The sequence below is a fragment of the Methylobacterium aquaticum genome (assembly GCF_016804325.1).
Lineage (GTDB): Bacteria > Pseudomonadota > Alphaproteobacteria > Rhizobiales > Beijerinckiaceae > Methylobacterium > Methylobacterium aquaticum_C.
Genome location: NZ_CP043631.1, coordinates 1 through 40,707 on the forward strand (window position 1 = coordinate 1; position 40,707 = coordinate 40,707).

Below are 40,707 nucleotides of genomic sequence, written 5' to 3' on the forward strand. Positions count from 1 at the left end.
CCCGCATCGTCCTGCTCTCCGCTGAGCGCCTGCCCGTGCTCGAGGTCGCCCACCAGGCCGGCATCAGCCGCCGACCGCCGTCTGGCTTTGGCAAACAGCGCTTCGCTGAAGAAGCGTTGACGGGCCTGCTGCGCGACAAGACCCGCCCGCCTGGCAAGCCGACTCACTCCACCGGCACTGTCGCGAGGTGCTGGCGCTGACCTGCTCCGAGCCGCCCGGCGAGGTCACCCACTGGACGGTCGCCCGCCGTTGCGGCCGCGATCGGCATCTCGCTTCGCTCGGTCCAGCGCATCTGCAGAAGCACCGTCTGCAGCCACACGGGTGCGCACCTGGGATTGCCCCGTTTCTGTGGTTCTTGCTCCCTTTGCGTGGATGGCGACAGGCGAGCCACCATTCCGAGCCGGCACGAAGAGCGGCCGGCCTCCCTGATAGCGCGCCATTCCGCGAGACGATCAGCGCCGCAGGGCGCGCGGGGCTCAGATCAGCCGGACCGGTCCTCAAGGCAACCCAGCGTCACGCAAAGCGAGCAGAACCCAATCCGGGGCAATCCCAAGTCAAGGGTTGAGGCAATCGGTAGCTCGGAGATAGCCCCGCGCTATTCGGAGATAGCCCCGCGCTATGGTGATCTTTCGAGCGTTCAATTTATCAACGCGCTGTGGTGCCGGTGGGCTCTGCTTGGGCAAGTTGTGATAACACACCAGTCCTGTCGGTTTCTCGCTGTCACAGGCACCACACCTTGATCTAAACAGATCTATTGACTAGGATTTTACATCCTAATTTAACTGGTAAATTAATTCTATATTAGTTACATATCTGATTTTGTAAATCCAAGTAAGCTAGTTATTTCTTCCATTTCGGTTTCAGAAATTGCCCGATCGGTTGCTCCATCTTGGCATGTCTGAATTAAATATTTATCAGGCTCGAAATCTCTCCAGTTGAGAAGATGTAGATGGTAAGGTTTGTCTATTAACGCCTTGTAATAACTAAAAGCTCCCATTAGATTAAATTCAGAGAAAGCCCAAGGCGCATCAACCATATTTTCAATTGCTTCATAGCTTAAATTATGAAATTCACTAAACCATTTCTCAAGATCTATGTATAGATCTCTAGGATATACGAGAGGAAAAAAGACACATAAATTCAAAATCGACTTGCTGCCCAAGAAATCGAGACGTTATAGATTGCCAAGGCATTCGAATACCCCAGTTTGTAAAAGAATTCGTATTCGCGGTGATACAGCTTAAGAAGCCCGTTCTCAAAATTACAATCTGGGGTATAATTCTTTGAAAAATAACAATCACTGTCAACATGATATATAAAATCACTTGTTAAATATTTATGAGAATTCAATTTAGTTATTTGTTGGCCAATCATGTCGTTTTGATAATTTGACATAGCATCAATGAAACGTTTGGATAAATACTAACGACAGAGCGTATTGCTTCGGCAGATGACTCGGGACAAACCACTACGATTTCTTTAAAACCGCGACAATATTTGCAATAGAAAACAAACATAAATTTAGTCTTTCTGCATCTTTCGAATAAGTACGAATGATAATGCCGTGTGATTTATCGGATGCGTACTTTGTATTCAACTTAGTGCTCCTATGTAGGTCGCAAAACTACGTAATTCTTTACTAATAGATGAGGATCTCCTGACGCCTCCCCTTTTATCGCGGATGGCTCGCGAACCCCTGTCCCATTCCTGATTGCTTCGTTATCCGAATCACCAAATAGCACGAAACCAGCACCAGGATCGCGTGCACGGCGGGTGCCACCTGCCGGCTGATCTCGGCCAGATGCAGCGACATCATTGCGGTGTGACCGTCGGCAGCACCAGAGCCGCGCTGGTGCCCCGCGCCGGGCAGGCCGCTCCGAACAGGTAGGTCCACTTGTAGCGTGTCGGCGCCGGCGCTCGCGGGCGCGTCCCCTTGCGCGCCCAGACCCGCGTCAGCGTGCCTTGCCGGCCGACGCGGGCCTCGTCCTGGAACCAGATCTCGAGCGGCTTACCACGGGCGGTGTCGGGGAACCAAGACCACTGATTTCACCGACTTCCGCATCGACCCGGATGGCGTGGGAGATCAGGGTGAGGCACCGACACCGACCGAGCCGCCGATAGACGCCGCAGACAGGGTGTGGAGCGATTGTGTCCCGTAGCGTGGTGTAGCTGCTTGTGGTCCACCACGCTGACCGGCAGGGCCGGACTGATCAGACTGCGAGATTTGGCTGGCTGACGAGGGGATCATCGCCGATTGTGATTAGGCGTGGAATAAGGACCCCGTTTCCGGGTGATCGGCGTCCAAACGGGACCCCCAGGATACTTCATCCAGACTGCCTCCCGCATTCGGAACGGGAGGCTCGCGGAGGATGTTGGTCGTGGAGACGGTCGCGAAGATCCGCCGCGCGTACTTCGTGCAGCATAAGCCGATCAAGCAGATCTGCCGGGAGCTGAAGCTCTCCCGCAAGGTCGTCAGGAAGGTGATCCGCTCGGAGGCAACTGCCTTCCGCTACACCCGCAGCGTCCAGCCTGCACCCAAGCTCGGGCCCTGGCGCGACGAGCTCGACCGGATGCTGGCGGCCAATACGGGGAAGCCGGCGCGGGAGCGGCTGACGCTGACCCGTATCTTCGAGGCGCTGCGGGGGCTCGGCTACGAGGGCGGCTATGATGCCGTCCGCCGCTACGCCAAGACGTGGAAGCGCCAGCAGGCCAGCGTGACGGCTCCCGCCTTCGTGCCACTCGCCTTCGCCCCGGGTGAGGCCTACCAGTTCGACTGGAGCCACGAGATCGTGCTGATCGCCGGCGTCACCACGACGGTCAAGGTCGCCCACGTCCGGCTCTGCCACTCGCGCATGCTGTTCGTGCGGGCCTATCCGCGCGAGAGCCAGGAGATGGTCTTCGACGCCCACGACCGGGCGTTCGCCTTCTTCCGCGGCACCTGCCAGCGGGGCATCTACGACAACATGAAGACCGCGGTCGAGACGATCTTCGTCGGGCGCGAGCGCGCCTACAACCGCCGCTTCCTGCAGATGTGCTCGCACTACCTCGTCGAGCCCGTGGCCTGCACGCCCGCGTCAGGCTGGGAGAAGGGGCAGGTCGAGAACCAGGTCGGGCTGGTGCGCGAGCGCCTGTTCACCCGCGTCCGCGTCCGGGTGAGAAGCTACGACGAGCTCAACGCCCTGCTGCTCGACGGGGTCGTCGCCTACGCCAAGGCCCACCCGCATCCCGAGCAGCGCGAACTGACGATCTGGCAGGCCTTCGAAGCCGAACGGGGAGCCCTGGTCCCCTACGCCGGACGCTTCGACGGCTTCCACGCCGTCCCGGCGGCCGTGTCCTCGACCTGCCTGGTGCGCTTCGACAACAACAAGTACTCGGTCATGGCCTCGGCCATCGGTCGCCCGGTCGAGGTGCGCGCCTATGCCGAGCGCATCGAGATCCGCCAGGACGGACGCGTCGTCGCCGAGCACCCGCGGGCCTTCGGACGCGGCCAGACGGTGTTCGACCCCTGGCACTACGTCCCCGTGCTCGCCCGCAAGCCCGGCGCGCTGCGCAACGGCGCACCGTTCAAGGACTGGGTCCTGCCCGCCGCCCTCGAACGGATCCGCCGCAAGCTCGCCGGCAGCGCCGACGGCGACCGCCAGATGGTCGAGATCCTCACCGCCGTGCTCGGCGACGGCCTCTCCGCGGTCGAAGCGGCCAGCGCCGAGGCACTGCGCGAGGGCGTGCACTCGGCCGACGTGGTGCTCAACATCCTGGCCCGCCAGCGGGAGCCGCCCGCGCCCGTCTCGCTGCTGACGCCCGAGAGCCTGCGGCTGCGCCACGAGCCGGTCGCCGACTGTGCCCGCTACGACAGCCTGAGGAGAGCCCCATGATGGAACGTCAGCAGATCCTCGCCACCATGGGCGAGCTGAAGCTGTTCGGGATGAAGGCGGCCTACGACGAGATCATCAAGGTCGCCCTCAAGCGCAGCCACGAACCGCAGCAGATCGTCGGCGACCTGTTGCAGGCCGAGATCAGCGAGAAGCAGGCGCGCTCGATCCGCTACCAGATGACGATTGCCAAGCTGCCCCTGGCCAAGGACCTCGCCGAGTTCGCCTTTGCCGGGACGCCGATCAACGAAGGTCTGGTGCGCGACCTCTGCGGCGGCGAGTTCCTGGCCCACCAGCGCAACGTCGTGCTGGTGGGCGGCACCGGCACGGGCAAGACGCACCTGGCCATCGCGGTCGCCCGGTCGTGCATCCGGGACGGGGCGCGGGCCCGGTTCTACAACGTGGTCGACCTCGTCAACCGGCTCGAGGCCGAGGCGCGAGCCGGCCGGCAGGGCCGCATCGCCGACCACCTCGCCCGGCCCGACCTGGTGGTGCTGGACGAACTCGGCTACCTGCCGTTCGCGCAGTCGGGCGGTCAGCTGCTGTTCCACCTGATCAGCCGGCTCTACGAGACCACCTCGATCGTGGTGACGACCAACCTGGCGTTCGGGGAGTGGCCGAGCGTGTTTGCCGGCGACGCCAAGATGACGACGGCACTGCTCGATCGGCTGACCCACCACTGCGAGATCGTCGAGACCGGCAACGAGAGCTGGCGCTTCAAGAACCGGGCGTGAGGGCGGCCTGTGCGCGGCTCATCCTGGCCCCCTGCTCAGCCCGGCTGCGCCACCCCGACCCGCTTCGCCGGGCTGAGCAGGGGCGTCGCGCATGCTCAACAAGGGGGCCCGATTGGACGCCGATCAGGGGTCCCGTTCCGATGCCGTTTGACACGCCGATCGGGGCGATGCTTTCCAGGGTCATGTATCGGCAACGCTGCACGGCCCACTCGTCGTTCTGCTCCAGCAGGATCGCGCCGACGAGCCTGCGGATCGAGGGCTCGTCGGGGAAGATGCCGACGACCTCGGTGCGGCGCTTGATCTCGCCGTTGAGGCGCTCGAGCGGGTTTGTCGAGTGCAGCTTGGCACGGTGGGCGGCCGGGAAGCCCATGGAGGCCAGGACGTCGGTCTCGGCTGTGTCCATGAGGGCAGCCAGCTTGGGCACCTTGGGCCGGAGTTGATCGGCCACCCGCCGCCATTGCTGGCGGGCAGCTTCGGCGTCCTCCTGGGCGAAGGCGGTGGCGATGAAGGCCGAGACGACGCGTCGGCCCGAGCGGCCGGCATGGGCCGGGACGTTGCGCATGAAGTGCACCCGGCACCGCTACCAGGAGGCGGTCATCACCTTGGCGATGGACGCCTTGATGCCCTCATGCGCGTCCGAGACCACCAGCTTGACCCCGCGCAGGCCGCGCCGGGCTAGCTTGCGCAGGAACTCGGTCCAGAAGGTCTCGGCCTCGGACGGACCGATGTCGAGCCCCAGCAGGGGTTCCCATCGTGGCAGGCCACGATGGGTGCCCCCTCGCGTCGCCCATCCGTGTTGACGCCCACTGCTACGATGACGGCCACCGAGACGATACAGTGGTTCTGTCGCACCTTCACGTAGGTCGCGTCGATCCACAGGTAGGGCCACTCGCCTTCGATCGGCCGGTCGAGGAAGGCGTTCACCCGCTCGTCGATCTCCTGGCACAGCCGGCTGACCTGGCTCTTGGAGATCCCCGTCCCGCCCAAGGCCTAGACCAGATCGTCGACCGCGCGGGTCGAGATGCCCTGGATGTAGGCCTCCTGGATCACCGCGGTCAGCGCCTTCTCGGTCATCCGACGTGGTTCCAGGAAACTCGGGAAGTCGCTGCCCGTCCTCAGCTTCGGGATGCGCAGCTCGACGGTGCCGGCCCGTGTCTGCCAGTCCCGGTCGCGGTACCCGTTGCGCTGGGCCAGCCGCTCCGGGTTCTTCTCGCCGTGGGCCGTGCCGGTCAGGCCGCCCACCTCCAGTTCCATCAGACGTTGCGCGGCAAAGCCGATCATCTCGCGCAGCACGTCCGCGTCCGCACTCTTCTCAGCCAGCGCCCGCAGGCTCATAACGGCATCGGTCATCGGGGGTCTCCCGGGTTCGGGTTGGTGGCTCACAACCCGATCCTAACCCGTCACCGCCGATGGCCACCCCCGCGTGAGATCCCGCCTGCTACAGCGCTGTGAGGGCGCGCAGGCGGGCTCTCCCGCTCTCGGTCAGCTACACCAATCCAAGGGACACGACCTGCTCCCCGAGCTGGCTGGTCGTTGCCTCACGCAGATGCGCCTGAAGGTAAGCTCGCGGACGCTGGCGCTGCTGGAGGGCCGACCACCAAACTGGTGGCGATCTCGGTCCGCCAGAGCTTCAGACGCCGCTGTACGGTTCGAAGCAGGCCGTCAGGATAACTCCCCGGGTAAGCCGCCTGCAGTCGCGTGAGCACCTCTCCGCCCGTGTCCAACGGATCGACCTCGAACCACCTCCGCAATTCGTCCGTGACGCTCACCAGCGGGCCGGGCCGGTGACGACCGCGCTTGGCTTTCGGCGGCTTCACCTGCGCCGTCGGGCGAACCTCCCCTGCCTTCCAAGCTGTGCGCAGTTCGGCCAGGAACTCCGGCAGGTGAGATGATTTGAGCGAGTCTACATCCCACCTTCTCGTTCAGGTGAGGCCTTGCAGTCCGTGCAGCAGGAACGATGCGAGCGGTGCATCCTGCACCGCTCGCATTTTCAGAGAAGCAGGGACGCCGTCTAAATGAACAGGATGTCCGAGGCTTGCAAGGTTGAGGCCTGCACGTTCTGCAGCGTCACCGCGTTGTTCGCATCAAGCGTGATCACCGTGTCAGACCCAACCTGCTGCGTATGCACCTGAACGGCCGCGAAGTTCGCGAACTGCGCACGATCGAGCGCCAGCTTGTCCTGGCCAGTGACGAAGTCCGCCACTAGGTCACGTCCGAAGCTTCCCACTTCCACGAACACGTCGGCTCCCGCTCCACCGTACAGGTAGTCGTTGCCCACGCCTCCGTTCAGCGTGTTGGTGCCCACGTTGCCGTAGAGCGCGTTGTCAAGTTCGTTGCCGGTCAAGCTCACTGTCCCGGCACTGGTAACAACGCCCTGCTCGATGTTGGCGGCTAAGGCATAGTCGAACCCGACATAGACCGTGTCACGACCTTCGTTCGCATTCTCGATCACCGTGTCGGATGCCGAGTTGAGCACATAGTAGTCGTTGCCGGTCCCTCCCAGCAGCACGTTGGTACCAGTGCCAGCGAAGAACTGGTCGTCACCGCCGCGGCCGTTGAAGGTGTTGGTCCCGGCACCACCGTAGAAGATGTTGTCGAGATCGTTGCCGGTCACCGCAGCTGTGCCAGCACCGGTGGTCACTGCCTGCTCGACGTTGTCGGGCAGCACGTATTCGAAGTCCGAGACGTAGACGGTGTCGCGGCCCTCGTTCGCGTTCTCAATCACCGTGTCGCTGGCGCCGTCGAGTACGTAGAAGTCGTTGCCGGCGCCACCGATCATGGTATCGGCGCCAGCCTCGCCGTAGAACAGGTCATCGCCTCCACCACCGAAGATGTAATCGTTGCCCGCGCCACCGCGGAACACGTCGTTCCCACCGCCGCCGTAGATGACGTTATCGACGGCGTTGCCCGTGATGGTCACTCCGGCATTGCTAGTCACAACTGCCTGTTCGACATTGTTTGTTAGAGCGTAGCTAAACCCGACATAGACCGTGTCACGACCTTCGTTCGCATTCTCGATCACCGTGTCGGATGCCGAGTTGAGCACATAGTAGTCGTTGCCGGTCCCTCCCAGCAGCACGTTGGTACCAGTGCCAGCGAAGAACTGGTCGTCACCGCCGCGGCCGTTGAAGGTGTTGGTCCCGGCACCACCGTAGAAGATGTTGTCGAGATCGTTGCCGGTCACCGCAGCTATGCCAGCACCGGTGGTCACTGCCTGCTCGACGTTGTCGGGCAGCACGTATTCGAAGTCCGAGACGTAGACGGTGTCGCGACCCTCGTTCGCATTCTCAATCACCGTGTCGGCAGCCGAGGCGAGCACGTAGAAGTCATTGCCCGTTCCGCCGATCAGCGTGTTGCCGCCCGGCCCGGCGTAGAACAGATCATCCCCGCCCAGTCCCTGCAGGAGGTTGCCAGCGGCCGCCCCGATCAGGACGTCGTTGAAGCCGCTGCCGACCAGGCCCTCGATGCTGACATAGGTGTCGCCGGCCGCCTCGCCGGTATTGGCAGAGGGATTGGCCAGGCTCGCGGTAAGCCCTGCCGACGCGCCGGAATAGCTGGCGACATCGAACCCGATCCCGCCGTCGAGGGTATCGCTGCCCACCCCACCAGTCAGGCTGTCGCTGCCGGCACCACCATACAGGCTGTCATTGCCGTCGAGCCCGTTCAGGGTGTCGTTGCCGGCCAGGCCGTAGAGGGCGTTGGTGCCAGCATCGCCCGTGAGTATGTCGCCCGCGCCGGCAACGTCTGCCCCGACCAGGTTCTCGATCGACACGTAGGTGTCGCCGGCTGCGAAGCCGGTATTGGCACCTGGGTTCGTCAGGCTCGCCACCACTGAAGCGGTCGCGTCCTGGTAGGAGGCCGTGTCGATACCCGCGCCGCCGTCGAGACGATCGGCGCCGGCACCACCATACAGGCTGTCATTGCCGTCGAGCCCGTTCAGGGTGTCGTTGCCGGCCAGGCCGTAAAGGGCGTTGGTGCCAGCATCGCCCGTGAGTATGTCGCCCGCGCCGGCAACGTCTGCCCCGATCAGGTTCTCGATCGACACGTAGGTGTCGCCGGCTGCGAAGCCGGTATTGGCACCTGGGTTCGTCAGGCTCGCCACCACTGAAGCGGTCGCGTCCTGGTAGGAGGCCGTGTCGATACCCGCGCCGCCGTCGAGGACATCGCCGCCGGCTCCACCGATCAGAGTGTCATTACCGGCCAGACCCGAGAGTGCATTGGCTCCGGCATCACCCGTGAGCACGTCACCCGCCCCGGCGACATCTGCCCCGATCAAGTTCTCGATTGAGACGTAGGTGTCGCCAGCTGCAATGCCTGTATTGGCACTCGGGTTCGTCAAGCTCGCCACTACCGAGGCGACTGCATCCTGGTAGGAGGCCGTGTCGATACCCGCGCCGCCGTCGAGGGCATCGCCACCGGCTCCGCCGATCAGAGTGTCGTCGCCAGCCAGGCCGGAGAGTGCATTGGCACCGGCATCACCTATCAGCACATCGCCCGCACCGGCAACGTCTGCCCCGACCAGGTTCTCGATCGACACGTAGGTGTCGCCGGCCGCGAAGCCGGTGTTGGCACCTGGGTTCGTCAAGCTCGCCACCACTGAAGCGGTCGCGTCCTGGTAGGAGGCCGTGTCGGTGCCCGCACCGCCGTCGAGGACATCGCCGCCGGCTCCGCCAATCAGTGTATCGTTGCCGGCGAGGCCGTAGAGGACGTTGATGCCGGCATCACCCGCCAAGACGTCACCTGCCCCGGCGACATCGGCCCCGATCATGTTCTCGATCGACACGTAGGTGTCGCCGGCTGCGAAGCCGGTATTGGCACCTGGGTTCGTCAGGCTCGCCACCACCGAGGCGGTCGCGTCCTGGTAGGAGACGATGTCAGTGCCCGCACCACCGTCGAGATAGTCGGCGCCGTCGCCGCCGATCAGGATGTCGTTCCCAACCTCGCCAATCAGCGTGTCGTCGCTGCTCCCCGCATCTAGGATGTCGTCTCCTACGCCGCCCGCGAGGTAGTCCCGGCCATCGCCGCCGGACAGCGTGTCATTGCCGTTCCCGCCGTACAGGTAATCGTTACCGGTGCTCCCGCGCAGGATGTCGCCACCGTCGTTGCCGTACAGCGTATCGTTGCCGGCCCCGCCCAACAGCGTGTCACTGGAGTTGCTGCCGTTGATCTGCTCGTTGGCACTCGTGCCGGTGGCGGTGATGCCGACGTCGTTGGGCGCGTAACCGTTGTTGAAGTTCGCGACCGTCAGCGAGCCCGGGGTAACGCCCTGCAGCCGCACCAGGCTCAGCCAGTCATAGCCGGTCCCGTTGCCGTCCCGGTCCATCTGCAGCAGGGTGTCGGCGCCGTCCGCCACCACACGCAGGTAGCCGCTCGTGAACGGGTTCGTCCCCGAGATGTAGCCGGTTAGGTAGGGGATAACACTCGAAAGATCGAGGCTATCGCCACTGTCACCAGCAGCGAAGTCTGTAATGATATCGATCTTGAGATTGGTTGGGTTGAAGTATGCTGTGGAACCGCTGATCTGGTAAGTATCGCGTCCTGCGCCGCCGCTGAGGGTGTCGACCCCACCGGTGCTGGTGCCGTAGCTGACATTGGCGAAGGTGTCGTCGCCGTCCCCACCCGAGAGGCTATTGGCTCCCTCGGAGTCGTCGAGGTAATCATCGCCGATGCCACCAATCAGGGTGTCGTTGCCGGCTCCACCGTACAACGAGTCGTCGCCATTGCCACCGTCCAGGAGGTCGTCTCCCGCGTCTGCTTCGATACGGTCCCGGCCATCGCCACCGGATAGCGTGTCGTTGCCGTTCCTGCCGTACAGGTAATCGTTACCGGTGCTGCCGCTCAGGCTGTCCGCGCCGTCGTTGCCGTACAGCGTGTCGTCGCCGGCCCCACCCGATAGGGTATCGCGGGAGTTGCTGCCGTTGATCTGCTCGTTGGCACTCGTGCCGGTGGCGGTGATGCCGACGTCGTTGGGCGCGTAACCGTTGTTGAAGTTCGCGACCGTCAGCGAGCCCGGGGTAACGCCCTGCAGCCGCACCAGGCTCAGCCAGTCATAGCCGGTCCCGTTGCCGTCCCGGTCCATCTGCAGCAGGGTGTCGGCGCCGTCCGCCACCACACGCAGGTAGCCGCTCGTGAACGGGTTCGTCCCCGAGATGTAGCCGGTTAGGTAGGGGGTAACACTCGAAAGATCGAGGCTATCGCCACTGTCACCAGCAGCGAAGTCTGTAATGATATCGATCTTGAGATTGGTTGGGTTGAAGTATGCTGTGTAACCGCTGATCTGGTAAGTATCGCGTCCTGCGCCGCCGCTGAGGGTGTCGACCCCACCGGTGCTGGTGCCGTAGCTGACATTGGCGAAGGTGTCGTCGCCGTCCCCACCCGAGAGGCTATTGGCTCCCTCGGAGTCGTCGAGGTAATCATCGCCGATGCCACCAATCAGGGTGTCGTTGCCGGCTCCACCGTATAACGTATCATCGCCGCTACCACCATCTAGTATATCGTCTCCTGCATCTGCCGTGAGGTAGTCGTTGTTGCTGCCGCCATTGAGGCTGTCGGCACCGGCCTCGCCATACAACGTGTCGCGGCCATCGCCGCCGAGCAAGGTATCGTTGCCGATACCACCATACAGCAGGTCACTGCCAGCTCCCCCGCTCAGGCTGTCGGCACCGTCGTTGCCGGATAGCGTATCGTTGCCCGCTCCGCCCGCGAACACGTCGTTGCCGCTGGTTCCCGAATAGGACTGACCGGTGAATTGTCCAGGCCAAGCATAGTTCGTCGTGCTTAAGCTGGAGGCGCTCACGCCTTGCAAGCGGACGACCGACTGCCAACCAAACGAACCGCCGCTCGCATCCACGTCGACTTGCAACAGGGTGTCGGTGCTGTCCGCCACCACGCGCAGGTAGCCACTCGTGAACGGGTTCGTCCCCGAGGTATAACCGATTAGGTTGCTGGTGAGGTCCGATAGGTCGAGAACGTCGCCACCGTCGCCGGTGGCGAAGTCGGTGATGATGTCGGCCTGGAGATTGGTTGGATTATATCGCGGGGTGTAGCCGTCGATCCGATAAGTGTCGCGACCCGCTCCGCCGCTGAGGGTGTCGATCCCACCGGTGCTGGTGCCGTAGCTGACATAATCAAAGATGTCGTCGCCATCTCCGCCCGACAGGCTGTTCGACCCCTCGTAATCCTGCAGGTAATCGTCCCCGGTCCCGCCGTTCAGGGTGTCGTTGCCGGTCCCGCCGTACAGCGTGTCGTTGCCGCTACCACCGTCGAGGCTGTCGTTGCCGGCCTCGCCGTACAATGTGTCCCTGCCGTCGCCGCCGGATAGCGTGTCATTGCCATTCCCGCCGGACAGGTAATCGTTACCGGTCCCGCCGCTCAAGCTGTCGGCACCGTCGTTGCCGTACAGCGTGTCGTTGCCGGCTCCGCCCGACAGTGTGTCGCGGGAGTTGCTGCCGTCGATCCGCTCGTTGGTGCTCGTGCCGGTGGCGGTGATGCCGACGTCGTTGGGCGCGTAGCCGTTGTTGAAGTTCGCGACCGTCAGCGAGCTCGGGGCAACGCCCTGTAGCCGCACCAGACTCAACCAGCCGTAGCTGGTCCCGTTGCCGTCCCGGTCCATCTGCAGCAGGGTGTCGGCGCCGTCCGCCACCACGCGCAGGTAGCCGCTCGTGAACGGGTTCGTCCCTTGCGTCCAGCCATCCAGGTAGCTGGTGACGTTCGACAGGTCGAGGCTGTCGCCGTTGTCGCCAACGGCGAAGTCGGTGATGATGTCGGTCTTGAGGTTGGTCGGATCGTAGTACGCGGTGTAGCCGCTGACCCGGTAGGTGTCGCGACCCGCTCCGCCGCTGAGGGTGTCGATCCCACCGGTGCTGGTGCCGTAGCTGACATAATCAAAGATGTCGTCGCCATCTCCGCCCGACAGGCTGTTCGACCCCTCGTAATCCTGCAGGTAATCGTCCCCGGTCCCGCCGTTCAGGGTGTCGTTGCCGGTCCCGCCGTACAGCGTGTCGTTGCCGCTACCACCGTCGAGGCTGTCGTTGCCGGCCTCGCCGTACAATGTGTCCCTGCCGTCGCCGCCGGATAGCGTGTCATTGCCATTCCCGCCGGACAGGTAATCGTTACCGGTCCCGCCGCTCAAGCTGTCGGCACCGTCGTTGCCGTACAGCGTGTCGTTGCCGGCTCCGCCCGACAGTGTGTCGCGGGAGTTGCTGCCGTCGATCCGCTCGTTGGTGCTCGTGCCGGTGGCGGTGATGCCGACGTCGTTGGGCGCGTAGCCGTTGTTGAAGTTCGCGACCGTCAGCGAGCTCGGGGCAACGCCCTGTAGCCGCACCAGACTCAACCAGCCGTAGCTGGTCCCGTTGCCGTCCCGGTCCATCTGCAGCAGGGTGTCGGCGCCGTCCGCCACCACACGCAGGTAGCCGCTCGTGAACGGGTTCGTCCCTTGCGTCCAGCCATCCAGGTAGCTGGTGACGTTCGACAGGTCGAGGCTGTCGCCGTTGTCGCCAACGGCGAAGTCGGTGATGATGTCGGTCTTGAGGTTGGTCGGATCGTAGTACGCGGTGTAGCCGCTGACCCGGTAGGTGTCGCGACCCGCGCCGCCGCTGAGGGTGTCGACCCCACCGGTGCTGGCGCCGTAGCTGACATAATCAAAGGTGTCGTCGCCGTCTCCGCCCGACAGGCTGTTCGACCCCTCGTAATCCTGCAGTAAGTCGTCCCCGGTCCCGCCGTTCAGGGTGTCGTTGCCGGTCCCGCCGTACAGCGAGTCATCACCGCCGCCGCCGTCGAGGCTGTCGTTGCCGGCCTCGCCGTACAATGTGTCCTCACCGTCGTTGCCGTACAGCGTGTCGTTGCCGTAGCCGGCATACAGCAGGTCATTGCCTATCCCGCCGCTCAAGCTGTCGGCACCGTCGTTGCCGTACAGCGTGTCGTTGCCGGCTCCGCCCGACAGTGTGTCGCGGGAGTTGCTGCCGTCGATCCGCTCATTGGCGCTCGTGCCGGTGGCGGTGATGCCGACGTCGTTGGGCGCGTAGCCGTTGCTGAAGTTCGCGACCGTCAGCGAGCTCGGGGCAACGCCCTGTAGCCGCACCAGGCTCAACCAGCCGTACCCAGTCCCGTTGCCGTCCCGGTCCATCTGCAGCAGGGTGTCGGCGCCGTCCGCCACCACACGCAGGTAGCCGCTCGTGAACGGGTTCGTCCCTTGCGTCCAGCCATCCAGGTAGTAGTTGGTGACATTCGACAGGTCGAGGCTGTCGCCGTTGTCACCAGCGGCGAAGTCGGTGATGATGTCGGTCTTGAGGTTGGTCGGATTGTTGTACGCGGTGGAGCCGTTGACCCGGTAGGTGTCGCGGCCCGCGCCGCCGCTGAGGGTGTCGACCCCACCGGTGCTGGTGCCGTAGCTGACATAATCAAAGGTGTCGTCGCCGTCTCCGCCCGACAGGCTGTTCGACCCCTCGTAATCCTGCAGGAAATCGTCCCCGGTCCCGCCGTTCAGGGTGTCGTTGCCGGCCTGGCCGTATAGTGTATCGCGACCATCCCCACCGATTAGAGTGTCGTTGCCAGTGCCACCGTATAATAAATCATTATCAGCGCCACCGTCGAGGCTATCCGCGCCATCATTGCCATACAGCGTATCACTTCCACCTAAACCATTAATGGTATCGTCAGTGCTGCCGCCATTGAGCGAATTATTTGCGCTGTCGCCATTGATGACCGGCATGTCACCCCCCCAGATAATGACCAATATAGGCTCTAAATGTGTCTAATCCTCTCTATGCCGTATCTGAAGTCGAAGCGCAATGACTATCCAAGCGTCGGATCAAAAGCACCACACGCCAATGTAGTACGTATAAAAAACAACCATTGATTGAATCGACTTTATATTTATATATTAAATTGGCCATCATTGAATAAAAAATCATGCATTCGATTGATAGATATACTTATATAAAAAATATTATTTAATTAGATATTTTTGTGTAATATTTTTTATATTATATTTTAAATTTTCAGTCAGCATCAAAACATTTCTTTTTGAAATTTTTTGAACAAATTACCATAATATATGAATATGAAGACTTCATTGCATCTCGATATTTTTCGCTCAATCAGATATATTCAATCACGATAATTTGTTGTGAGTATGAGCCGATTTCAAAGTGGGGCAGCAATCTGATTTGATGTGGCAATAAACACTTAGGCACGTGGTTGATAGCGTTGGAGACAGGCTTGGGCGAAGTTGTATTCCGCTTCGTCTGAGACAATGCTAAAAGTCAAGGGTCTTTGGTCGAATCACCAAGCCCACCCTCTCACGGGGCTAACCTGACATTGATGCGCGTTATCTTTGTTCATCAGAATTTCCCTGGCCAGTATCGCCACGTCGCGCCAGCCCTCGCCGCCCGGCCCGGCACCGAGGTCGTGGCGCTCGGCATTAACCCGGCGCCGGCCCTGCCGGGGGTGCGCCACGTCCGCTACGCCGTCGCGGGCCGCTCCACCCCAGGGATCAACTCCCTCGCAGAGAGCTTTGAGACCGCAGTCCTGAGGGGTGAAGCCGCAGCGCGGGCAGCGCAAGCGCTAAAGGCCGAGGGGTTTATGCCGAACCTGATCTGCGGCCATTCGGGCTGGGGCGAGACGCTGTTCCTCAAGGACGTCTGGCCGCGGGCCCGGCTCCTGACCTTCGCGGAGTTCTTCTACAGCGCCACCGGTGCCGATACCGACTTCGACCCAGAGTTCCCTAGACCTGAGGGCGACGCCTTCCGCACCCGCGCCCGCAACGCCGCCCAGCTCGTCGCCTTCGAGGCCTCCGACCACCTCGTCAGCCCGACAGCCTGGCAGGCGAGCCGCATCCCGGCCCTCTTCCAGGACCGTCTCAGCGTCATCCACGACGGCATCGACACCGATCGACTACAGCCGGATCGGAGCGTGCGGATCGCGCTCGGCAGGGACAGGCTATCGCTCGGGGCCGAGGACGAGGTCGTCACCTTCGTCAACCGCAATCTCGAGCCTTATCGCGGCTACCACAGCTTCATGCGGGCCTTGCCCGAGATCCTGCGCCAGCGGCCACGGGCCCGGGCGGTGATCGTCGGCGGCAGCGACACCAGCTACGGCGCCAAGCCCCCTGCTGGCCGGACCTGGCGCGACATCTATCTCGACGAGGTGAAGGGCGACCTCGACCTGTCGCGCGTCCACTTCGTTGGAAAGATCCCCTACCGCGACTACGTCAACCTGCTGCGGGTCTCGGCGGCCCACGTCTACCTGACCTACCCGTTCGTGCTGTCCTGGTCGATGCTAGAGGCGATGGCGCTCGGCTGCTGCATCGTCGGCTCGGCGACCCCGCCGGTCGAGGAGGTGATCCGCGATCGTGAGAACGGGCTCCTGGTCGACTTCTTCTCGCCCCGCGCGATCGCCGAGGCGGTGGTCTCGGTGCTGGCCGATCCCGGCGCAGTGGCGCCCTTGCGCGAAGCCGCGCGGCAGAGTGCGCTCGCCTACGACCTCAGACGGGTCTGCCTGCCGGCGCATCTGCGCCTGATCGCCGAAGTCGCGGCCGGATGCGTCGCTAAGAGCTGAACGGGCATGGCGCAAACTCGGGTTCAGCGCGCAAAAGTAGCTGCCCGCCCCCGCTTTCAAGTTTTATTCGCGACGGGAAGCCCAAAGCAGGTGGCGAGCAGCTAGTTCTGCTCTCGCACGGTTCGAACACCCGCGAACCCGAAGCCCTTGCGCAGTCACAGCATCGCCTCGAAACCTCGGGTCGTGCGCCGGGCTGCGTATTCCGAAGCGAAGCCGGTCACCGGTCCGATCTAAAGGCTGCTCCGGGCTCAAGGCGTCTGGCCGGGGTGCGGCCGCTTGCCAGCGCGCCCTGGCCACCACCGAGCGGGTGCTCGGGCCCGAGCACCCCGACCTAGCAAATATCCGCAGAAATCTTGCCGGAATCATCAGAAAATCAAGTTAATTTGTCATCAACAAACATAAAATCATGCACATGTTCAACTATTGCGCTCTAAAACAGTCGTTATGAAATATTTAACTTATATTTATTGATGCGATAAGTCTCCTGATCGATGCGAACAGCATCGCCCCTGCCGAGACGTGGAGTAGTATTTCATAGTCCGTCTTCAGGCGTCTGTTGGTTTTTCAGCAACGGGCCAACTCGGCAGGAACGGACGGCTCGCTGATATCACTCGGAACGGCGCTGAGAGAATGCGCAGCCTTCTCCGCCGCGCGTGCTGCCTCTCGCTTCCTGGATTTTTCCTGAGAGGCTCGACAGGAGCGCTGCGCGTGCTCGCGATCTGCATCGCTCACCGCCTCAATCGGGTTGCCGTCGAGGTCATGGCGCATCGATCCGGGCTGTGCGATCGCGAACTGGTAGGAGAAAGCCCGCACGTAGCGGCGGATGGCCTTCTCGCAATCTGCCACCGTCACGTCGGGCTTGCGGTGGGCGATGATCTCAGGGCCGAGGCCGATCCGGAAGGGACGCAACAGGTCGCCCTCCCCTGCCGGGAGCACACCAATCGGCGCGGATAAGAGATCATTGAGTGCTTGGCTTCGTTCCAGGAGGCGAGGCCGGGCAACGACTGGTTCGCGGCTCATCTTCCAGGGACGAGGAGCCTGAGCGGGCTTGCAGGCCGCAACCTTTGCTTCTCCGGAATCGTCGATTTTCCCAGCTGCGGCCGGTTGCTGTTCCAGAGTGCCCGATTGAGGCGGTACGGCCGCGGCACCTTTGAGGGTCAATGTGGGCCGAACAGGTCGGGTCGGTGCAGAGGCAGGCGTGCGGGTGCCGCTGGTAGCCGACGCGCGGCGGTGCTCGCTCCTGATCTGCATTGAACCTCCCTTGTCCCGCCGCCCGGTCGATCTGTGTCCGACTCACGGCAGAGGGTGTCTATCGAACCTGAGCTTAGGACCATGTCAACTCGGCGGGTCACTGCGGCGTCGGCCAGAGCTGGATTAATCTGCTGGCCACAACGATGCTGAGAGCTATCCAGGAGAATGGGTGACGCGCTTGGCGTGAGGCCGGCGGATCGTGAAACCGGCGCTGACGTGGGCGTAGGAAGTCCGCATGGCGATTTCGCACCGTACCCAGAAACACGACTGCTCGTAGCCGATCAGATTTGACGGGCAGGGTTAATCCGTGCCTGTCTGTAGGCTTCCGCGACCCATGGCCTGAACCCGAGTCGCACCAACCCGGAGATCCTGCCGCCGCAGTGAGACCCTGAAAAAGCGAGACCCCCGGAAGCCTGCCAGGGCGTCCGAGGGTCTAGTGCCCCGAAGGGCCGATCCAGTCAGCAACGAGACGGATCGTCCCCGAAATCGCCGCCCGAGTCAATCTGAAAGCGCCGCTTTCGGACACGGGGTCGCTTTGTCTGGAGCCTGGGCGCCTGCCACGCGTCCAGGAACGATCTGCCGCGGCCCTTTGCCGAAGGGCCAGACCGATGACCTATGCCGAAATGAAAGAGACGATCGCCCGGGCGCTGCCGGCGGCGCTCCCGGGCTTGCGCGCGCAGCTCTACGAATTGAACGGCGCCGGACTCATCAGCGACCAGGATGCCGGCCAGCTCGACGACGCGATCGAGGCACGGCGCACCGCCAGCCGGGCGGCGCCGGCCCCTGCACCCGCCGGCTTGTCGTTAGGCGCCGCGATCGCTCCGACCGCTGCCCGGATCACGAAGTTCTCGACCCGCCGCCAGTGCTCGCCCGATCGCGCCAGAAGCCGCGAGCGTCGCCGAGGCCTCGGCGGATCGAGCCCACTGCCCGAACTTCTCGCGCGCCGCTACACGGAGGGCCAGCGCGCCGTCCTGTTCATCGTCGGGGAGGAGATCGCGGCCCGCGGCGTGTGCGGCCTCTCGGTCGCGGAGATCGCGGCCCGTGCCGGCGTGTGCCACCGCCACGCGCAGATGACCCTACGCCTTGCCGAGAGCGACGGGCTCATCACAATCACGGAACGCCCCCGCAAGGGGCAGAAGCACCAGACGAACCTCGTGCGCGTCCTGTCGAAGGGATGGGCCGCCTGGCTCGCGCGGCGTCGACCGACAGGGTGCAAACCGACTCTCTCCACGGGGATCAAGGGATTCTATTCTTCTCTAGAATCGAAGACGGCAGCTCGCGGAAGCGGCGCGATGGCTTTTGGGAGGGGAGATTCGGCCTCTGGACTGGGAGGACGGCCCGCCGCGGACCTCCGATTCTAGCCTGCGGCTATCGCCACCCTTGGAATCGAGAACGCCAGACCCTGGTGAGGATCCGGCGCTCGGTGAGGGATTCGAAGGGGTGGGATCAGAGCTTTTCGGCCCGAATTGCCACCGCGATCCGCTTGAACGCCTCTCGGTAGGATAGGCGCTCGGTCTTGCACCAAGTGAGGAAGACGTTGAGGTCGGCGGTCTCGGCGCGCACGTTGATCTGGGACGTCGGCGCGTTGACCGGTTCGCGCATCCGCACGAGCTGCTCGCTCTCGCGCGCTACGAACCCATGCCGCTCGGCGACCGCCTCGGCCTCGGGCGGCGCCGGTGGCGGAGCATCGGCGGCGCTCGGCGTGATCGACGCGATCTTACTGCCGAACCCGAAGGAGGGCTTCTTGTCCTGGTTCATGCGCGGGCCTTCTTCGTGAGGGTGGCGACCAGCTCGACGACCTCCTCGGAGAGGCGTTGCGCGTTTTCCTGGGCGGCCGGGACGCCGTTGACGAGGGCGAGATCGAGCTCGGAGAGCGCGACGCGGTAGGTGAACAGCGACTTGAACGCGGCGCGCTCGTTGAGGTGCGTCGTGAGGACCGGGATCCCGGAGGACCGCAGCTCCTCGACGATCATCTTCTCGTTGCGCGTCGGGATTGCCGAGGACGTACGAGTGAACACGATCCGGAACGGGATCTCGCGGCCGATCACCTGCTCCTCCTCGCGCACCAGATCGACGGCGCGGGCGGCCTGCGCCGCGTCGACAGCGCTCGCCTGCATCGGGATCAGGACGAGGTCGGAGCGGGTGATCGCGCGCGAGACCATGCGCGAGGCCGTGCCCTCGAGGTCGACGACGACGAACTGGCGCCCTCCCCTCTCGCGGTCGATCGTGCCGACGACCGTGCTCTCGGTGACGTCCGAGATCACCCGCATCGTCGTGCCGCTCTCGCCCTGCGCCCAGGCGGCGATTGGTCGGTTAGGGTCGCAGTCGATGAGCGAGACGGTCCCACCGAAGTGGGCGAGCGTCGTGCCAAGCACGAGCGCGGTGGTCGACTTGCCGGCTCCACCCTTGGGGTTAGCGACGGAGATCACGGGCATGGGGGCGGCCTCTAGCGGTAGCGTCACGAACCTACGAGGAGAAACCTTAAGCTCCCGCTAGCAGGTAAGAGCTTCACATTGCGAGGTATATCTATCATATCAATGATAGCATTGATATAAGTTTCAATCAATAGGTATTATTATATATTGCAAGCTATTGATATGATTCGTTTCCGGGCCCGGATCCGACATCCCGAACGCCCTGTTTCCTGTACGCAGAGTACACTCTGCGAGGCAGACCCGGTGAGACGCCTGCGCCCTTTCTCACAAGGTTGCTGAGCGGCCCGTGAGACAGCTACAAGAGACCCTCTAGACCCTGCGAGACATTCCATGACCCGGATCGGCTACGCGCGCGTCAGTACCCTCGACCAGGACCTCACCGTGCAGCTCGCAGCCCTCAAGGCCGCCGGTTGCGACATCGTCCGGTCCGAGAAGGTGTCCGCATCCTCGACCGTCGGCCGCGACGAACTACGCACGGTGCTCGCCTTCATCCGCGAGGGCGACACGCTGGTGGTCACCCGCGTCGACCGCCTGGCGCGCTCTATCGGCGACCTCCAGGACATTGTGCGTGAGCTGAGAGGGAAAGGGGCGGGGCTGCTCGCGACCGAGCAACCGATCGACACCTCGACCGCCGCCGGCAAGGCCTTCCTCGACATGCTCGGCGTGTTCGCCGAGTTCGAGACGAACCTCCGGCGCGAGCGCCAGGCGGAAGGGATCGCCAAGGCGAAAGCGGCCGGCGTCTACAAGCAGGCGCGCACGGTCGATCCGGAGGCCGTGCAGGCGTTGATAGGGGAGGGGAAGGGCGCATCAGCGATCGCGCGGCAGCTCGGGATCGGACGGGCGAGCGTCTACCGGGTACTCAAGGGAAAGCCTTTTAAGGTCAGACCTTTTAAGGTGATTTTTACTGTGAATGATCTTTATTTTATCAGATGTCGACGCGCCGTCTTCTCTCGATGGGCGTTCTGGTATCGGGAGCACTTTCGGTCCCGGGGCGCACCATCAAGCTTGGCTGCGCGATAGTGAATTTTTGCAGATCATCCAAATATTTGACACCTTAAAAGGCATGGTGCTCAAGTCCTGATAGCAGCAGGATGCTTGAGCGGGCAGCGGCCTGCAGCCCCTCGACGGACGGTGCGGGATGATCGCCCTGTCGCTCCGAGAAATTCGCTTGCCTCCGGCGACGAGAGCGGTCAGGGTTATCGTGCGCCAGCCTATCCGGCATCCCGCACAGGGTTTTGCGAGGGTTGCGAAGGTTTGTTGAAGCCCTAGCATGGCGAAAAGCTCAACAATTCAAGATGCTTACCGAGCCCTTGCGAGGGTTTGGCCTCGCACGTGTACGCGCGCGCGTTCATGCGTGAGGCTGGGCCGCCAAGCCCGAAAAATTCGGGTCTCTCTATACACACGTCGCGAAAACCCCTCGCAACCCTCGCAGAGATCCCATAAGGGATTATAATATAAAAGATAAATCGGCCTGCGAGGGTTTGGAAAGTGTCTCGTAAACCCCTTGGACCACCCCTGTCCAGTACCCGAGCCCGAGAGAAATCGATATTGAGGCCCTGCTCTGCCGGGCCTACGGCGAGCGCCAAGTGCGCAAGCTGCCTCCTGGCAGCCGCGACCGCAGCTGCGTCCCCAGGTACCTAATCGGCCTGTCGGTGCCGGCTTGCGGGTCGACGTAGAGCGTGGGCGGTCGTCTGGCGACGCCGGTGAACGCGATCGTGCACACGTACCAGGACGTGAACGACCAGCTGGCGCAGGGCCGCCCGTTCTTCGTCGACATCGCCCGGGATGGCATCGTGCTCCAGGAAATGGGCGGCTTTCCCTTCGCCGATCCGGGCAGACGACGGACGAGCGTGAGAGGATCAAGGCGCTGGAGCGCGAGGTTCGCGAGCTGCACCAAGCCAACGAGATCCTGCGCAAGGCGAGCGCGTATTTTGACATGGCGGAGCTCGACCGCCGGTCGCGGCCATGATTGGCTTCATCGGCGATCATCGAGAGGCTTACGGGGGCGAGCCGATCTGCAGGGTGCTGCCAATTGCCCCGTCGACCTACTACCTGCATGCCGCCCGGCGTGCCGATCCTGAGAAGCAACCGGTTCGTACTCGTAGCGACGCGGCCTTGATGATTGAGATCCAGCGTGTGTTCGACGCGAACTTCTGCGTCTACGGTTTGCGGAAGGTGTGGCGGCAGCTGGCCCGGGAGGGGATCGTGACTGCTCGATGCACGGTGGTGCGGCTGATGCGCCGATTGGGCTTGGCGGGGGTGGTGCGTGGCAGGACCGTTCGCACAACGATCCCCGACCCGGCCACTGCCTGTCCGCTTGATCGGGTCAACCGCCACTTCAAGGCTCCCCGACCGAACGCCTTGTTGGTCAGCGACTTCACCTACGTGGCGACGTGGTCGGGCTTCATGTACGTGACGTTCGTCATTGATGTGTTCGCCCGGCGCATTGCTGGCTGGCGAGCATCACCGTCGTGCACACGCAGGCTTCGTGCTGGATGCCCTGGAGCAGGCCCTGCACGAGCGTCGTCCCATCCAAGGCAGCGGGCTGGTGCATCATTCGGACCGCGGCTCGCAATATTTAGCTATACGGTACACTGAGCGCCTGGCCGGAGCGGGCATCGAGCCGTCGGTCGGCAGCGTCGGCGACTCTTACGACAACGCCTTGGCGGAGACGATCAACGGCTTGTTCAAGGTGGAGGTCATCCACCGGCGTGGCCCGTAGCGCCCCTTCGAGGCTATCGAGTACGCCACTCTGGAGCGGGTCGACTGATAAACCACCGTCGCCTCCTCGCGCTAATCGGCAACGTCCCTCCCGCCGAGGCCGAAGCGCGCTATCATGTCAACATTGGCGACCAGGCCCTGGCCGCCTGACCCAAGACAAACAGCCTCCGAGAAACCCGCACCGGTTCACTGGTTGCAAAAACCGGTGGCAGGGAGGCACTACCTTGAGGCTTGTTTTGCCGCTATAGAGGTGCCGAGCACTGGAACGGATCAAGGATGAAATTTTCCGCAATGAGCAGGATCGAAGGATTGGCGTATATTCGCAATTATTTTGAAAAAGAAAGCAATAAATCAAGTAGATAGTTATAATATTTGCATCGTTAAAATAGAATAAGCAATATAACATATATTATTTTATATCGTAATATAATTTGGAGTTTGAATCATGCTAGAATATAATAGTATTAATGCGTAATAGTATTATCAATAAAATATATTTTCGAGTCCAAACAAGGCAATAAGCAGCATTTAGTGAAGACGCAGTAAAGTAAATAGCGGTAAGTTCACCGCATCGTTAAGCTTGAATTTTGGGGAAGCAGAACTATGTCATCGCTGATTCAACTGCAAGACACTGACATCGCAGAGATAATCCAATCGGAATTTATTTATACATTGTGTCGTGAGGCGAGTGATATAGATATCGAACATCATCTAAATCTCGTAAGGAATGGCATCCCGCTTGCCAGTATCATCGATGGCATACGCAGCAGCGAGGAGGCCGCCCTTAAATCGGTGCTATCTGATAATTCCGAAGCCGCACGGGTCGCGAACTGGGAAAACTATGTAAGCCGCATTTATAGGGCGCTGCTCAGCCGAAGCCCATCAGAAGATGAAATAAAATCTTGGGCAGGATTAGCGCAAAGCACTGACCCTCACACTGCTTTTTATAATATTATTGCTGACAGCGAAGAGGCAAAAGCTAACTTAGCGCGCAACAACTTTGGTCAGGTGCCGTCAACGAATTTGAACGCAATTGCAGAGGCAATTATCGCGCTCTACAAAACATTCTTCAATCGTAGACCAGCTGACAAAGAAATCAACATCTGGGTACAGCATGTTAAAGACGGGGCTGGATTCCCAGATATTATACATGGACTAGCAACAAGCGAAGAGGCTCGACAGGCCAACCAACGATCTAAAATATTACCGCAAATCGCCGATGGAAAATTCATACAAGCAGCCTATCTTATTGTGCTGGGTCGCGCAGCAACTCCCATCGAGATTGCCCACTGGGAGGCTCAGCTCAGGCTGGGAAATCTTCCCAGAGCCGTAATGCTGCAGGCGTTATTTGAGGCGGCGTATGGTGAGCGTTTCAATGCCACCTACACCCAGAGCCCTGATATGACCTCTATCTTGGGCACCACTAAAACCGTCAGCAAATTGGATTGGGATAAACAGTCCGTATCTCCGGCGGTCGTTGACGCGCCGCCTGTAAAACCAAATGCAAATAATATTAACGTAAAAACTAAGACAACGCCAATTGTCAGCGTAATTGTTAGTATGTATAATGGAGAAAAATATATACGAGAATTTATGACCAATATGAAACAGCAAACCATTTTTCATGATTGTGAGATTGTGATTATTGATGCAAATTCTCCTCAGAATGAGCGCGAGATAATTGCTGATGATCTGAAAAATTATCCTAATATTAAATACATCAGAGATCCCAATCGAATTGGAATCTATGAAGCATGGAACATGGCCATTCAAGCTTCAAGGGCCCCATACATTACGAACGCAAATCTTGATGACCTACGCCGCGAAGACTCCTTTGAGTTACAGGCTGCAACACTCGACAGTATTAAATTTGCAGACGTTGTTTATCAAGATTTTTATTACAGTTTCGATTGCACATTGCCGTTTGAAATAATTGCTAGTCATAATATTCGCAGTAATCTTCCAATTATAACTAATAATAATATGCTAGCCTATAATTCACCTCATAATGCTCCGATGTGGCGCCGATCAATCCATGCTGATGTCGGCTTGTTTGATGCGAGCTTTAAATCTGCGGGTGATTACGAATTTTGGTTACGTTGTATTAAGCATGGCAAGAAATTTTATAAGATAAATGATCCCCATGTAGTTTACTATGTCAATCCTCAAGGTCTGTCGACAAATGCTGAAACAGTTGGTGTTCTTGAAGCAAGGCAGATACAGATGAAATACGCCGAAACACTTATTTCACCTTTACTGACTTGCGATATTGAAAGCTACCTCCGTGAGTGTCATCTCTTCGAGGCCGATGAAGGCGCGAAGACGCTTTCGCGCTACGAACTTGCCCAAGCCAGTCTTTTACAGCTAGCCTGAATTTTTACAGAAAATCCCTGATACAGTATGTCAACGAAAAACTATCAGCAAGTTCGGAGCACGGTGATGAAAATACTAGTAGATGGCATATTCTTTCAACTGGCACAAAGTGGGATTTCCCGAGTTTGGAGCACTTTGCTGACGAAGCTCGCTAATAAATCAGATATTGAAGTTGTTTGTTTGGATCGCGGCGGGGCTCCTATCATTGAAGGAATTCGATTGATCCCTTTCCCAAGTTATACGTTCTCGGCAACGGCTGCAGAGTCGTTTTTGCTTCAAGATATATGCAATCAAGTTGGTGCTGATGTATTTGCGTCAACATACTATACATCACCTGTCGAGACGCCTTCCCTGATGGTGGTTTATGATATGATTCCAGAAGTGATGGAATTTGATTTGAAGCATAGAATTTGGATGGAGAAGCAGGTCAGTATTGTTCACGCTCGGCAGTTCGTTTGTATATCTAATTCAACTGCTTCTGATCTTCAGAGATTTTACCCGACGATTGACAACAACCAGATTCATATCGGCTACTGCGGATACGATCCTGAGCACTTTTTTCCTGCATCGCAGCGCGGAAGGTCAGAGGCTGTCTCTTCTAAATTGCTTCCCTCTCGCAACGCGGATCGGCCCTATGTTCTATTGGTAGGCTCTCGCGAGCAACATAAATCCTATAAAAATTGCAGGTTGTTTTTTAGTGCTTTGAAACAGATGCCGGTTATCGACTTCGATGTTATTTGCGTTGGTGGCGAACCCGATATTCAGCCCGACTTTGTTAATGGTTTGTCGAAGATGTGCTCTGTCGATCTTTTAAGGGTCTCAGACGCCGAACTTGGTGCGCTATACCGCGGTGCGGCGGCGTTAGTTTATCCGTCCCTTTATGAAGGCTTCGGTATGCCGGTCCTTGAGGCAATGGCGTGCGGCTGCCCGGTCATTACCTCGGATCAATCATCGCTCCCTGAAGTTGGGGGCAATGCTCCGATATATATATCAGGACGGGATGTCAGAGAGATGATTCAGGCGCTTAACTCAGTGCGAGTTCAAGAGGTCAGATCTACTGCAATCATCAAGGGGCTCGATCAAGCTAGGAAATTCAGTTGGGATAATTTTGCAGACATATTCATTCATGCTGCAAAACAAACCCAAAAAATGAGCCATAAAAAAGAATACATCGATTTTACTAAAAAATATTCTCAAATCCGCCGCATTCAGAAGGAGGTTGATGTAGACGTGTACGTAGATATGTAATATATATTTCTTCAATACAATGCAGTTTTTGTAATTATTACGGGGTGTGGGGCTGATATTACACTGACGCATTCGGGAAGTTCGCATGTCACATGAGCCATGCGAGTCTGAGGCATGGCTCGGACCATCTGCGTGATACTCACCGCAGCCGAGAAGACGCGGCTGCGGGCGATCAGCGAAGATCGGGCTCGCCCCTTCAAGCACGTGCAGCGCGCCCGCATCGTCCTGCTCTCCGCTGAGCGCCTGCCCGTGCTCGAGGTCGCCCACCAGGCCGGCATCAGCCGGACCGCCGTCTGGCGTTGGCAACAGCGCTTCGCTGAAGAAGGCGTTGACGGGCCTGCTGCGCGACAAGACCCGCCCGCCTGGCAAGCCGACTCACTCCACCGGCACTGTCGCCGAGGTGCTGGCGCTGACCTGCTCCGAGCCGCCCGGCGAGGTCACCCACTGGACTGGTCGCGCCGTTGCGGCCGCGATCGGCATCTCGCTTCGCTCGGTCCAGCGCATCTGGCAGAAGCACCGTCTGCAGCCACACCGGGTGCGCACCTGGGATTGCCCCGTTTCTGTGGTTCTTGCTCCCTTTGCGTGGATGGCGACAGGCGAGCACCATTCCGAGCCGGCACGAAGAGCGGCCGGCCTCCCTGATAGCGCCGCCATTCGCGGAGACGATCAGCGCGCGCGGGGCTCCAGATCAGCCGGACCCGGTCCTCAAGGCAACCCAGCGTCCACGCAAAGCGAGCAAGAACCCAATCCGGGGCAATCCCAAGTCAAGGGTTGAGGCAATCGGTAGCTCGGAGATAGCCCCGCGCTATTCGGAGATAGCCCCGCGCTATGGTGATCTTTCGAGCGTTCAATTTATCAACGCGCTGTGGTGCCGGTGGGCTCTGCTTGGGCAAGGTTGAGTAACACACCAGTCCTGTCGGTTTCTCGCTGTCACAGGCACCACACCTTGATCTAAACAGATCTATTGACTAGGATTTTACATCCTAATTTAACTGGTAAATTAATTCTATATTAGTTACATATCTGATTTTGTAAATCCAAGTAAGCTAGTTATTTCTTCCATTTCGGTTTCAGAAATTGCCCGATCGGTTGCTCCATCTTGGCATGTCTGAATTAAATATTTATCAGGCTCGAAATCTCTCCAGTTGAGATGTAGATGGTAAGGTTTGTCTATTAACGCCTTGTAATAACTAAAAGCTCCCATTAGATTAAATTCAGAGAAAGCCCAAGGCGCATCAACCATATTTTCAATTGCTTCATAGCTTAAATTATGAAATTCACTAAACCATTTCTCAAGATCTATGTATAGATCTCTAGGATATACGAGAGGAAAAAGAGACATAAATTCAAAATCGACTTGCTGCCCAAGAAATCGAGACGTTATAGATTGCCAAGGCATTCGAATACCAGATTTGTAAAAGAATTCGTATTCGCGGTGATACAGCTTAAGAAGCCCGTTCTCAAAATTACAATCTGGGGTATAATTCTTTGAAAAATAACAATCACTGTCAACATGATATATAAAATCACTTGTTAAATATTTATGAGAATTCAATTTAGTTATTTGTTGGCCAATCATGTCGTTTTGATAATTTTGACATAGCATCAATGAAACGTTTGGATAAATACTAACGACAGAGCGTATTGCTTCGGCAGATGACTCGGGACAAACCACTACGATTTCTTTAAAACCGCGACAATATTTTGCAATAGAAAACAAACATAAATTTAGTCTTTCTGCATCTTTCGAATAAGTACGAATGATAATGCCGTGTGATTTATCGGATGCGTACTTTGTATTCAACTTAGTGCTCCTATGTAGGTCGCAAAACTACGTAATTCTTTACTAATAGATGAGGATCTCCTGACGCCTCCCCTTTTATCGCGGATGGCTCGCGAACCCCTGTCGCCATTCCTGATTGCTTCGTTATCCGAATCACCAAATAGCACGAAACCAGCACCAGGATCGCGTGCACGGCGGGTGCCACCTGCCGGCTGATCTCGGCCAGATGCAGCGACATCATTGCGGTGTTGACCGTCGGCAGCACCAGAGCCGCGCTGGTGCCCCGCGCCGGGCAGGCCGCTCCGAACAGGTAGGTCCACTTGTAGCGTTGGTCGCGCGGCGCTCGCGGGCGCGTCCCCTTGCGCGCCCAGACCCGCGTCAGCGTGCCTTGCCGGCCGACGCGGGCCTCGTCCTGGAACCAGATCTCGAGCGGCTTACCACGGGCGGTGTCGGGGAACCAAGACCACTGATTTCACCGACTTCCGCATCGACCCGGATGGCGTGGGAGATCAGGGTGAGGCACCGACACCGACCGAGCCGCCGATAGACGCCGCAGACAGGGGTGGGAGCGATTGTGTCCCGTAGCGTGGTGTAGCTGCTTGTGGTCCACCACGCTGACCGGCAGGGCCGGACTGATCAGACTGCGAGATTTGGCTGGCTGACGAGGGGATCATCGCCGATTGTGATTAGGCGTGGAATAAGGACCCCGTTTCCGGGGTGATCGGCGTCCAAACGGGACCCCCAGGATACTTCATCCAGACTGCCTCCCGCATTCGGAACGGGAGGCTCGCGGAGGATGTTGGTCGTGGAGACGGTCGCGAAGATCCGCCGCGCGTACTTCGTGCAGCATAAGCCGATCAAGCAGATCTGCCGGGAGCTGAAGCTCTCCCGCAAGGTCGTCAGGAAGGTGATCCGCTCGGAGGCAACTGCCTTCCGCTACACCCGCAGCGTCCAGCCTGCACCCAAGCTCGGGCCCTGGCGCGACGAGCTCGACCGGATGCTGGCGGCCAATACGGGGAAGCCGGCGCGGGAGCGGCTGACGCTGACCCGTATCTTCGAGGCGCTGCGGGGGCTCGGCTACGAGGGCGGCTATGATGCCGTCCGCCGCTACGCCAAGACGTGGAAGCGCCAGCAGGCCAGCGTGACGGCTCCCGCCTTCGTGCCACTCGCCTTCGCCCCGGGTGAGGCCTACCAGTTCGACTGGAGCCACGAGATCGTGCTGATCGCCGGCGTCACCACGACGGTCAAGGTCGCCCACGTCCGGCTCTGCCACTCGCGCATGCTGTTCGTGCGGGCCTATCCGCGCGAGAGCCAGGAGATGGTCTTCGACGCCCACGACCGGGCGTTCGCCTTCTTCCGCGGCACCTGCCAGCGGGGCATCTACGACAACATGAAGACCGCGGTCGAGACGATCTTCGTCGGGCGCGAGCGCGCCTACAACCGCCGCTTCCTGCAGATGTGCTCGCACTACCTCGTCGAGCCCGTGGCCTGCACGCCCGCGTCAGGCTGGGAGAAGGGGCAGGTCGAGAACCAGGTCGGGCTGGTGCGCGAGCGCCTGTTCACCCCGCGCGTCCGGGTGAGAAGCTACGACGAGCTCAACGCCCTGCTGCTCGACGGGGTCGTCGCCTACGCCAAGGCCCACCCGCATCCCGAGCAGCGCGAACTGACGATCTGGCAGGCCTTCGAAGCCGAACGGGGAGCCCTGGTCCCCTACGCCGGACGCTTCGACGGCTTCCACGCCGTCCCGGCGGCCGTGTCCTCGACCTGCCTGGTGCGCTTCGACAACAACAAGTACTCGGTCATGGCCTCGGCCATCGGTCGCCCGGTCGAGGTGCGCGCCTATGCCGAGCGCATCGAGATCCGCCAGGACGGACGCGTCGTCGCCGAGCACCCGCGGGCCTTCGGACGCGGCCAGACGGTGTTCGACCCCTGGCACTACGTCCCCGTGCTCGCCCGCAAGCCCGGCGCGCTGCGCAACGGCGCACCGTTCAAGGACTGGGTCCTGCCCGCCGCCCTCGAACGGATCCGCCGCAAGCTCGCCGGCAGCGCCGACGGCGACCGCCAGATGGTCGAGATCCTCACCGCCGTGCTCGGCGACGGCCTCTCCGCGGTCGAAGCGGCCAGCGCCGAGGCACTGCGCGAGGGCGTGCACTCGGCCGACGTGGTGCTCAACATCCTGGCCCGCCAGCGGGAGCCGCCCGCGCCCGTCTCGCTGCTGACGCCCGAGAGCCTGCGGCTGCGCCACGAGCCGGTCGCCGACTGTGCCCGCTACGACAGCCTGAGGAGAGCCCCATGATGGAACGTCAGCAGATCCTCGCCACCATGGGCGAGCTGAAGCTGTTCGGGATGAAGGCGGCCTACGACGAGATCATCAAGGTCGCCCTCAAGCGCAGCCACGAACCGCAGCAGATCGTCGGCGACCTGTTGCAGGCCGAGATCAGCGAGAAGCAGGCGCGCTCGATCCGCTACCAGATGACGATTGCCAAGCTGCCCCTGGCCAAGGACCTCGCCGAGTTCGCCTTTGCCGGGACGCCGATCAACGAAGGTCTGGTGCGCGACCTCTGCGGCGGCGAGTTCCTGGCCCACCAGCGCAACGTCGTGCTGGTGGGCGGCACCGGCACGGGCAAGACGCACCTGGCCATCGCGGTCGCCCGGTCGTGCATCCGGGACGGGGCGCGGGCCCGGTTCTACAACGTGGTCGACCTCGTCAACCGGCTCGAGGCCGAGGCGCGAGCCGGCCGGCAGGGCCGCATCGCCGACCACCTCGCCCGGCCCGACCTGGTGGTGCTGGACGAACTCGGCTACCTGCCGTTCGCGCAGTCGGGCGGTCAGCTGCTGTTCCACCTGATCAGCCGGCTCTACGAGACCACCTCGATCGTGGTGACGACCAACCTGGCGTTCGGGGAGTGGCCGAGCGTGTTTGCCGGCGACGCCAAGATGACGACGGCACTGCTCGATCGGCTGACCCACCACTGCGAGATCGTCGAGACCGGCAACGAGAGCTGGCGCTTCAAGAACCGGGCGTGAGGGCGGCCTGTGCGCGGCTCATCCTGGCCCCCTGCTCAGCCCGGCTGCGCCACCCCGACCCGCTTCGCCGGGCTGAGCAGGGGCGTCGCGCATGCTCAACAAGGGGGCCCGATTGGACGCCGATCAGGGGTCCCGTTCCGATGCCGTTTGACACGCCGATCGGGGCGATGCTTTCCAGGGTCATGTATCGGCAACGCTGCACGGCCCACTCGTCGTTCTGCTCCAGCAGGATCGCGCCGACGAGCCTGCGGATCGAGGGCTCGTCGGGGAAGATGCCGACGACCTCGGTGCGGCGCTTGATCTCGCCGTTGAGGCGCTCGAGCGGGTTTGTCGAGTGCAGCTTGGCACGGTGGGCGGCCGGGAAGCCCATGGAGGCCAGGACGTCGGTCTCGGCTGTGTCCATGAGGGCAGCCAGCTTGGGCACCTTGGGCCGGAGTTGATCGGCCACCCGCCGCCATTGCTGGCGGGCAGCTTCGGCGTCCTCCTGGGCGAAGGCGGTGGCGATGAAGGCCGAGACGACGCGTCGGCCCGAGCGGCCGGCATGGGCCGGGACGTTGCGCATGAAGTGCACCCGGCACCGCTACCAGGAGGCGGTCATCACCTTGGCGATGGACGCCTTGATGCCCTCATGCGCGTCCGAGACCACCAGCTTGACCCCGCGCAGGCCGCGCCGGGCTAGCTTGCGCAGGAACTCGGTCCAGAAGGTCTCGGCCTCGGACGGACCGATGTCGAGCCCCAGCAGGGGTTCCCATCGTGGCAGGCCACGATGGGTGCCCCCTCGCGTCGCCCATCCGTGTTGACGCCCACTGCTACGATGACGGCCACCGAGACGATACAGTGGTTCTGTCGCACCTTCACGTAGGTCGCGTCGATCCACAGGTAGGGCCACTCGCCTTCGATCGGCCGGTCGAGGAAGGCGTTCACCCGCTCGTCGATCTCCTGGCACAGCCGGCTGACCTGGCTCTTGGAGATCCCCGTCCCGCCCAAGGCCTAGACCAGATCGTCGACCGCGCGGGTCGAGATGCCCTGGATGTAGGCCTCCTGGATCACCGCGGTCAGCGCCTTCTCGGTCATCCGACGTGGTTCCAGGAAACTCGGGAAGTCGCTGCCCGTCCTCAGCTTCGGGATGCGCAGCTCGACGGTGCCGGCCCGTGTCTGCCAGTCCCGGTCGCGGTACCCGTTGCGCTGGGCCAGCCGCTCCGGGTTCTTCTCGCCGTGGGCCGTGCCGGTCAGGCCGCCCACCTCCAGTTCCATCAGACGTTGCGCGGCAAAGCCGATCATCTCGCGCAGCACGTCCGCGTCCGCACTCTTCTCAGCCAGCGCCCGCAGGCTCATAACGGCATCGGTCATCGGGGGTCTCCCGGGTTCGGGTTGGTGGCTCACAACCCGATCCTAACCCGTCACCGCCGATGGCCACCCCCGCGTGAGATCCCGCCTGCTACAGCGCTGTGAGGGCGCGCAGGCGGGCTCTCCCGCTCTCGGTCAGCTACACCAATCCAAGGGACACGACCTGCTCCCCGAGCTGGCTGGTCGTTGCCTCACGCAGATGCGCCTGAAGGTAAGCTCGCGGACGCTGGCGCTGCTGGAGGGCCGACCACCAAACTGGTGGCGATCTCGGTCCGCCAGAGCTTCAGACGCCGCTGTACGGTTCGAAGCAGGCCGTCAGGATAACTCCCCGGGTAAGCCGCCTGCAGTCGCGTGAGCACCTCTCCGCCCGTGTCCAACGGATCGACCTCGAACCACCTCCGCAATTCGTCCGTGACGCTCACCAGCGGGCCGGGCCGGTGACGACCGCGCTTGGCTTTCGGCGGCTTCACCTGCGCCGTCGGGCGAACCTCCCCTGCCTTCCAAGCTGTGCGCAGTTCGGCCAGGAACTCCGGCAGGTGAGATGATTTGAGCGAGTCTACATCCCACCTTCTCGTTCAGGTGAGGCCTTGCAGTCCGTGCAGCAGGAACGATGCGAGCGGTGCATCCTGCACCGCTCGCATTTTCAGAGAAGCAGGGACGCCGTCTAAATGAACAGGATGTCCGAGGCTTGCAAGGTTGAGGCCTGCACGTTCTGCAGCGTCACCGCGTTGTTCGCATCAAGCGTGATCACCGTGTCAGACCCAACCTGCTGCGTATGCACCTGAACGGCCGCGAAGTTCGCGAACTGCGCACGATCGAGCGCCAGCTTGTCCTGGCCAGTGACGAAGTCCGCCACTAGGTCACGTCCGAAGCTTCCCACTTCCACGAACACGTCGGCTCCCGCTCCACCGTACAGGTAGTCGTTGCCCACGCCTCCGTTCAGCGTGTTGGTGCCCACGTTGCCGTAGAGCGCGTTGTCAAGTTCGTTGCCGGTCAAGCTCACTGTCCCGGCACTGGTAACAACGCCCTGCTCGATGTTGGCGGCTAAGGCATAGTCGAACCCGACATAGACCGTGTCACGACCTTCGTTCGCATTCTCGATCACCGTGTCGGATGCCGAGTTGAGCACATAGTAGTCGTTGCCGGTCCCTCCCAGCAGCACGTTGGTACCAGTGCCAGCGAAGAACTGGTCGTCACCGCCGCGGCCGTTGAAGGTGTTGGTCCCGGCACCACCGTAGAAGATGTTGTCGAGATCGTTGCCGGTCACCGCAGCTGTGCCAGCACCGGTGGTCACTGCCTGCTCGACGTTGTCGGGCAGCACGTATTCGAAGTCCGAGACGTAGACGGTGTCGCGGCCCTCGTTCGCGTTCTCAATCACCGTGTCGCTGGCGCCGTCGAGTACGTAGAAGTCGTTGCCGGCGCCACCGATCATGGTATCGGCGCCAGCCTCGCCGTAGAACAGGTCATCGCCTCCACCACCGAAGATGTAATCGTTGCCCGCGCCACCGCGGAACACGTCGTTCCCACCGCCGCCGTAGATGACGTTATCGACGGCGTTGCCCGTGATGGTCACTCCGGCATTGCTAGTCACAACTGCCTGTTCGACATTGTTTGTTAGAGCGTAGCTAAACCCGACATAGACCGTGTCACGACCTTCGTTCGCATTCTCGATCACCGTGTCGGATGCCGAGTTGAGCACATAGTAGTCGTTGCCGGTCCCTCCCAGCAGCACGTTGGTACCAGTGCCAGCGAAGAACTGGTCGTCACCGCCGCGGCCGTTGAAGGTGTTGGTCCCGGCACCACCGTAGAAGATGTTGTCGAGATCGTTGCCGGTCACCGCAGCTATGCCAGCACCGGTGGTCACTGCCTGCTCGACGTTGTCGGGCAGCACGTATTCGAAGTCCGAGACGTAGACGGTGTCGCGACCCTCGTTCGCATTCTCAATCACCGTGTCGGCAGCCGAGGCGAGCACGTAGAAGTCATTGCCCGTTCCGCCGATCAGCGTGTTGCCGCCCGGCCCGGCGTAGAACAGATCATCCCCGCCCAGTCCCTGCAGGAGGTTGCCAGCGGCCGCCCCGATCAGGACGTCGTTGAAGCCGCTGCCGACCAGGCCCTCGATGCTGACATAGGTGTCGCCGGCCGCCTCGCCGGTATTGGCAGAGGGATTGGCCAGGCTCGCGGTAAGCCCTGCCGACGCGCCGGAATAGCTGGCGACATCGAACCCGATCCCGCCGTCGAGGGTATCGCTGCCCACCCCACCAGTCAGGCTGTCGCTGCCGGCACCACCATACAGGCTGTCATTGCCGTCGAGCCCGTTCAGGGTGTCGTTGCCGGCCAGGCCGTAGAGGGCGTTGGTGCCAGCATCGCCCGTGAGTATGTCGCCCGCGCCGGCAACGTCTGCCCCGACCAGGTTCTCGATCGACACGTAGGTGTCGCCGGCTGCGAAGCCGGTATTGGCACCTGGGTTCGTCAGGCTCGCCACCACTGAAGCGGTCGCGTCCTGGTAGGAGGCCGTGTCGATACCCGCGCCGCCGTCGAGACGATCGGCGCCGGCACCACCATACAGGCTGTCATTGCCGTCGAGCCCGTTCAGGGTGTCGTTGCCGGCCAGGCCGTAAAGGGCGTTGGTGCCAGCATCGCCCGTGAGTATGTCGCCCGCGCCGGCAACGTCTGCCCCGATCAGGTTCTCGATCGACACGTAGGTGTCGCCGGCTGCGAAGCCGGTATTGGCACCTGGGTTCGTCAGGCTCGCCACCACTGAAGCGGTCGCGTCCTGGTAGGAGGCCGTGTCGATACCCGCGCCGCCGTCGAGGACATCGCCGCCGGCTCCACCGATCAGAGTGTCATTACCGGCCAGACCCGAGAGTGCATTGGCTCCGGCATCACCCGTGAGCACGTCACCCGCCCCGGCGACATCTGCCCCGATCAAGTTCTCGATTGAGACGTAGGTGTCGCCAGCTGCAATGCCTGTATTGGCACTCGGGTTCGTCAAGCTCGCCACTACCGAGGCGACTGCATCCTGGTAGGAGGCCGTGTCGATACCCGCGCCGCCGTCGAGGGCATCGCCACCGGCTCCGCCGATCAGAGTGTCGTCGCCAGCCAGGCCGGAGAGTGCATTGGCACCGGCATCACCTATCAGCACATCGCCCGCACCGGCAACGTCTGCCCCGACCAGGTTCTCGATCGACACGTAGGTGTCGCCGGCCGCGAAGCCGGTGTTGGCACCTGGGTTCGTCAAGCTCGCCACCACTGAAGCGGTCGCGTCCTGGTAGGAGGCCGTGTCGGTGCCCGCACCGCCGTCGAGGACATCGCCGCCGGCTCCGCCAATCAGTGTATCGTTGCCGGCGAGGCCGTAGAGGACGTTGATGCCGGCATCACCCGCCAAGACGTCACCTGCCCCGGCGACATCGGCCCCGATCATGTTCTCGATCGACACGTAGGTGTCGCCGGCTGCGAAGCCGGTATTGGCACCTGGGTTCGTCAGGCTCGCCACCACCGAGGCGGTCGCGTCCTGGTAGGAGACGATGTCAGTGCCCGCACCACCGTCGAGATAGTCGGCGCCGTCGCCGCCGATCAGGATGTCGTTCCCAACCTCGCCAATCAGCGTGTCGTCGCTGCTCCCCGCATCTAGGATGTCGTCTCCTACGCCGCCCGCGAGGTAGTCCCGGCCATCGCCGCCGGACAGCGTGTCATTGCCGTTCCCGCCGTACAGGTAATCGTTACCGGTGCTCCCGCGCAGGATGTCGCCACCGTCGTTGCCGTACAGCGTATCGTTGCCGGCCCCGCCCAACAGCGTGTCACTGGAGTTGCTGCCGTTGATCTGCTCGTTGGCACTCGTGCCGGTGGCGGTGATGCCGACGTCGTTGGGCGCGTAACCGTTGTTGAAGTTCGCGACCGTCAGCGAGCCCGGGGTAACGCCCTGCAGCCGCACCAGGCTCAGCCAGTCATAGCCGGTCCCGTTGCCGTCCCGGTCCATCTGCAGCAGGGTGTCGGCGCCGTCCGCCACCACACGCAGGTAGCCGCTCGTGAACGGGTTCGTCCCCGAGATGTAGCCGGTTAGGTAGGGGATAACACTCGAAAGATCGAGGCTATCGCCACTGTCACCAGCAGCGAAGTCTGTAATGATATCGATCTTGAGATTGGTTGGGTTGAAGTATGCTGTGGAACCGCTGATCTGGTAAGTATCGCGTCCTGCGCCGCCGCTGAGGGTGTCGACCCCACCGGTGCTGGTGCCGTAGCTGACATTGGCGAAGGTGTCGTCGCCGTCCCCACCCGAGAGGCTATTGGCTCCCTCGGAGTCGTCGAGGTAATCATCGCCGATGCCACCAATCAGGGTGTCGTTGCCGGCTCCACCGTACAACGAGTCGTCGCCATTGCCACCGTCCAGGAGGTCGTCTCCCGCGTCTGCTTCGATACGGTCCCGGCCATCGCCACCGGATAGCGTGTCGTTGCCGTTCCTGCCGTACAGGTAATCGTTACCGGTGCTGCCGCTCAGGCTGTCCGCGCCGTCGTTGCCGTACAGCGTGTCGTCGCCGGCCCCACCCGATAGGGTATCGCGGGAGTTGCTGCCGTTGATCTGCTCGTTGGCACTCGTGCCGGTGGCGGTGATGCCGACGTCGTTGGGCGCGTAACCGTTGTTGAAGTTCGCGACCGTCAGCGAGCCCGGGGTAACGCCCTGCAGCCGCACCAGGCTCAGCCAGTCATAGCCGGTCCCGTTGCCGTCCCGGTCCATCTGCAGCAGGGTGTCGGCGCCGTCCGCCACCACACGCAGGTAGCCGCTCGTGAACGGGTTCGTCCCCGAGATGTAGCCGGTTAGGTAGGGGGTAACACTCGAAAGATCGAGGCTATCGCCACTGTCACCAGCAGCGAAGTCTGTAATGATATCGATCTTGAGATTGGTTGGGTTGAAGTATGCTGTGTAACCGCTGATCTGGTAAGTATCGCGTCCTGCGCCGCCGCTGAGGGTGTCGACCCCACCGGTGCTGGTGCCGTAGCTGACATTGGCGAAGGTGTCGTCGCCGTCCCCACCCGAGAGGCTATTGGCTCCCTCGGAGTCGTCGAGGTAATCATCGCCGATGCCACCAATCAGGGTGTCGTTGCCGGCTCCACCGTATAACGTATCATCGCCGCTACCACCATCTAGTATATCGTCTCCTGCATCTGCCGTGAGGTAGTCGTTGTTGCTGCCGCCATTGAGGCTGTCGGCACCGGCCTCGCCATACAACGTGTCGCGGCCATCGCCGCCGAGCAAGGTATCGTTGCCGATACCACCATACAGCAGGTCACTGCCAGCTCCCCCGCTCAGGCTGTCGGCACCGTCGTTGCCGGATAGCGTATCGTTGCCCGCTCCGCCCGCGAACACGTCGTTGCCGCTGGTTCCCGAATAGGACTGACCGGTGAATTGTCCAGGCCAAGCATAGTTCGTCGTGCTTAAGCTGGAGGCGCTCACGCCTTGCAAGCGGACGACCGACTGCCAACCAAACGAACCGCCGCTCGCATCCACGTCGACTTGCAACAGGGTGTCGGTGCTGTCCGCCACCACGCGCAGGTAGCCACTCGTGAACGGGTTCGTCCCCGAGGTATAACCGATTAGGTTGCTGGTGAGGTCCGATAGGTCGAGAACGTCGCCACCGTCGCCGGTGGCGAAGTCGGTGATGATGTCGGCCTGGAGATTGGTTGGATTATATCGCGGGGTGTAGCCGTCGATCCGATAAGTGTCGCGACCCGCTCCGCCGCTGAGGGTGTCGATCCCACCGGTGCTGGTGCCGTAGCTGACATAATCAAAGATGTCGTCGCCATCTCCGCCCGACAGGCTGTTCGACCCCTCGTAATCCTGCAGGTAATCGTCCCCGGTCCCGCCGTTCAGGGTGTCGTTGCCGGTCCCGCCGTACAGCGTGTCGTTGCCGCTACCACCGTCGAGGCTGTCGTTGCCGGCCTCGCCGTACAATGTGTCCCTGCCGTCGCCGCCGGATAGCGTGTCATTGCCATTCCCGCCGGACAGGTAATCGTTACCGGTCCCGCCGCTCAAGCTGTCGGCACCGTCGTTGCCGTACAGCGTGTCGTTGCCGGCTCCGCCCGACAGTGTGTCGCGGGAGTTGCTGCCGTCGATCCGCTCGTTGGTGCTCGTGCCGGTGGCGGTGATGCCGACGTCGTTGGGCGCGTAGCCGTTGTTGAAGTTCGCGACCGTCAGCGAGCTCGGGGCAACGCCCTGTAGCCGCACCAGACTCAACCAGCCGTAGCTGGTCCCGTTGCCGTCCCGGTCCATCTGCAGCAGGGTGTCGGCGCCGTCCGCCACCACGCGCAGGTAGCCGCTCGTGAACGGGTTCGTCCCTTGCGTCCAGCCATCCAGGTAGCTGGTGACGTTCGACAGGTCGAGGCTGTCGCCGTTGTCGCCAACGGCGAAGTCGGTGATGATGTCGGTCTTGAGGTTGGTCGGATCGTAGTACGCGGTGTAGCCGCTGACCCGGTAGGTGTCGCGACCCGCTCCGCCGCTGAGGGTGTCGATCCCACCGGTGCTGGTGCCGTAGCTGACATAATCAAAGATGTCGTCGCCATCTCCGCCCGACAGGCTGTTCGACCCCTCGTAATCCTGCAGGTAATCGTCCCCGGTCCCGCCGTTCAGGGTGTCGTTGCCGGTCCCGCCGTACAGCGTGTCGTTGCCGCTACCACCGTCGAGGCTGTCGTTGCCGGCCTCGCCGTACAATGTGTCCCTGCCGTCGCCGCCGGATAGCGTGTCATTGCCATTCCCGCCGGACAGGTAATCGTTACCGGTCCGGCGCTCAAGCTGTCGGCACCGTCGTTGCCGTACAGCGTGTCGTTGCCGGCTCCGCCCGACAGTGTGTCGCGGGAGTTGCTGCCGTCGATCCGCTCGTTGGTGCTCGTGCCGGTGGCGGTGATGCCGACGTCGTTGGGCGCGTAGCCGTTGTTGAAGTTCGCGACCGTCAGCGAGCTCGGGGCAACGCCCTGTAGCCGCACCAGACTCAACCAGCCGTAGCTGGTCCCGTTGCCGTCCCGGTCCATCTGCAGCAGGGTGTCGGCGCCGTCCGCCACCACACGCAGGTAGCCGCTCGTGAACGGGTTCGTCCCTTGCGTCCAGCCATCCAGGTAGCTGGTGACGTTCGACAGGTCGAGGCTGTCGCCGTTGTCGCCAACGGCGAAGTCGGTGATGATGTCGGTCTTGAGGTTGGTCGGATCGTAGTACGCGGTGTAGCCGCTGACCCGGTAGGTGTCGCGACCCGCGCCGCCGCTGAGGGTGTCGACCCCACCGGTGCTGGCGCCGTAGCTGACATAATCAAAGGTGTCGTCGCCGTCTCCGCCCGACAGGCTGTCGACCCCTCGTAATCCTGCAGTAAGTCGTCCCCGGTCCCGCCGTTCAGGGTGTCGTTGCCGGTCCCGCCGTACAGCGAGTCATCACCGCCGCCGCCGTCGAGGCTGTCGTTGCCGGCCTCGCCGTACAATGTGTCCTCACCGTCGTTGCCGTACAGCGTGTCGTTGCCGTAGCCGGCATACAGCAGGTCATTGCCTATCCCGCCGCTCAAGCTGTCGGCACCGTCGTTGCCGTACAGCGTGTCGTTGCCGGCTCCGCCCGACAGTGTGTCGCGGGAGTTGCTGCCGTCGATCCGCTCATTGGCGCTCGTGCCGGTGCGGTGATGCCGACGTCGTTGGGCGCGTAGCCGTTGCTGAAGTTCGCGACCGTCAGCGAGCTCGGGGCAACGCCCTGTAGCCGCACCAGGCTCAACCAGCCGTACCCAGTCCCGTTGCCGTCCCGGTCCATCTGCAGCAGGGTGTCGGCGCCGTCCGCCACCACACGCAGGTAGCCGCTCGTGAACGGGTTCGTCCCTTGCGTCCAGCCATCCAGGTAGTAGTTGGTGACATTCGACAGGTCGAGGCTGTCGCCGTTGTCACCAGCGGCGAAGTCGGTGATGATGTCGGTCTTGAGGTTGGTCGGATTGTTGTACGCGGTGGAGCCGTTGACCGGTAGGTGTCGCGGCCCGCGCCGCCGCTGAGGGTGTCGACCCCACCGGTGCTGGTGCCGTAGCTGACATAATCAAAGGTGTCGTCGCCGTCTCCGCCCGACAGGCTGTTCGACCTCGTAATCCTGCAGGAAATCGTCCCCGGTCCGCCGTTCAGGGTGTCGTTGCCGGCCTGGCCGTATAGTGTATCGCGACCATCCCCACCGATTAGAGTGTCGTTGCCAGTGCCACCGTATAATAAATCATTATCAGCGCCACCGTCGAGGCTATCCGCGCCATCATTGCCATACAGCGTATCACTTCCACCTAAACCATTAATGGTATCGTCAGTGCTGCGCCATTGAGCGAATTATTTGCGCTGTCGCCATTGATGACCGGCATGTCACCCCC

At 61.5% G+C, this 40,707-nt stretch carries 15 protein-coding genes, 14 pseudogenes and 1 other annotated feature; of the genes and pseudogenes, 12 read left to right on the plus strand and 17 right to left on the minus strand.

Annotation, left to right across the window (positions count from 1 at the left end):
- Positions 1 to 5 precede the first annotated feature (5 nt).
- Positions 6 to 319, plus strand: a pseudogene (locus F1D61_RS33530) (IS630 family transposase); the annotation flags it as partial.
- Positions 320 to 805: 486 nt separating this feature from the next.
- Here the strand turns inward: F1D61_RS33530 and F1D61_RS33535 are convergent.
- Together F1D61_RS33535 and F1D61_RS34695 are read right to left on the minus strand one after the other, a co-directional pair.
- Positions 806 to 1,162 carry a hypothetical protein gene (locus F1D61_RS33535; protein WP_203159573.1) on the minus strand — a complete coding sequence of 119 codons (357 nt, stop codon included), beginning with the start codon at positions 1,160 to 1,162 and terminating at the stop codon, positions 806 to 808.
- A 585-nt stretch (positions 1,163 to 1,747) separates the two neighbouring features.
- A pseudogene (locus F1D61_RS34695) lies at positions 1,748 to 2,028 on the minus strand (transposase); the annotation flags it as partial.
- Between the two features lie 341 nt (positions 2,029 to 2,369).
- Between F1D61_RS34695 and istA (F1D61_RS33540) the strand changes: the two are divergent.
- Positions 2,370 to 3,872, plus strand: a complete 1,503-nt coding sequence (istA, locus tag F1D61_RS33540) for an IS21 family transposase (RefSeq protein ID WP_203159574.1) — start codon at positions 2,370 to 2,372, stop codon at positions 3,870 to 3,872.
- Positions 3,872 to 4,603, plus strand: coding sequence for an IS21-like element helper ATPase IstB (istB, locus tag F1D61_RS33545; protein ID WP_203158950.1), 732 nt, complete (start codon positions 3,872 to 3,874; stop codon positions 4,601 to 4,603). Before istA (F1D61_RS33540) ends, istB (F1D61_RS33545) begins: the two co-directional genes overlap by 1 nt.
- Positions 4,604 to 4,760: 157 nt before the next feature.
- On the opposite strand, the pseudogene F1D61_RS33550 reads toward istB (F1D61_RS33545), so the two are convergent.
- Positions 4,761 to 5,953: pseudogene (locus F1D61_RS33550) on the minus strand (IS256 family transposase); the annotation flags it as partial.
- A gap of 661 nt (positions 5,954 to 6,614) precedes the next feature.
- The gene (locus F1D61_RS33555; RefSeq protein WP_203159575.1) at positions 6,615 to 14,312 is read right to left on the minus strand and encodes a calcium-binding protein; all 7,698 of its coding nucleotides are present in this window, start codon (positions 14,310 to 14,312) and stop codon (positions 6,615 to 6,617) included.
- 611 nt (positions 14,313 to 14,923) lie between these two features.
- On the opposite strand from F1D61_RS33555, the gene F1D61_RS33560 reads away from it, so the two are divergent.
- Positions 14,924 to 16,159 (plus strand): glycosyltransferase family 4 protein, encoded by a 1,236-nt coding sequence (locus tag F1D61_RS33560; protein ID WP_203159576.1) that lies wholly within the window; start codon positions 14,924 to 14,926, stop codon positions 16,157 to 16,159.
- A gap of 101 nt (positions 16,160 to 16,260) precedes the next feature.
- On the opposite strand, the pseudogene F1D61_RS33565 reads toward F1D61_RS33560, so the two are convergent.
- From F1D61_RS33565 to F1D61_RS33570, 3 genes and pseudogenes are all read right to left on the minus strand, one after another.
- A pseudogene (locus F1D61_RS33565) lies at positions 16,261 to 16,380 on the minus strand (IS6 family transposase); the annotation flags it as partial.
- Between the two features lie 232 nt (positions 16,381 to 16,612).
- A pseudogene (locus tag F1D61_RS34705) lies at positions 16,613 to 16,717 on the minus strand (IS5/IS1182 family transposase); the annotation flags it as partial.
- 6 nt (positions 16,718 to 16,723) lie between these two features.
- Positions 16,724 to 17,410, minus strand: coding sequence for a ProQ/FINO family protein (locus tag F1D61_RS33570; RefSeq protein ID WP_203159577.1), 687 nt, complete (start codon positions 17,408 to 17,410; stop codon positions 16,724 to 16,726).
- A 608-nt stretch (positions 17,411 to 18,018) separates the two neighbouring features.
- On the opposite strand from F1D61_RS33570, the gene F1D61_RS33575 reads away from it, so the two are divergent.
- Positions 18,019 to 18,771 (plus strand): hypothetical protein, encoded by a 753-nt coding sequence (locus tag F1D61_RS33575; protein ID WP_203159578.1) that lies wholly within the window; start codon positions 18,019 to 18,021, stop codon positions 18,769 to 18,771.
- 85 nt (positions 18,772 to 18,856) lie between these two features.
- Here the strand turns inward: F1D61_RS33575 and F1D61_RS33580 are convergent, their stop codons facing one another.
- Both F1D61_RS33580 and F1D61_RS33585 read right to left on the minus strand, forming a co-directional pair.
- Positions 18,857 to 19,168 (minus strand): hypothetical protein, encoded by a 312-nt coding sequence (locus F1D61_RS33580; RefSeq protein WP_203159579.1) that lies wholly within the window; start codon positions 19,166 to 19,168, stop codon positions 18,857 to 18,859.
- A complete protein-coding gene (locus F1D61_RS33585; protein WP_203159580.1) occupies positions 19,165 to 19,845 on the minus strand; it encodes a ParA family protein in 681 nt (226 codons plus the stop codon). Before F1D61_RS33585 ends, F1D61_RS33580 begins: the two co-directional genes overlap by 4 nt.
- Before the next feature lie 330 nt (positions 19,846 to 20,175).
- Between F1D61_RS33585 and F1D61_RS33590 the strand changes: the two are divergent.
- The 5 genes and pseudogenes from F1D61_RS33590 to F1D61_RS33610 form a co-directional block, all read left to right on the plus strand.
- Positions 20,176 to 20,706, plus strand: a pseudogene (locus F1D61_RS33590) (recombinase family protein); the annotation flags it as partial.
- Between the two features lie 964 nt (positions 20,707 to 21,670).
- A pseudogene (locus tag F1D61_RS33595) lies at positions 21,671 to 22,716 on the plus strand (IS3 family transposase); the annotation flags it as partial.
- Positions 21,769 to 21,885: a sequence feature (AL1L pseudoknot), on the plus strand. Its footprint overlaps the pseudogene before it by 117 nt.
- A 453-nt stretch (positions 22,717 to 23,169) precedes the next feature.
- Positions 23,170 to 24,939 carry a DUF4214 domain-containing protein gene (locus tag F1D61_RS33600; protein WP_203159569.1) on the plus strand — a complete coding sequence of 590 codons (1,770 nt, stop codon included), beginning with the start codon at positions 23,170 to 23,172 and terminating at the stop codon, positions 24,937 to 24,939.
- Between the two features lie 66 nt (positions 24,940 to 25,005).
- Complete coding sequence (locus tag F1D61_RS33605) at positions 25,006 to 26,187, plus strand: glycosyltransferase family 4 protein (protein ID WP_203159570.1); 1,182 nt, start codon at positions 25,006 to 25,008, stop codon at positions 26,185 to 26,187.
- A gap of 114 nt (positions 26,188 to 26,301) precedes the next feature.
- Positions 26,302 to 26,732 (plus strand): annotated as a pseudogene (locus tag F1D61_RS33610) (helix-turn-helix domain-containing protein); the annotation flags it as partial.
- A 470-nt stretch (positions 26,733 to 27,202) separates the two neighbouring features.
- Here the strand turns inward: F1D61_RS33610 and F1D61_RS33615 are convergent.
- Positions 27,203 to 27,991: a DUF6492 family protein gene (locus F1D61_RS33615; RefSeq protein WP_203159571.1), complete on the minus strand. Its 789-nt coding sequence runs from the start codon at positions 27,989 to 27,991 to the stop codon at positions 27,203 to 27,205.
- Between the two features lie 151 nt (positions 27,992 to 28,142).
- A pseudogene (locus F1D61_RS33620) lies at positions 28,143 to 28,424 on the minus strand (transposase); the annotation flags it as partial.
- Positions 28,425 to 28,766: 342 nt separating this feature from the next.
- On the opposite strand from F1D61_RS33620, the gene istA (F1D61_RS33625) reads away from it, so the two are divergent.
- Both istA (F1D61_RS33625) and istB (F1D61_RS33630) read left to right on the plus strand, forming a co-directional pair.
- On the plus strand, positions 28,767 to 30,266 hold the full coding sequence (istA, locus tag F1D61_RS33625; RefSeq protein WP_203154386.1) for an IS21 family transposase: 1,500 nt from the start codon (positions 28,767 to 28,769) through the stop codon (positions 30,264 to 30,266).
- Positions 30,266 to 30,997, plus strand: a complete 732-nt coding sequence (istB, locus tag F1D61_RS33630; protein WP_203158950.1) for an IS21-like element helper ATPase IstB — start codon at positions 30,266 to 30,268, stop codon at positions 30,995 to 30,997. The genes istA (F1D61_RS33625) and istB (F1D61_RS33630) overlap by 1 nt, the downstream gene beginning before the upstream one ends.
- A 157-nt stretch (positions 30,998 to 31,154) precedes the next feature.
- Here istB (F1D61_RS33630) and F1D61_RS33635 read toward each other — a convergent pair.
- The 6 genes and pseudogenes from F1D61_RS33635 to F1D61_RS35555 all read right to left on the minus strand — a co-directional run.
- Positions 31,155 to 32,347, minus strand: a pseudogene (locus F1D61_RS33635) (IS256 family transposase); the annotation flags it as partial.
- A 661-nt stretch (positions 32,348 to 33,008) separates the two neighbouring features.
- Positions 33,009 to 39,086: pseudogene (locus F1D61_RS34720) on the minus strand (type I secretion C-terminal target domain-containing protein); the annotation flags it as partial.
- 89 nt (positions 39,087 to 39,175) lie between these two features.
- Positions 39,176 to 39,667: pseudogene (locus tag F1D61_RS35185) on the minus strand (type I secretion C-terminal target domain-containing protein); the annotation flags it as partial.
- Between the two features lie 74 nt (positions 39,668 to 39,741).
- A pseudogene (locus F1D61_RS35545) lies at positions 39,742 to 39,963 on the minus strand (calcium-binding protein); the annotation flags it as partial.
- Positions 39,879 to 40,271: a type I secretion C-terminal target domain-containing protein gene (locus F1D61_RS35550; protein WP_203159583.1), complete on the minus strand. Its 393-nt coding sequence runs from the start codon at positions 40,269 to 40,271 to the stop codon at positions 39,879 to 39,881. The gene F1D61_RS35550 and the pseudogene F1D61_RS35545, both read right to left, overlap by 85 nt.
- A 230-nt stretch (positions 40,272 to 40,501) precedes the next feature.
- A pseudogene (locus tag F1D61_RS35555) lies at positions 40,502 to 40,636 on the minus strand (calcium-binding protein); the annotation flags it as partial.
- Positions 40,637 to 40,707 lie beyond the last annotated feature (71 nt).

Coding starts and splice junctions, on each gene's coding strand:
- istA (WP_203159574.1), top strand. CDS start 2,370: ATGTTGGTCGTGGAGACGGTCGCGAAGATCCGCCGCGCGTACTTCGTG.
- istB (WP_203158950.1), top strand. CDS start 3,872: ATGGAACGTCAGCAGATCCTCGCCACCATGGGCGAGCTGAAGCTGTTC.
- F1D61_RS33555 (WP_203159575.1), bottom strand. CDS start 14,312: ATGCCGGTCATCAATGGCGACAGCGCAAATAATTCGCTCAATGGCGGC.
- F1D61_RS33560 (WP_203159576.1), top strand. CDS start 14,924: ATGCGCGTTATCTTTGTTCATCAGAATTTCCCTGGCCAGTATCGCCAC.
- F1D61_RS33570 (WP_203159577.1), bottom strand. CDS start 17,410: ATGCAGATCAGGAGCGAGCACCGCCGCGCGTCGGCTACCAGCGGCACC.
- F1D61_RS33575 (WP_203159578.1), top strand. CDS start 18,019: ATGACCTATGCCGAAATGAAAGAGACGATCGCCCGGGCGCTGCCGGCG.
- F1D61_RS33580 (WP_203159579.1), bottom strand. CDS start 19,168: ATGAACCAGGACAAGAAGCCCTCCTTCGGGTTCGGCAGTAAGATCGCG.
- F1D61_RS33585 (WP_203159580.1), bottom strand. CDS start 19,845: ATGCCCGTGATCTCCGTCGCTAACCCCAAGGGTGGAGCCGGCAAGTCG.
- F1D61_RS33600 (WP_203159569.1), top strand. CDS start 23,170: ATGTCATCGCTGATTCAACTGCAAGACACTGACATCGCAGAGATAATC.
- F1D61_RS33605 (WP_203159570.1), top strand. CDS start 25,006: ATGAAAATACTAGTAGATGGCATATTCTTTCAACTGGCACAAAGTGGG.
- istA (WP_203154386.1), top strand. CDS start 28,767: ATGTTGGTCGTGGAGACGGTCGCGAAGATCCGCCGCGCGTACTTCGTG.
- istB (WP_203158950.1), top strand. CDS start 30,266: ATGGAACGTCAGCAGATCCTCGCCACCATGGGCGAGCTGAAGCTGTTC.